52 protein-coding genes (1 of these 52 cut by a window edge) are annotated in these 57,179 nt (G+C 60.4%); 26 read left to right on the plus strand and 26 right to left on the minus strand.

The window, feature by feature from the left end; translation table 11 throughout:
- The 8 genes from MOV76_RS00805 to MOV76_RS00840 form a co-directional block, all read right to left on the minus strand.
- Positions 1-574: the 5' portion of a DUF6030 family protein gene (locus MOV76_RS00805; RefSeq protein WP_026188693.1), read on the minus strand. Its footprint begins 305 nt before the window's first position; the window shows 574 of its 879 coding nt (coding positions 1-574); the start codon lies at positions 572-574; the stop codon falls past the left edge of the window.
- A 323-nt stretch (positions 575-897) separates the two neighbouring features.
- Complete coding sequence (locus MOV76_RS00810; protein ID WP_018245605.1) at positions 898-3,012, minus strand: carboxy terminal-processing peptidase; 2,115 nt, start codon at positions 3,010-3,012, stop codon at positions 898-900.
- A 147-nt stretch (positions 3,013-3,159) separates the two neighbouring features.
- Complete coding sequence (locus MOV76_RS00815) at positions 3,160-3,639, minus strand: MEKHLA domain-containing protein (protein WP_165403373.1); 480 nt, start codon at positions 3,637-3,639, stop codon at positions 3,160-3,162.
- A 130-nt stretch (positions 3,640-3,769) separates the two neighbouring features.
- Positions 3,770-4,960, minus strand: coding sequence for a M20 aminoacylase family protein (locus MOV76_RS00820; RefSeq protein ID WP_018516795.1), 1,191 nt, complete (start codon positions 4,958-4,960; stop codon positions 3,770-3,772).
- A gap of 71 nt (positions 4,961-5,031) precedes the next feature.
- Positions 5,032-5,811 carry an amino acid ABC transporter ATP-binding protein gene (locus tag MOV76_RS00825; protein WP_018245602.1) on the minus strand — a complete coding sequence of 260 codons (780 nt, stop codon included), beginning with the start codon at positions 5,809-5,811 and terminating at the stop codon, positions 5,032-5,034.
- Entirely contained in the window at positions 5,808-6,737 is a 930-nt protein-coding gene (locus MOV76_RS00830) for an amino acid ABC transporter permease (RefSeq protein WP_018245601.1), read from the minus strand. The genes MOV76_RS00825 and MOV76_RS00830 overlap by 4 nt, the downstream gene beginning before the upstream one ends.
- Positions 6,734-7,624, minus strand: a complete 891-nt coding sequence (locus MOV76_RS00835; protein WP_026188692.1) for an ABC transporter substrate-binding protein — start codon at positions 7,622-7,624, stop codon at positions 6,734-6,736. The genes MOV76_RS00830 and MOV76_RS00835 overlap by 4 nt, the downstream gene beginning before the upstream one ends.
- A gap of 55 nt (positions 7,625-7,679) precedes the next feature.
- Entirely contained in the window at positions 7,680-8,642 is a 963-nt protein-coding gene (locus MOV76_RS00840; RefSeq protein WP_247263586.1) for a nitrate ABC transporter substrate-binding protein, read from the minus strand.
- Positions 8,643-8,743: 101 nt separating this feature from the next.
- Between MOV76_RS00840 and MOV76_RS00845 the strand changes: the two genes are divergently transcribed.
- The gene (locus tag MOV76_RS00845) at positions 8,744-10,069 is read left to right on the plus strand and encodes a PLP-dependent aminotransferase family protein (protein ID WP_026188691.1); all 1,326 of its coding nucleotides are present in this window, start codon (positions 8,744-8,746) and stop codon (positions 10,067-10,069) included.
- A 58-nt stretch (positions 10,070-10,127) separates the two neighbouring features.
- Here the strand turns inward: MOV76_RS00845 and MOV76_RS00850 are convergent, their stop codons facing one another.
- The gene (locus tag MOV76_RS00850) at positions 10,128-10,850 is read right to left on the minus strand and encodes a response regulator transcription factor (RefSeq protein WP_003562390.1); all 723 of its coding nucleotides are present in this window, start codon (positions 10,848-10,850) and stop codon (positions 10,128-10,130) included.
- Positions 10,851-10,863: 13 nt separating this feature from the next.
- A complete protein-coding gene (locus tag MOV76_RS00855; protein ID WP_018245597.1) occupies positions 10,864-12,102 on the minus strand; it encodes a sensor histidine kinase in 1,239 nt (412 codons plus the stop codon).
- 281 nt (positions 12,103-12,383) lie between these two features.
- Between MOV76_RS00855 and MOV76_RS00860 the strand changes: the two genes are divergently transcribed.
- The 5 genes from MOV76_RS00860 (at position 12,384) to MOV76_RS00880 (ending at position 17,743) form a co-directional block, all read left to right on the plus strand.
- Entirely contained in the window at positions 12,384-13,400 is a 1,017-nt protein-coding gene (locus tag MOV76_RS00860; RefSeq protein WP_018245596.1) for an ABC transporter substrate-binding protein, read from the plus strand.
- Between the two features lie 71 nt (positions 13,401-13,471).
- Positions 13,472-14,923, plus strand: coding sequence for a sugar ABC transporter ATP-binding protein (locus MOV76_RS00865; RefSeq protein ID WP_247263587.1), 1,452 nt, complete (start codon positions 13,472-13,474; stop codon positions 14,921-14,923).
- A complete protein-coding gene (locus tag MOV76_RS00870) occupies positions 14,920-15,867 on the plus strand; it encodes an ABC transporter permease (protein ID WP_210069275.1) in 948 nt (315 codons plus the stop codon). The genes MOV76_RS00865 and MOV76_RS00870 overlap by 4 nt, the downstream gene beginning before the upstream one ends.
- Positions 15,864-16,814, plus strand: coding sequence for an ABC transporter permease (locus MOV76_RS00875; protein ID WP_247263588.1), 951 nt, complete (start codon positions 15,864-15,866; stop codon positions 16,812-16,814). Before MOV76_RS00870 ends, MOV76_RS00875 begins: the two co-directional genes overlap by 4 nt.
- 14 nt (positions 16,815-16,828) lie before the next feature.
- Entirely contained in the window at positions 16,829-17,743 is a 915-nt protein-coding gene (locus tag MOV76_RS00880) for an SMP-30/gluconolactonase/LRE family protein (RefSeq protein ID WP_247263589.1), read from the plus strand.
- Positions 17,744-17,835: 92 nt separating this feature from the next.
- On the opposite strand, the gene MOV76_RS00885 is transcribed toward MOV76_RS00880, so the two are convergent.
- Together MOV76_RS00885 and MOV76_RS00890 are read right to left on the minus strand one after the other, a co-directional pair.
- Positions 17,836-19,467, minus strand: coding sequence for a GMC family oxidoreductase (locus MOV76_RS00885; RefSeq protein WP_247263590.1), 1,632 nt, complete (start codon positions 19,465-19,467; stop codon positions 17,836-17,838).
- A gap of 195 nt (positions 19,468-19,662) precedes the next feature.
- Positions 19,663-20,457: an alpha/beta fold hydrolase gene (locus MOV76_RS00890; protein WP_247263625.1), complete on the minus strand. Its 795-nt coding sequence runs from the start codon at positions 20,455-20,457 to the stop codon at positions 19,663-19,665.
- Between the two features lie 142 nt (positions 20,458-20,599).
- Between MOV76_RS00890 and MOV76_RS00895 the strand changes: the two genes are divergently transcribed.
- The gene (locus tag MOV76_RS00895) at positions 20,600-21,067 is read left to right on the plus strand and encodes a MarR family winged helix-turn-helix transcriptional regulator (RefSeq protein WP_018245589.1); all 468 of its coding nucleotides are present in this window, start codon (positions 20,600-20,602) and stop codon (positions 21,065-21,067) included.
- A 20-nt stretch (positions 21,068-21,087) separates the two neighbouring features.
- Here the strand turns inward: MOV76_RS00895 and MOV76_RS00900 are convergent, their stop codons facing one another.
- Both MOV76_RS00900 and MOV76_RS00905 read right to left on the minus strand, forming a co-directional pair.
- Complete coding sequence (locus MOV76_RS00900) at positions 21,088-21,867, minus strand: SDR family oxidoreductase (RefSeq protein WP_018245588.1); 780 nt, start codon at positions 21,865-21,867, stop codon at positions 21,088-21,090.
- Positions 21,867-22,187, minus strand: a complete 321-nt coding sequence (locus MOV76_RS00905; protein ID WP_018245587.1) for a nuclear transport factor 2 family protein — start codon at positions 22,185-22,187, stop codon at positions 21,867-21,869. The genes MOV76_RS00900 and MOV76_RS00905 overlap by 1 nt, the downstream gene beginning before the upstream one ends.
- A gap of 94 nt (positions 22,188-22,281) precedes the next feature.
- Between MOV76_RS00905 and MOV76_RS00910 the strand changes: the two genes are divergently transcribed.
- Positions 22,282-23,184, plus strand: coding sequence for a LysR family transcriptional regulator (locus MOV76_RS00910; protein WP_018245586.1), 903 nt, complete (start codon positions 22,282-22,284; stop codon positions 23,182-23,184).
- An 81-nt stretch (positions 23,185-23,265) separates the two neighbouring features.
- Here the strand turns inward: MOV76_RS00910 and MOV76_RS00915 are convergent, their stop codons facing one another.
- Positions 23,266-24,492 (minus strand): MFS transporter, encoded by a 1,227-nt coding sequence (locus MOV76_RS00915; protein WP_247263591.1) that lies wholly within the window; start codon positions 24,490-24,492, stop codon positions 23,266-23,268.
- A 118-nt stretch (positions 24,493-24,610) separates the two neighbouring features.
- Between MOV76_RS00915 and MOV76_RS00920 the strand changes: the two genes are divergently transcribed.
- Positions 24,611-25,201 (plus strand): TetR/AcrR family transcriptional regulator, encoded by a 591-nt coding sequence (locus tag MOV76_RS00920; RefSeq protein WP_247263592.1) that lies wholly within the window; start codon positions 24,611-24,613, stop codon positions 25,199-25,201.
- A 288-nt stretch (positions 25,202-25,489) separates the two neighbouring features.
- Complete coding sequence (locus MOV76_RS00925) at positions 25,490-26,059, plus strand: nucleoside 2-deoxyribosyltransferase (protein ID WP_247263593.1); 570 nt, start codon at positions 25,490-25,492, stop codon at positions 26,057-26,059.
- Positions 26,060-26,228: 169 nt separating this feature from the next.
- Here MOV76_RS00925 and MOV76_RS00930 read toward each other — a convergent pair whose 3' ends face one another.
- From MOV76_RS00930 to MOV76_RS00940, 3 genes are all read right to left on the minus strand, one after another.
- Positions 26,229-27,575: an SLC13 family permease gene (locus MOV76_RS00930; protein WP_018245582.1), complete on the minus strand. Its 1,347-nt coding sequence runs from the start codon at positions 27,573-27,575 to the stop codon at positions 26,229-26,231.
- Positions 27,576-27,670: 95 nt separating this feature from the next.
- Positions 27,671-29,185, minus strand: coding sequence for a malonyl-CoA synthase (locus MOV76_RS00935; protein WP_018245581.1), 1,515 nt, complete (start codon positions 29,183-29,185; stop codon positions 27,671-27,673).
- Positions 29,182-30,570, minus strand: a complete 1,389-nt coding sequence (locus tag MOV76_RS00940; RefSeq protein WP_247263594.1) for a malonyl-CoA decarboxylase — start codon at positions 30,568-30,570, stop codon at positions 29,182-29,184. Before MOV76_RS00940 ends, MOV76_RS00935 begins: the two co-directional genes overlap by 4 nt.
- A gap of 163 nt (positions 30,571-30,733) precedes the next feature.
- Here MOV76_RS00940 and MOV76_RS00945 point away from each other — a divergent pair, with 163 nt between their 5' ends.
- The gene (locus MOV76_RS00945; protein WP_026188687.1) at positions 30,734-31,384 is read left to right on the plus strand and encodes a GntR family transcriptional regulator; all 651 of its coding nucleotides are present in this window, start codon (positions 30,734-30,736) and stop codon (positions 31,382-31,384) included.
- A gap of 179 nt (positions 31,385-31,563) precedes the next feature.
- On the opposite strand, the gene MOV76_RS00950 is transcribed toward MOV76_RS00945, so the two are convergent.
- Positions 31,564-31,755, minus strand: coding sequence for a hypothetical protein (locus MOV76_RS00950; RefSeq protein WP_018245578.1), 192 nt, complete (start codon positions 31,753-31,755; stop codon positions 31,564-31,566).
- Positions 31,756-31,764: 9 nt separating this feature from the next.
- On the opposite strand from MOV76_RS00950, the gene MOV76_RS00955 reads away from it, so the two are divergent.
- Positions 31,765-32,631: a creatininase family protein gene (locus MOV76_RS00955; RefSeq protein WP_020572897.1), complete on the plus strand. Its 867-nt coding sequence runs from the start codon at positions 31,765-31,767 to the stop codon at positions 32,629-32,631.
- Here the strand turns inward: MOV76_RS00955 and MOV76_RS00960 are convergent.
- Positions 32,594-33,583, minus strand: a complete 990-nt coding sequence (locus tag MOV76_RS00960) for a LysR family transcriptional regulator (RefSeq protein WP_003562367.1) — start codon at positions 33,581-33,583, stop codon at positions 32,594-32,596. The two genes, MOV76_RS00955 and MOV76_RS00960, sit on opposite strands and share 38 nt — an antisense overlap.
- Before the next feature lie 184 nt (positions 33,584-33,767).
- Between MOV76_RS00960 and MOV76_RS00965 the strand changes: the two genes are divergently transcribed.
- From MOV76_RS00965 to MOV76_RS00990, 6 genes are all read left to right on the plus strand, one after another.
- Complete coding sequence (locus MOV76_RS00965; protein ID WP_018245576.1) at positions 33,768-34,784, plus strand: ABC transporter substrate-binding protein; 1,017 nt, start codon at positions 33,768-33,770, stop codon at positions 34,782-34,784.
- Between the two features lie 75 nt (positions 34,785-34,859).
- Complete coding sequence (locus tag MOV76_RS00970) at positions 34,860-35,684, plus strand: ABC transporter ATP-binding protein (protein ID WP_018245575.1); 825 nt, start codon at positions 34,860-34,862, stop codon at positions 35,682-35,684.
- Positions 35,684-36,526, plus strand: a complete 843-nt coding sequence (locus tag MOV76_RS00975) for an ABC transporter permease (protein WP_032981327.1) — start codon at positions 35,684-35,686, stop codon at positions 36,524-36,526. Before MOV76_RS00970 ends, MOV76_RS00975 begins: the two co-directional genes overlap by 1 nt.
- On the plus strand, positions 36,526-37,839 hold the full coding sequence (locus MOV76_RS00980; RefSeq protein WP_018245573.1) for a cytosine deaminase: 1,314 nt from the start codon (positions 36,526-36,528) through the stop codon (positions 37,837-37,839). The genes MOV76_RS00975 and MOV76_RS00980 overlap by 1 nt, the downstream gene beginning before the upstream one ends.
- A gap of 1 nt (position 37,840) precedes the next feature.
- Positions 37,841-39,250, plus strand: a complete 1,410-nt coding sequence (locus MOV76_RS00985; protein WP_018245572.1) for an FAD-binding oxidoreductase — start codon at positions 37,841-37,843, stop codon at positions 39,248-39,250.
- Complete coding sequence (locus MOV76_RS00990) at positions 39,247-39,828, plus strand: NAD(P)H-dependent oxidoreductase (RefSeq protein WP_018245571.1); 582 nt, start codon at positions 39,247-39,249, stop codon at positions 39,826-39,828. Before MOV76_RS00985 ends, MOV76_RS00990 begins: the two co-directional genes overlap by 4 nt.
- A 122-nt stretch (positions 39,829-39,950) precedes the next feature.
- Here the strand turns inward: MOV76_RS00990 and MOV76_RS00995 are convergent, their stop codons facing one another.
- Together MOV76_RS00995 and MOV76_RS01000 are read right to left on the minus strand one after the other, a co-directional pair.
- On the minus strand, positions 39,951-40,340 hold the full coding sequence (locus MOV76_RS00995) for a RidA family protein (protein ID WP_018245570.1): 390 nt from the start codon (positions 40,338-40,340) through the stop codon (positions 39,951-39,953).
- A 265-nt stretch (positions 40,341-40,605) separates the two neighbouring features.
- Complete coding sequence (locus MOV76_RS01000; protein WP_408987975.1) at positions 40,606-41,430, minus strand: 3-keto-5-aminohexanoate cleavage protein; 825 nt, start codon at positions 41,428-41,430, stop codon at positions 40,606-40,608.
- A gap of 109 nt (positions 41,431-41,539) precedes the next feature.
- Between MOV76_RS01000 and MOV76_RS01005 the strand changes: the two genes are divergently transcribed.
- The 7 genes from MOV76_RS01005 to MOV76_RS01035 all read left to right on the plus strand — a co-directional run bounded on the left by MOV76_RS01005 (position 41,540) and on the right by MOV76_RS01035 (position 48,454).
- Positions 41,540-42,430, plus strand: a complete 891-nt coding sequence (locus MOV76_RS01005; RefSeq protein WP_112906829.1) for a MurR/RpiR family transcriptional regulator — start codon at positions 41,540-41,542, stop codon at positions 42,428-42,430.
- Positions 42,427-43,758: an aspartate aminotransferase family protein gene (locus MOV76_RS01010; protein WP_018245567.1), complete on the plus strand. Its 1,332-nt coding sequence runs from the start codon at positions 42,427-42,429 to the stop codon at positions 43,756-43,758. Before MOV76_RS01005 ends, MOV76_RS01010 begins: the two co-directional genes overlap by 4 nt.
- A 524-nt stretch (positions 43,759-44,282) precedes the next feature.
- Complete coding sequence (gene glnH / locus MOV76_RS01015; protein ID WP_018245566.1) at positions 44,283-45,032, plus strand: glutamine ABC transporter substrate-binding protein GlnH; 750 nt, start codon at positions 44,283-44,285, stop codon at positions 45,030-45,032.
- Positions 45,033-45,097: 65 nt separating this feature from the next.
- A complete protein-coding gene (glnP, locus tag MOV76_RS01020) occupies positions 45,098-45,754 on the plus strand; it encodes a glutamine ABC transporter permease GlnP (RefSeq protein ID WP_018444690.1) in 657 nt (218 codons plus the stop codon).
- Positions 45,751-46,479 (plus strand): glutamine ABC transporter ATP-binding protein GlnQ, encoded by a 729-nt coding sequence (glnQ, locus tag MOV76_RS01025; RefSeq protein ID WP_026188685.1) that lies wholly within the window; start codon positions 45,751-45,753, stop codon positions 46,477-46,479. Before glnP ends, glnQ begins: the two co-directional genes overlap by 4 nt.
- A complete protein-coding gene (locus MOV76_RS01030) occupies positions 46,469-47,515 on the plus strand; it encodes a C45 family peptidase (protein ID WP_018245565.1) in 1,047 nt (348 codons plus the stop codon). The genes glnQ and MOV76_RS01030 overlap by 11 nt, the downstream gene beginning before the upstream one ends.
- Positions 47,516-47,530: 15 nt before the next feature.
- Positions 47,531-48,454, plus strand: coding sequence for a MurR/RpiR family transcriptional regulator (locus MOV76_RS01035; protein WP_018245564.1), 924 nt, complete (start codon positions 47,531-47,533; stop codon positions 48,452-48,454).
- A 64-nt stretch (positions 48,455-48,518) separates the two neighbouring features.
- Here MOV76_RS01035 and MOV76_RS01040 read toward each other — a convergent pair whose 3' ends face one another.
- A complete protein-coding gene (locus MOV76_RS01040; RefSeq protein WP_018245563.1) occupies positions 48,519-50,396 on the minus strand; it encodes a methyl-accepting chemotaxis protein in 1,878 nt (625 codons plus the stop codon).
- Between the two features lie 429 nt (positions 50,397-50,825).
- Here MOV76_RS01040 and MOV76_RS01045 point away from each other — a divergent pair, with 429 nt between their 5' ends.
- Positions 50,826-51,542 (plus strand): 4'-phosphopantetheinyl transferase superfamily protein, encoded by a 717-nt coding sequence (locus tag MOV76_RS01045; RefSeq protein WP_018245561.1) that lies wholly within the window; start codon positions 50,826-50,828, stop codon positions 51,540-51,542.
- Here the strand turns inward: MOV76_RS01045 and MOV76_RS01050 are convergent.
- From MOV76_RS01050 to MOV76_RS01060, 3 genes are read right to left on the minus strand one after another with little or no spacing between them, the layout of a single operon-like run.
- Positions 51,515-52,867, minus strand: a complete 1,353-nt coding sequence (locus MOV76_RS01050) for a lysine N(6)-hydroxylase/L-ornithine N(5)-oxygenase family protein (RefSeq protein ID WP_018245560.1) — start codon at positions 52,865-52,867, stop codon at positions 51,515-51,517. The genes MOV76_RS01045 and MOV76_RS01050 overlap by 28 nt on opposite strands.
- Positions 52,864-56,856: an amino acid adenylation domain-containing protein gene (locus tag MOV76_RS01055; RefSeq protein ID WP_247263596.1), complete on the minus strand. Its 3,993-nt coding sequence runs from the start codon at positions 56,854-56,856 to the stop codon at positions 52,864-52,866. Before MOV76_RS01055 ends, MOV76_RS01050 begins: the two co-directional genes overlap by 4 nt.
- Positions 56,857-56,875: 19 nt before the next feature.
- Positions 56,876-57,094, minus strand: a complete 219-nt coding sequence (locus MOV76_RS01060; protein ID WP_018071314.1) for an MbtH family NRPS accessory protein — start codon at positions 57,092-57,094, stop codon at positions 56,876-56,878.
- Positions 57,095-57,179 lie beyond the last annotated feature (85 nt).

Genomic DNA, 57,179 nt, shown 5'->3' on the forward strand with positions numbered 1-57,179 from the left:
CCTCGAAATCACGCCAGCACGCCTGCTTCACAATGATCTCGAAAATGCGTAGGACGGCCGGGGCGAGGCGTCCCTGGGCGTCGGTCGTTGGCCCAATAATCTTGGCGCGGATCTCAAGAATGTCGCCCATTTCATCTCCGCGAACCTTCAGGAAGGTCGAGCTGAGCGGACGCACCTCGTCCCGTTCGTAGATGCGCTGAAAATAGCATTCATAGCTGCGATTGCGCATCGATGCGGCTTTCCATTCGCTCATCTCGATGCCGGCCTCTCGAAGAGCACCGCAAATATTCGGCCCCGAGACGCGCCATATCCGCAGAAACTGACTTGCCAATTCCAGCTTCGGGACCTCGATCAGCTGCAGCGATATCGACATCGGCGGGAGGGTAGAAGGAGCCGCCGGATCAGGGCGGGCGGCTATGCGAGATGATCGGACAGCCTTATTGAGAGCTCGATGTTCATAGGGCCTGACCGGCTCTTCGAGGTGGTGGATTTCGCGATAAAAGACAACGATGCCTGCAAGAAGCAAAACGGGTATCAAAAGGCCCCAAAGCAGAGACCGGCGGTTGCTCAGCAACGGGAAATTCCGGTGCCAAAGCGGGCTGTCGCGAGGAGGATCGACTGCTGATAGCACTTTGTCCACGGCGCGACCTCACGAGAAAAACAGGAGCGGCTGCGAGCTCGAACTCAATCAACCTCGATCCTATTTGCGACCAACCGGTACCGGTCGGCGCGTGGACCAATCAGCCCTGCTGGCGACTCCTTCTCAGGCGAGCAACGGATATGAAAAACGGTACAGTCTGTCCGACTCACCTTCAACACTGCAAGTGTGAAGTCGCGTGTGTCGAGCGTCAAGCAGCAACCCCAGTGGACGGCGTTCGCCCTCTAGGTGTCGAATGACTATTTTCCGTCCGTTTTTCCCGTTTGTTTCGTGGCTGCCTTTAGCATGCCTTCCTGCAAATCCACCTCGTCGGCAAGAATGGCGGCCGCCTCATCCAGCAGGACGTCTTTGGCGTTCTTGCGGGCATTCTCGATGGCAATATCAGCGCTCAGGCTGCGCTCGCCGGCCTCAAGGCCATCATCTCCAAGATCCTCGCCATCCCCTGCTTCCGCTCGATCCTTGAAGCGTTTCTCGCGAGCCGTCGCTTCTTTGCGACGCTCGGCTTCATTGAGGGAGATGACCCCTTTTTCGCGCTGGGCCTTGAGGTCGGCAATGTCTTTCAACAGGCGTTGGAAGTCCGGATCGCTGCCAACCCGCGCATCATGGCGGCTTTGCAATGTCGGCAGCAGCGTCGTGACAGTGTCAGCGGGCGTGTAGTTCGCGGGCTTGATCTCAGCCCACGGCAGCGCATTGTCATAACTGGTCTCCCCGAAAACAGTCGGATCGGACAGTCCCGGCAAGCCGATATCAGGCGTCACGCCGCGCAGCTGCGTCGTACCGCCGTTGACCCGGAAAAACTGGGCAATTGTCACTTTCAGCTCCCCGAACTCGGGTTTGCTGTTGCGGACGATCTGGTCAAGATCGATGACGGTTTGAACGGTGCCCTTGCCGAAACTGGGTTCACCGACGATTACGCCTCGACCGTAGTCCTGGATTGCCGCGGCAAAAATCTCCGAAGCCGACGCCGAGCCGCGATTGATCAGGACACCCATCGGACCTGTCCAGACAGGCGCTGCAAACTCAGCACTTTTAACCTCGATCTTGCCGTCGCTGCGACGTTGCTGAACGACCGGTCCATTGCCGATGAAGAGACCGGTCAAATCAATTGCCTCGTCCAATGAACCGCCGCCATTGTTGCGCAGGTCAATGAGAACGCTGTCGACCTTTTCCTGCTTCAGTTCGTCGAGAAGCTTGGCGACATCGCGGCTTGCGCTTTTGTAATCCTTGTCGCCTTTGCCCTTGGCTTCAAAATCCTCATAGAATACCGGCAGCGTGATGATCCCGATTTTACGCGTGGCGTCGCCCGCCTTCACGGACAGCACAGTCTTCCTGGCGGCCTGCTTGTCGAGACTGATTTTATCGCGCACCAGGCTGATGACGCGGTGCGTGCCATCTGCTCCGGCATCTGCCGGCAGGATGTCCAGCCGCACGACGGAGCCTTTTTTTCCGCGTATCATCTGCACGACTTCATCAAGGCGCGTGCCCACCACTTCCTTGATCGCCCCATCCTTGCCTTGACCAACACCGGTAATGCGGTCTCCGACCGCGAGCTTGCCGGACAGTTGCGCCGGCCCGCCAGGCACGAGCTCACGGATCGTCGTGTAGTCGTCGCGTTCCTGCAGCACAGCTCCGATACCAAACAGCGAAAGCTTCATCGAGACATTGAAGTCGGCTGAAGCGGCCGCGCCGAAATAGTCCGTGTGCGGATCGATCGACGTCGAATAGGCGTCCATGAACGACTGGAACACGTCGTCGCTTTTGAACTTGTAGGCGCGCTCGAGTGTGTTTTCGTAACGTTTGTCGAGCGTTTCGCGAATAGCCGTGTCGGTTTTGCCGCCGAGCTTCAGCCGCAACCAGTCGCTTTTGACGCGTTTGCGCCAAAGCTCATTGCTTTCGGCTTCCGACTGCGACCACGGCGCTTTATCGCGCAGCACCGAATAATTTTCCTGCGTACTGAAATCGAAGCCCTGCTTCAGCAGGCTGCGCGCGTAGTTCATGCGGTCGACAACGCGCTGTTCATAGGCGTTGAAAATCGCAAACGGGATCTTCAAGTCCTTCCGTTCTATCGCATCGTCGATCTCGTTGCGATCTGACATAAACCTGTCGATATCCGCTTGCAGGAAGAGCATGCGGTCCGGATCAAGTGACTTGATGAACCCATCCATGATCCTGGCCGACAAGGCGTCGTCGAGTGGAACGGGCTTGTAGCTATACCGCGAAAGAAATTGTGCGCTCAACTCAGCGGCTTGCGCCTGTCGCTTTAGCGGCGCCAAAACAGGCGGTGATGCGACTTCAGCATATGCGGACTGTGCAATTGCAAGAAATGCACCAAGGAAAACGTAGGCTATGCGCATGCAGCGTTGATCCAATTCTTTATGCCTGATGTCGATGTGCGATCTATGTGACGCAATCATGGTTTTTTGGCAACCAAGTGGCAAACGATGGTTTGCAAAGCCGCGGAAACATATCCGGCGCGTGGTCGGCGTCTCCGCAGCCGGCGCTCAATCCGCCTGCACGTCTTGCCAGGAGTCGAATGTCGCAGCCTGACCACGACGGTGTCCGCTGCGGTCGACGAGATCCCAGACGATGGCTTTCTCGATATAGAAACGCCGTCCTGACTTGGCGATGCGAAGTCCGCGGTAGTCGGCGATAAAGCCGTTGGCCGCTACGGCATTCAACAACCTGTCACGTTCCGCGCGATCGGGTGCCTCCGCCGAAAGACGCGATGGCAAAGTGATGAACTCGTCCCACGAATATTCAAAGCAGGCCTGAGCAGCGCGGTTTGCGTAGATGAAGCGCGGATCGGCGTCAGTGTTGTGGGCAAGGACAACCGCCGGCGACTGCTCGTAAAGCCATTCGGCACCCTGGCCCTTGGGCGTCAGGCTGCGTCCTACGCTTCGTTCGAAGCTTTCCGCCATCAGTGCGTAAAATTCGAGATCGTAAGACAAGTTGAGGCCGGCGTCGGTATAGTTGGCAGTCATGCTGCCCATCCTGAATTGCGGCGAGAGATCTTGAAGTGATCTTCTCGCTTGAAAAGGGGCTACAAAATCCTTTTGCGCTACAGAAAGTGCAAGCTCAAATGCGACCCGGTCAAGCCCGGCGATCGGGACTTCAGGCGTCGTCCTGCAGGTAGCGCTCCGCGAGCCTAGCCCACATGGCCGCACCTACCGTCAGGCTGGCATCGGCGAAGTCATATTTGGGGCTATGCAGGATGGCGGAATTCATGCCGTTGCCGAGGCGCAGGAAGCTGCCCGGCTTGTGCTCGAGAAAGTGCGAAAAATCTTCGCTGCCGGGAATGAGCGGGCACGTCGCGACCTTGTCTTCGCCGATCAGTTCTGCCGCAACGATGCGGGCAAAATCCGTCTCGGCAGGGGAGTTGACGACGACAGGATTGCCGCGATCGTAGTCGATCTCGATCGAAGCATTGTGACCCTCGGCCACCGCGCGGGCTAGCTTCGTGATGCGTTCCTGCAGGAGATCGCGAATGCCAGGCTCGAAGGAGCGCACGCTCAATGCGAGCTTGGCATATTCCGGAATGACGTTGACGGCGTCGCCGGCATGGATCGTGCCGACGGTGATGACCGCTGTCTGGGTCGGATCGAGGTTGCGCGAGATGATCGTCTGCAGCGAGACGACGAGGTTGCACGCCACGACCACGGGATCGATGGTCAGGTGCGGCCGCGACGCATGGCCGCCTTTGCCCTTGATGGTAATCTCGACGGTATCCGACGCCGCCATCATCGGGCCGGATCGCAGCAGGATGGTGCCTTCGGGAGCGCCGGGGTGGTTGTGGAGGCCAAAGATTGCGTCGAACGAAAATCGCTCGAACAGGCCGTCGGCGATCATCGCCTGGGCGCCGCTATTCTTGCCCGCCTCTTCCGCCGGCTGGAAGATCAGCGTCACCGTGCCGTTGAAGCGGCGGGTTCGGGCGAGATATTCGGCGGCGCCGAGCAGCACGGTGGTGTGGCCGTCATGGCCGCAGGCATGCATCTTGCCGGGGGTGCCGCTGGCATAGGCAAGCCCGGTTTCCTCGACGATCGGCAGCGCATCCATATCGGCGCGGATGGCGATGCCCTTGCCACCCTTGCCGGCGCTGAGCCGCGCAACAACCCCATGGCCACCGACATTGCGGGTCACGTCGTAGCCCCAGCCTTCCAGCTTTTCCGCGACGTAACGTGCCGTTTCCGCTTCTTCAAAGGAGAGTTCCGGATGGGCATGCAGATACTGGCGGGTCGCCTTCAGCTCCCCCTCCATGGCTTCGAAGTCGGAAAGGCGGGCATAGGCATTGTCGAGCGTGGGCATGAAAACATCCAGTATTGGTCGAAAAGGACGATTGTTCCGACCCGAGGGCCGAAGCAGCGAGGTGACACCAGTCAGAGAAAACGGGCGAGGAAAGCCTGGGTTCGGGGATGTTGCGGATTGCCGATGACATCCTCGGGCTTGCCCATTTCAACGACATTGCCGCCATCCATGAACACCACCCGATCGGCCGCCTCACGGGCGAAACCGATCTCGTGGGTCACGACGATCATCGTCAGGCCCTGTTTGGCGAGATCGCGCATGGTGGAGAGAACTTCGCCGACCAGTTCCGGGTCGAGCGCAGAGGTGGGCTCATCGAACAGCATCAGCTTCGGCTTGATCGCAAGGGCGCGGGCGATGGCAACGCGCTGCTGCTGACCGCCGGAGAGTTGCCGGGGATAGCTACCCGCCTTTTCCGACAGGCCGACCCGCTCCAAAAGCCGCATGGCGTTCTCGGTTGCGGCCTTGCGGCTTTCTCCGTGCACACCGATCGGAGCTTCGATGATGTTCTGCAGCACCGTCATATGCGGATAGAGATTGAACTGCTGGAACACCATGCCGATCTTGCGCCGCTGGCTGGCGATCCCGTTGCTGGACAGCTTTTCCAGCCGGTTTTTACGAAGGCGATAGCCGATCTGTTCGCCATCGACTTCGATGAACCCCTTATTGATCGCTTCGAGATGGTTGATGCAGCGCAGGAAGGTCGATTTTCCCGAGCCGGACGGGCCAAGCACCACGACGACTTCACCCGGCATGACGTCGAGGTCGATCCCCTTTAGCACTTCGAGCCGGTCGAAAGATTTGTGGACGTTGCGGGCTCTGACGAGAGGTTTTGCAATTTCGGCACCGGTCAATGGCTTGCCTCCTCGGCAAGGGTCTCGGATTTGGCGGCAGCGGCGTTGTTGCGACGTTCGCTGCGCCCGTAATAGGCTTCGATATAGCTCTGGCCGAGATTGAGGATCGAGGTGATGAAGAGGTACCAGAGGACGGCAACCAGCAGCATCGGCACGATCTCGAAGGTGCGATTGTAGATCGACTGGACGGAATAGAGCAAATCGGCCATGGCGATGACGCTGACGAGCGACGTTGCCTTGATCATGCTGATCAGCTGGTTGCCCGTCGGCGGCACGATCGAGCGCATCGCCTGCGGAATGATGATCCGCCACAGCGCCCTCGCCTTGGTCATGCCGAAGGCTTCCGCCGTCTCGAACTGGCCGCGATCGACCGAGAGCAGCCCGCCGCGAATGATTTCGGCCATGTAGGCCGCTTCGTTCAAGGCAAGGCCGACGATCGCCGCCGTCATCGGCGTGATCACCGAATTGGTCTCCCAGCTTGCGAGCGCCGGACCAAACGGAATGGCGAGCGAAAGTTCGGGAAAAAGGGTCGAGAGATTGTACCAGAAGATCAGCTGCACCAAGAGCGGCGTGCCGCGAAAGAACCAGATGAACAGCGATGCCAGTGAACGGGCGAGCCGGTCATTAGACAGCCGGGCGATCGCCAGTCCGAGGCCGAGAACGATACCGATGGCCATAGCGACCACCGTCAGGCCCAGGCTGACGTAAAGGCCACTGATGACAGTCGGATCGAAGAAATAGGCCGCGACGACAGGCCAGCCAAAATTCTCGTTATGAGCGACGATCCACAAGAAGTTCGCGGCAATCAGGAGCACGACCACCCATAGGATGAGCCTGCCCGTTTGAAAGGGCTTGTGGGCGTGGGCAACATCGCGGAAGTCCGCACCGCCCAAAGGCGGTGCGCCAATCGAATGGTGATCGCTCATTTCGGCAGGTTTCCGCCAAGATTGAGGCCGGGCTGCTTGATCATGTTGTTCTCAAGACCCCACTTCTTCATGATGGCGGCATAGGTCCCGTTATCCATCAACGCCTTGATCGAGTCGAGCAGAACGGGGCCGAGCGGGGAACCTTTCGGCACGACGGCGCCCTGGTAGAGATCGTCAAAGCCATTCTTCTGGCCAACGCCGCTCAGTTCCAGCTGGCCGTTTGCCTGAGACACGAAATATGTCAACGGTGCCTGCGAGGAGAAGAAGGCATCGGCGCGTTTGGAGCGGACTGCCAGGATCGAGCTCGGCTGGTCGGTGTAGGACTGCACTTCGGGCGCGGGCTTGCCACCCGCCTTGCACTTTTCGACCTGGGCCTGGATCACCTTTTCGGCGGAGCCGCCGGCCATGACTGCAATGCGATTGCCGCAGGCGCTATCTAGCGAATCGATGGCCTTCGGATTGCCCTTCTGAACGGAAAAGACCACGTATTCCTGAACCCAGTCGATGAAATCATTGGCCTCTTCACGGGTTTTGAAGTCACCGATCGGGCCGAAGGCGAACTGGTATCGGCCGGAATTGATGCCGGCGAGCAATGCGGTCAGTCCGCTGACGGTTTCGTGCTCGATCGTAACGCCGAGCATCTGGCCGATTGCATCGGTCAGATCGGCGCTGGCGCCCGTCAATTTCGTGCCGGTGACGATCTCATAGGGAGGAAAGGAACCATTGTTGACGGAGATCATCTTGCCGTCCGTGCGGATCTTCTCCGGCAGGCGGGCGTGAAGCGCGTCGTTGACGGTCTGTTTTGGTACGGCCGCCTCCTCAGCGAACACCGACGTCGTCATCATCAGGCCCAGCAGGGCGGCGGAAGCGATCAGTTTCGAATGCATGTCATTCCCCTTTTTGGTTTTGCGAAAATGGTAGTTCAACATGACGCGAAGAGTTTCACCGGGCCTTGGCGTGCCACGGAAACAGCTCGGCGGGTGTCAAAAGGCGCGGCATGATCTTCTGTTCGTAAAGTTCCTCGGCAAAGTCGGCGATCATTGCCTCGTTCTCGGCAAGCCCGCTGGCCCTCCAGGTCGGCGGCAGATCGGCCGCGCAGCGGCGCAGTTCGTCGATCATCCACGGTGTTGTGTCGGCGTATTTCTCACGCTTTTCCAGCCACAGACGCTGGGACTCGTCGATCAACTCGCTGAGTTCATCCATGATCCAGGGATGCTCCCGGACGATATCAGCCTTGAAGCCGATCAGATGCATGCCCGGGATATAGCCGACCTCATTGAGGTAAGCGACTTCAGCGGCGCGGAAATCATCCAGCACCTGTCGCAGGGGCGATTCCTGATCGAAGAAACCCTTCGGCATGAAAGGCGTGAACACGGCGTCGAGCCCGCGATCCAGCAAAAGATCGACCATCGGACGCTCGCCGGGGACAGCCTCGATGCGGCCAGGCCGTCCAAAGCCATCGAGCCGGTCGACGATCGGGTGAGCTTCCGTCAGGCGCCCGGCATACCACATGGCATCCTCAACGCCGACGCCCTCCCGGCGCAACGCAGCACGGGTCCAGGTATTTCCGGAATCGCGCCAGCCGGTTACGCCGATCTTCTTGCCGCCGAGATCGGACAGCGTGCGGAAAGGACTATCCTTGGTGGTGATAATGCAGCGATGGCGGAAGCCGCGCATGATGAAGTTCGGCATGCCGACGATCCGATCATCGCCATCATGACGCATCTGCGAATAGCGGCTGAAGGACATTTCCGCGGCGTCATGCGCCGCGTCATCGGCGAGGCTGGAGACCAGCGTGCCTACACGATCCACTTTGATATGGAGACGGGAAGAACTGACGTCACCGAGCACCAGCGGTGTCATGTAATCCCAGTCTCTAAGGGCGATGCGAAGCGTTACAGGCATGCAAAAAACTCACTGAAATGGCTCGACGAGGGGCAAATTAAATGTTCAAAATAACGAGCACAAATGTTATTACGTTATTGAACATTTAAAGTGAGAAAAAAATGGGCGACGCGGTCGAAGCCTCCTGGTTTGCCGAAAAAATAGCCGATCGCAGCATCAGGGGGATCGCTCTCGAAACAAGCGCGCTGATCCGTGCCGGTGTCCTGCCCATCGGCACGCGCCTGCCGGCGATCCGCGATATCGCCTACGAATTGCATGTCAGTCCGGCGACGATCTCCGAAGCTTGGAGCGAATTGCGGCGGCAGAAGATCATCAGCGGCCGGGGGCGCAACGGCACCTGGGTCAGCGGCGACCGCTTTGTCGCCAAGCCGGAACGCCTCGCCAGCTCGGGAAACTATAGGGAAGGTGTGCTCGACCTTACCTTAGCCGGGCCGGATGCAGCACTTCTTCCCCGCCTGGCCGAAGCAATGGCCTATGGCGCGTCCGTCGACGATCTCAACAGCTATGAGCGGAGCCGGATCGTACCTGAGTTGAAGGACGCCGTTTCAGAGCGATGGCCCTATGAGGCGGAAGCCTTTCTGGCCACCAATGGCGGTTACAACGCCGTCTATACGATATTGCATGCGCTGGTCTCCTCGGGCTCGGCGGTCGCGATCGAACATCCGACCGCCATGCGACTGCTCGATATTCTGGAAGATCTCGGCGTGAAAATCATTCCTGTCGCCTGCGACGGCGAAGGCCCCCTGCCGGATTCGCTGCGCGAAGCTTTGCGGCAACGTCCCGCGGCCTTCCTGTTCCAGCCGCGGTTGCATTCCGTGACCGGCGTTACGGTCAGTTCATCCCGCCTCGATCAGCTCGGAGATGTGCTGGAAGACAGCGATACGCTTGTCATCGAGGACGATGGCGTCGGCGACGTGTCGGCGGCACCTCCGCAGTCGCTCGGTGGCCGATTTGCGGAGCGGACGATCCATATCCTGTCACTCTCGAAAAGCCTCGGCCCGGATCTGCGTCTCGCGGTCCTGTCGAGTTCCGCGCCTATCGTCGACCAGATCCAGTCTTACCGCTCCTTCAGTGCCGGCTGGACCAGCCGTATCCTGCAAAGTGCCGCCGCCTGGTTATTGCGCGATCCGGCAACCTGGCAGCTTATCGGCGAGGCGCGCGAGATCTATCAGCAGAGGCGCGACGCTCTTGCCGAAGCGCTCAGCGAACGGGGAATACCGATACCGCCAGGCCAGGGCCTGTGCCTCTGGGTGCCCGTCGTCTCCGAACCATTCGCGATGGTGACGCTCGCCGCACGCAATATCGCCGTCAACCCGGGCAACAAATTCTCCGTCTTGCCAAGCAGTCATATTCGAGTGGCGACGAGCACACTCAGCGATCGCTGCGAGGAAGCTGCCGATGCAATCGCGCTGGCTCACGCGCCGTGAAAGGCAGTGGCCGCAGCCCACGTCTCTGATCCCCAGTCATTCCACGCAAGTCCGGAAACTACTTTCCCTCAAGCCATTCCTGCAGCTCTGCCTCCGCCCGCTCCAGAGCGCTGTAATTCAGGAGTTTGCGCAGGAAAGCGACGGTGACGGCGCGGGCGCGCAGATTGAAGCGGCCGTCCTCGTGGTCGTCACCGGCGCTCTGGTAGACGTCGAGCTTATCGTAAAGCTGCTGCAGACGGTTCTGCACGCTGCGCAGCGACAGGCCCCGACGTTTGGCGATGGCCCGGTCGGTGAGGCCGAGCGCGATATCGACGAGGATCTCGTATTCAGAATCGGTGAAGCCGTTCGTCTGGCCGAGGCTCTTCTGCTGCAGGCCCCGCACCTCGCGGTCGATGACGCACTGGCTCTCGATGAAGATCGAGCGCAGCGCAAGCTTCAGCCGCTCGTCGGAGGCGGATTTCAGCACATAGCCATAAGCGGCGCCATCCGGCACGATGCGGGAGACGCCACGCACATAGGCCTCATCCGAGTAATTCGACCAGAACAGGATGCGCGTTTCCGGCCGCTCCTTCCAGATGGTGCGCGCCGCCTCGATACCGTTGCGGTTCGCCATCTGCAGGTCCATGACGATATGCGCCGACTTGTGGTCGCGGGCGAGCTTCTCGCCGACGGTTCCGTTCTCCGCCTCGATCACCGTGTCGCATTCCGGCAGAGCTGCGTTGACCGCCTCGTGCAGATAGGACCGGTGCAGCGGGTCGTCCTCGACGATCAGAACCTTCATGGTGCCCTCCTCCTCAGTTTGGCCCGATTGCCGGGTCGTGCGGTACGAGTGGCAGCACGACGCGCACCGCAGTCCCGCGATTGTTGTGGCCCGGCCCGGTCGTGAACCGCGCCGAAATCAGCCGCGCACGGGTCTTCATATTGTCGATGCCACCGCCGATCCGTCCCCGCGCTTTGGTGAGGCCGGTTCCGTCGTCGGAGATTTCGATCGATAGCCGGTCGTCATCGGCCTCGAGCCGCACGGTGACGGCGAGCGGGGCGGCATGGCGCACCGCATTGTTGATCGCCTCCTGCGCGATCCGGAACAGCGCGACGCTGACGGTCGGTTCCAGTCGCTCCAGTGCGCCGTGCGTTTCGTCGACAAGGCCCCATTCGATCCCCGATCCGCTGTCGCGGGTCGATCGGTCCAGATGATGCTCGATCGCCTGGGCGAGGCCGAAGAGCTGGAGCACCGAGGGTTTTGCCTGTTCGATGATCTGCCGCAGATCCTGCATGCAATGCTGCAGGGAACGGGAGATCGGCTCCAGCGCCTCGGGCGCCACCTCTCCGTTGCGCGACAGCCGATCGATCCGGCGGGCGAGCCGCGTCAGGTCGGCGAGCGTCTGGTCGTGCAAGTCCATGCCGATGCGCTGGCGTTCCTGCTCCAGGGCTTCGGTAAGCTTCAGCGCACCTTGCCGCAAGCCCTCCTCGCGGGCGCGGGCTTCTGCCTCGACAATGGCCGAGCGTTGCGCCTGCTCAGCCGCTTGCAGCGCGAAGAAATAGGGCGTCAGCAGGTCGGCGATAATACGGGCGCGTTCGATATCCTCCATCGTATAGACACCCGCCCTGTGCGACGAACAGGAGAGCGCCGCGATGATCGTGCCCTGCACCTTCATGGGCACATGCAAGCGGCTCCTCAGCGACTGTTCGACGATCGGCCGCTTGAACGCGCCCTCGAAGTGGAAACGCGGGTCGGTCATGGCGTCGTCCGCCAGCAGAAAATCCACCTCGCCCCAGAGCAGCGAGCGGATGGGGCTGTTGACAACAGGCGCACCGGCAAGGCCGCCCCAGGCGGTCTCGATGCCCGTCTCATAGGCCGTGTGGTAGTTGCCGCCCTCAAGCAGCACGCAAACATCGAGATGGTCGTGCGGGATGATATGGGCGACCTCGGCCGCAACGGAACGGATAGCCGAGCGGAAGTCGAGCTGGCCCGCGAGCAGCCGGGAAATGCCGAGATAGTGGTCGAACATGGCTGCGGGTACGAGATGCAGCATCGTCAGTTCCTCCCCGAGGCCGCAGCAGGCTCCTCAACCCGCAGCGTCTCCTTCCCAGTAAGCGCCCGCGGACGCGTCGCCGTCTTGCGTAAACCCGCAGCTTGTTGCGCAAATCCCGCAAACGACTTGCCGCCTTGCCCCTGTACAGGCCGATCGATCTCCCGCATCCTGCCCTTACTGAGAGGAGGAAGCTCAGTGCAAGAACAATTTTCACTCGGACCCACTTGGGCCGGCAGGAGTGAAGCGATCCGCCGACCAGCGCGATCATCAGGGAGGAAGACATGACAATCCGTAAGATGCTTCTGGCATCGGCCGCTATTGCTTGCGCCGCGATGCCCGTTTCCGCCTTTGCCGATACGTCGGCCAAGAAGATCGCTCTTTCCAACAACTATGCCGGCAACTCGTGGCGCCAGGCCATGCTGACGAGCTGGGGCAAGGTGACGGGTGAAGCCGTGAAGGCTGGCACCGTTGCCGCAGCCGACCCTTTCACCACTGCTGAGAACCAGGCGACGGAACAGGCCGCTCAGATCCAGAACATGATCCTGCAGGGCTATGACGCCATCGTGCTCAACGCCGCCTCGCCGACGGCGCTGAATGGTGCGGTCAAGGAAGCCTGCGACGCCGGCATCACCGTCGTTTCCTTCGACGGCATCGTCACCGAACCCTGCGCCTGGCGCATCGCCGTCAACTTCAAGGAAATGGGCCGCAGCGAAGTCGAGTACCTGTCGAAGAAGATCCCGGACGGTGGCAACCTGCTCGAGATCCGCGGCCTTGCCGGTGTCTTCGTCGACGACGAGATCTCGGCCGGTATCCACGACGGCGTCAAGCAGTTCCCGCAGTTCAAGATTGTCGGCTCCGTTCACGGCGACTGGGCGCAGGACGTGGCGCAGAAGGCTGTTGCCGGCATTCTGCCGAGCCTGCCCGACATCGCCGGCGTGGTAACGCAGGGCGGCGACGGCTATGGCGCCGCACAGGCGATTGCCGCGACCGATCGGAAGATGCCGATCATCATCATGGGCAACCGCGAAGACGAGCTGAAATGGTGGAAGGAGCAGAAGGACGCGAAGGGCTACGAGACCATGTCGGTGTCGATCGCGCCCGGCGTCTCGACGCTTGCCTTCTGGGTGGCGCAGCAGATCCTCGACGGCAAGGAAGTCAAAAAGGACCTCGTCGTGCCCTTCCTGCGCATCGACCAGGACAATCTTGAAACCAACCTCGCCAATACCCAGGCCGGCGGCGTCGCCAACGTGGAATACACGCAGGCAGACGCAATCAAGGTCATCGAGTCGGCAAAGTAAATCTCCCGGCGACTGCCGCGCGGCCGCAGATGGCCGCGCGGCATTTTTTGCAAGCAGGCATGGCGGGCAGCATGGATGAGGTTTTGAAGGCGGTGATCGCCGTCGATGGCGCCAAGGTGAGCTTCGGCGCGGTCAGGGCGCTCGATGGCGTGACCCTCCGCGTCATGCCGGGCGAATGCGTCGGGCTCGTCGGGCACAATGGAGCCGGCAAGTCCACCATCGTCAGCGTCATCAACGGCGGCCTCACGCCGCACGAAGGAAGTGTGGCAAGCGACGGCGAGCGGCTGGAGCGCTACGGTATCAACGCGGCGCGTGCCCGCGGCGTGCGCTGCGTCTTCCAGGAGCTTTCGCTCTGCCCCAACCTTTCGATCGTCGAGAACACGCGCATCATGCATCGCCATCTCGGCGGCTTCGGCTGGCGCAGGCGCGCCGCAGAGATCATCGAGAAAAGCCTCGATGCCGTCTTTCCCGGCCACGGCATCGACAGCAGCCGGACCGTCGGCGATCTTTCGATCGCCGAGCGGCAGATGGTCGAGATATCAATGGCCTTTTCCGACGCCGGCATTGCACCCCGTCTGGTGATCCTCGACGAACCCACTTCGTCGCTCGATGCAAGCCTTGCCCGGCAGATGCTCGACTATGTTCGCCGCTTCATCGCCACGGGCGGGTCCGTCATCTTCATCTCGCATATCCTGCACGAGATCCTCGAAACCTCCGATCGCATCGTCGTCATGAAGGATGGCCGTGTCGTCGCCGAGCGCCCGGCGCAGGGCTTCGACCATCACGGCCTGGTGGAAGCGATGGGCACCGTTGCGAAAGAGGAGACCAAGCAGCGCTCGGCCCGTGAACAATCCACCGCCCCGCTCATTCTCTCCCATCAGGCGAAAGGCCTTTCCTTTGCAGCCCGCAAGGGCGAGATCATCGGACTGGCGGGTCTGGCGGGCCATGGGCAGACCGAGCTCCTGCTCGCCCTGCATGCCGCCCAGTCCGGCAACTGGCTGCCTGAGCGCGATCCGCTCGTCACCTTCGTCGCCGGCGACCGCCGCCTCAACGGCGTCTTCGAGCTGTGGAGCATTCTGCGCAACTTCTCCATCGCCTCGCTCGGTGACCTGTCCCGGCGCGGCCTCATCCTCGAGGGCGAAGAGGAGACGAAAGGCGCCGACTGGAAGCGGCGGATCGAGATCCGCACCCCCGATATGGACAACCGCATCCTGTCGCTTTCCGGCGGCAACCAGCAGAAGGTGCTCTTTGCCCGGGCGCTGGCGACACGCGCGCCTGTCGTCTTGATGGACGATCCGATGCGCGGCGTCGATGTCGGCACCAAGCAGGAGGTCTACGCGATCATCCGCGAGGAAGCGGCGCGTGGCCGCACCTTCATCTGGTACTCGACCGAAATGGACGAGGTCCGCCTCTGCGACCGCGTCTATGTCTTCCGCGAAGGCCGCATCACGGCCGAACTCGCCGGCGACGCCGTCAACGAGAAGAATATCATCGCCGCCTCCTTCGAAGGGGTCGCCGCATGACGGTCCGGCTGTCGTCCGACGCCATGCGTCTTGCCATTCCCGCCTTGTCGCTGACGCTGCTGCTTGCCGCCGTCTTCTGGCTGCAGCCGCGCGCCATGAGCTATGTCGGGCTCAACTTGCTGTTCAACCTGGCTGTGCCGATCGCGCTGGCGACGATCGCCCAGATGATCGTGATGGCGGTCAACGATCTCGATCTCTCGATGGGCACTTTCGTCAGCTTCGTCGCCTGCGTCACCGCAACCTTTCTGCGGGATGCCCCGGTGACCGGCGTGCTGATCCTTGCCGGGGCGATCGCAACCTATGCGGCGCTTGGCGTCGTCATCTATCTGCGCGACCTGCCCTCCATCGTCGTGACCCTCGGCATGAGCTTCGTCTGGGGTGGCCTTGCCGTATTGCTGCTGCCGGCGCCGGGCGGGCAGGCGCCCGACTGGGTTCGCTGGCTGATGACCGTCAAGCCGCCGCTGGCGCCGATGGCGATCGTCGCCAGCATCGTCATCGCCTTGGTTGCCCATCTCCTCATCATGCGCTCCTCGCTCGGCGTGCTGATGCGCGGCATTGGCGGCAACCAGCGCTCGGTCGAGCGCGCCGGCTGGTCGATTGTCGCGGCGCGCGCTGCCGCCTATGGGCTTGCCGGCCTCTTTGCTGTGCTCGCCGGCATTGCCCTTGTCGGACTGACCACCTCGGCCGATGCCAATATCGCACTGCGCTACACGCTGCTGTCGATCGCCGGCGTGATCCTTGGCGGCGGCGAGTTCATCGGTGGTCGCGTCTCCCCGATCGGCGCCGTCATCGGCGCGCTGACGCTGACGCTCGCCGGCTCGTTCTTGTCCTTCCTGCGGATCTCGCCGGACTGGCAGATCGGGGCTCAGGGCGCGATCCTGATCATCGTGCTGGCACTTCGGCTGATGCTGAACCGCCTGGAGAAGCGGGAGAAACGCCGATGACCCCGCTCCTGCGCCTATTACGCAAACCCTGGATCTGGTCGTGGCTTGCCGCCTTTGTCGTCTGGTTCCTGACGATCATGGTGACGCTCGGCGCCAGCGCCCTCGGCCTGTCGCAGGCAGCCCTCACCTTCGCGGCCTTCTCGGTCATCGTCGGCATCGGCCAGATGTTCGTCATCACGCTCGGCCCCGGCAACATCGACCTCTCGGTTCCCGCCACCATGACGCTTGCCGGCACGGTGGCGCTGAAGCTGATGAATGTCGAAAACGGCATGATCCTGCCCGGCCTTCTCGTCGCCATCGTCATCGGCCTTGTCGTCGGTCTCGGCAACTATGCACTTATCAAGGCGCTGCGCATTCCGCCGATCATCGCCACACTGTCCATGAGCTTCATCGTGCAGTCTGCCGCGATCTGGACGAACCGGGGACTGCGCATCAAGCCACCGAGCGTGCTGGCGGAATTCACCACGTCGCACACGCTCGGCGTGCCGAATGTGGCGATCGCAGCACTCCTGATCTCGCTGCTGGCCTGGTTCTTGCTCGAAAAGACGATCTACGGGCGCTGGATCTCGGCGATTGGCCAGAGCATGCCGGCAGCCCGCATGGCCGGCATTCCGGTCGACGGCACGCGTTTCGTCACGTACCTCTTCTGCGCCGTGCTCGCATCGGTCGCGGGCTATCTGCTCGCCTGCTTTTCCGGCGGCGCCGCGCTCAACATGGGCTCGGAATATCTCTTGATGTCGATCGCCGTCGTCGTCATCGGCGGCACGGCGGTCGCCGGCGGTGATTCCAACGTGCCGGGCATCTGGGGCGCATCGCTCTTCATGTTCCTGGTCGTCTCCATGCTCAACACCTACGGGCTCGGCGCGGGCATCCGCCTGATCATGACCGGCCTCATCATCATCAGCGTCATCATGCTCGCCGGCGGCCGCCGGGCCGGCATGCGATAAACGGAAAGACCGCCATGGCCGAGGCCAGCATCTACGAAATCCACGACCCGCGCTTCCGGCAGATGATCGTGACCAGCGCCGGTCTCGACGAGCTATATTCAAGCTGCCGCTGGGCGGAGGGTCCCGTCTGGTTCAACGACGCGAACCAGCTGCTGTGGAGCGACATTCCCAACCAGCGCATGCTGCGATGGACGCCTGAGAGCGGCGTCTCCATCTATCGCCAACCCTCCAACTTCACCAACGGCCATACGCGCGACCGGCAGGGACGGCTGATATCCTGTGAACATGGGACGCGCCGCGTCACCCGCACCGAGGTCGACGGCGCAATCACCGTGCTCGCCGATCGTTTCAAGGGCGCCAGGCTCAATTCGCCGAACGACGTGGTGGTAAAATCGGACGGCACGATCTGGTTCACCGACCCCACCTACGGCATCATGTCGGACTATGAAGGCTATCGCGCCGAGCCGGAGCAGCCGACCCGCAACGTCTACCGGCTCGATCCGACGACCGGCGAAATTGCGGCTGTCGTCACGGATTTCATTCAGCCAAACGGCCTCGCCTTCTCGCCCGATGAGACAATCCTCTACCTGGCGGACTCGGCCGCCAGCCATGACGAAAGCCTGCCGCGTCACATCCGCGCTTTCGATGTGATCGACGGCAAAAGGCTCGCGAACGGCCGCGTCTTCTGCCTGATCGACAACGGCATTCCGGACGGCATTCGCACAGACGTCAACGGAAACCTCTGGTCGAGTGCTGCCGATGGCGTCCATTGTTTCGACCCGACCGGCAAACTGATCGGCAAGATCCGCGTACCGCAGACCGTCGCCAACCTCACCTTCGGCGGCCCCCAACGCAACCGGCTGTTTATTGCGGCGACGCGGTCGGTTTATGCGGTGTACGTTGCGGTGAGTGGGGCGCAGGTGCCGTGAGGTTGGTCGCCTTGCACCAATATGGCGCGAGGCGAACAAAAAGCTCGGCGGCCCACGTATGCTGGCCGCCGATCTCCACATAAATCTCTTCATCAGATGGGCTGATTGAACCCTCCGCTCGAGTCCGTAAGGCCATGCATGTTCCGGATCAGATCGGCCGCCCGCTCTCCGATGACAACGCAAGGCGCCATGGTGTTGCCGGTGGTGATACGCGGCATGATCGAGGAGTATGCGATGCGAAGGCCATCGATACCGTACACCTTGAGCTCACTGTCGACCACAGACCTGCTGTCACGTCCCATTTTGGCTGTGCAGGACTGATGCCAGTAGGTGACCGCCGAACGCCGGATAAAGTCGATCATCCCTGATCTGTCGCGCGCGCCCGGAGCCGCCTCGGCTGTCACCAGTGGCGTGAAAGCATCGCTGTTTCCGAGTTCGCGACACAAGTCCACCGCAGCCAAGGCGGCCGCCATGTCTTCCGGCGCGCTGAGTGAATTCGGTTCGATCAGGATAGGGTCATTCGTATTGGGGCCGGAGAGCCGCAATCGACCACGGCTTTTTGGCTGGGCGAGACCGTTAAACATCGTCCAGCCATGTTCCGGCGTTTCGAGGCCCGTCTCGATCGGCGACGGCACAGCGAACTCCAACTGGCACTGAAGAATGTCCGGCTGCGCAAGACGCGAGTCGCTTTTCCAGTAGAGTTTTGCTTCGCAGCCGCTACCACCGACGGCTTCTGATTTTCGATATGCCCAGGTGCAGCCGAATGCGAGGTGATCCTGATGATTGCGCCCAACGCCAGGTAAGTGTTGAACCACGGGAATGCCATGGGCTTGCAGCTCGTCTTCCGGACCTATGCCCGACTGCATCAACACTTTCGGAGTGTTGACCGCGCCTAGCGACAGTACCGTTTCGCAACGCGCCGTGAATTGACGTCGCTGATCATCGACGAGAACCTCGACCCCCGTCACGCGCTTGCCATCGAAGATGAGGCGCGTGACCAGTGCGTCGGTCAGCACAGTCAGGTTTGGGCGCGACATGAGCGGACGGACATAGGATCCGAACACGGATTCCCGCTTGCCATCCCGGATCCGCAGTTCAGCGATCGATGCCCCTCCTGGCCCCTCCATCATCTCACCGTTCGGGCTATCGTAGACGGGAATGCCGATAGTGGATGCCGCACTCAACAAGGCCTCTGCGATCGGTTGGGGCGCCTGCGGCTGCGCTACGTAGGCGGGTCCTCCCACGCCGCGACGCGTTGGGTCCGGAGCGCCCTGCCAATCTTCGATCCGGCGATAGTAGCCGAGGATTGACTGATAGCCCCACGCGTCATCGCCGGCTTCAGCGGCAAAGTGGTCCCAATCTCCCCTGTGTCCTCTGGCCCACACCATGACATTGATGCTCGAACCGCCACCGAGCCCTTTGCCCATGCTGAGAGGAAGACGTCGACCGTCCAGGCCAGGTGCCGGTTGTCCGACAAAACCCCAGTCCCGGATCGAGCCGAGATTGAGCGGCCACTGCGCAGGGTTTGTAACGGTCTCGGCCGCATCGTCCCCGCCTGCCTCGAGCAGTAGGACGCTTGCGTTTCCATCCTCTGCCAGTCGCGCGGCAACAACGGAGCCGCTGGACCCGGCGCCGCAGACGATGAAGTCGAAAACATCACCGACCTCGCTCTGAGGAATGGGCGGATTTTTGGGTGCATTCTGGTCATGACTATTCAGCTTCACGTGACTACCTCCGTGAATGGATTCAAAATAATAGCGAAAGTGCTGAGGATCCCGGGGCGAATGCGGGCAATGGATCCTAGGCCGAGATCGTGCGGCCTTCATCTGCTCGCTTTGGCCCGACCTCGCTCGGTTCGACGGGCGCTGCTCTTCACCATCGGGACAGTGCCGGCTGTCCAGATGAAACTGCGTCTGTCATTACTTCTTCGCCGAGAAGGCCTTGGCGGCCTGATCAATGGTATCCGCGACCACCTTCGGCTGCGTTATGAACAGGGCGTGGCTTGCCGAAACCTTGGTGATCTTCGCCTTGATGCGTTCGGCCATGTGGATCAGCATGGCCTGATCGAATGCCCTATCCTCGGTAGCAATCACAGCCCAGCTGGGCTTGGTGTGCCAGGCAGCATGTTCGAGCTTCGTGCCGAACGCCGACATGTTGATCGGGACTTGCGCGTCTCTCATGAACGCAACATCAGCATCGCTGACGTCATGAGCAAAGCCAGCCTTGAACTTTTCCGGGCTGACATATCCAAAACCATCCTTCGTCGTCTCGATGACGAATTCCGATGCGGGAGCAAATCCTTCGTATTGTTGAGCCGTCGTCTCGCCTGCATCAGGAGAGAGAGCCGAGACGTAAACGAGGCCTGCAACCTTTGCATCAATGCCAGCTTCCGTGATGACCGTGCCGCCCCAGGAATGTCCAACGAGAATGACCGGACCATCCTGCCGTTCCAGCGCACGTTTGGTGGCTGCGACATCGTCTTCGAGAGATGTCAGGGGGTTCTGGACAATGGTAACGCGATAGCCCCGCTTGGTGAGGTTGTCATAAACACCCTTCCAGCCAGAACCGTCCGCAAAGGCGCCGTGGACGAGCACAACATTTCTGACGGATTGGCCTTGAGAGATGGTGTCCGCGGCGTTCGCCGGCAATGCGGCGGCGGACAGTGAGGCTGCAGTAGCAATTGCGGCTATGGTGGTCGTGGTCTTGCGTGGCATGGCTGACTCCTCGGTAATGGCGATAACTGTTATTGCGATATATATAAGCTGGCAGACTTCAGATTGGGCGTCAAGATAATTCTTATCGCGATATTTAATTTTGCTATTGCATAGGGTATATGGAGATCTACAGGAGTTCAGAATGACCAAACGCCATAACGACCCACCCCCCCTGCACGACCAACTGTGCTACGCGATTTACACTGCCGGAATTGCAATCCAGCGCGCCTACAAACCTCTTCTCGACGAGTTGGGCCTGACGTACCCGCAGTACCTCGTGCTCAATGTGTTGTGGAGCGAAGATGGGCAGACGGTCGGTGCCATTGCCAACGCCCTTGCCCTGGAATCCAGCACGCTGACGCCGCTATTGAAGCGCCTTGAGACATCCGGGTTGCTGCACAGGACCAGAAACCTGAACAACGAGCGCCAGGTGTTGATTGCGTTGACCGACGAAGGCCGGGCATTGCAGCACAAGGCTGGTTGTCTCAGCGACACCTTGCTTGCTGCCTCGACCCAGACGCCACAGGAATTGGGCGCTCTGAACCGCGACGTCCGTCATCTCCGCAACGCGATCTATTCCCAGATCGGCGGGTGGGATGCGCCGACCTGAGTTGCCGTGCATGTCGGCGCCTAGGCTGTTGGCACTGTCCCTCCATCGATCGTATATTCAGTACCAGTGATCGACGCAGCGCGGTCGGAGGCGAGGAAGGCAATCAGGTTTGCGACCTCGTCCGGTTTTGCCGGACGACCGAGCGGAATGCCGCCCAGCCCATCCATAATGATCTTTTTGCCGCCCTCAAGGTCAGTTCCCGCCTGCTTCGCCAGACGCTCGGCAAGACGGACCGAGGCTTCCGTTTCGATCCAGCCAGGCGACACCCGAACGACCCGGACACCTTTTGGCGACACTTCCTTCGACATCGCCTTGCTGTATGTGGAAAGTGCTGCCTTGGCTGCAGCATAGGCAGTCGTCGATTCCGGAAGCGGCAGGACCCTCTGGATGGATGTAACGTGCACGACCACACCGTTTCCTCGGGTGACCATGTCCGGAACGAGCAGCCGATCCAGTCGGACAGCCGGAAACAGATTGAGCGACAGCTCCTTATGCCAGTCGTCGTCCGACAGTGCAGAAAATCCACCTCCGGCTGCTGAAGAGCCGCCTAGCATATGGACGATGACGTCGACGCCGCGGAGACGTTGACGCACGGCGCCTGCGACGATTGCGCAGCCTTCCTCGGTGGTCAGATCTGCTTCGACGAACAGTTCTTCCGGTAGGTTTTCCGGACGGGCCCGCGCTGTCGTCAGCACCTCTGCGCCGAGCTCCCGAAACAGGCTGACGGTCGCAGCGCCGGCACCTTTGGTCCCAGCCGTGATGAGGACGCGTTTGCCTTCCAAATTGAGAAAGTCAGTCATTATTGGATCTCCAGGCTGACGATCTTGCCGTGTTTGATGGCAAAGTCGTAGGTGAGGGTCACCGGGCTACCGGGAAACTGGCCGCTCACCTTGGCTCGGATGAGCGCTTTGTCACAGTCGACCGTGCATTCCAAAGGTTCAGCAACGTACTGAGCCGCCTTCTTCGCAGCCACCCACCATTCTCGGATTGCGGCGACGCCTTGATGGCGCGCTCGTTCGTCTTCGACGAAGGCTTCGACCGCAAAGGTGTCCAGCAGCGCATTCGCGTCATTGCGACGGTCTGCTTCAAAGTACGTGTTAATGATACCGGGCATATCCATTGTGTTCTCCTCATAACCTAACCGATACTTATCCCTCGACCATTGCATAAATAAGTGGGATAAACCGGCATGCGATGATGAACAGGTCGGGACAATGGAGCTAGCCAGCCTGAAGGAACTTGAAGCGGCCATTGCAATTGCTAGGCGCGGGACTTTTCGAGCAGCGGCCATTGACCTCGGCATGTCCACGACCGCGTTGAGCCACACGATAAGCAGGCTCGAGGCGGGACTTGGCGTGCGGTTGTTCAACCGCACCACCCGCAGTGTCTCGCTGACGGACGCCGGCCGGTTGTTTGTGCAGCAGGTCGCGCCCTCGCTTCAGGAGCTCCATGCTGCTCTGGATCTGGTGCGCTCCCATCGCGAGACTCCTTCCGGAACAATACGGATCAACGCAGCGCCATTTGCGGCGCGCGCCATCATCTCACCGCTCGTGCTGGAGTTCCTGCGCCGCTATCCGGACATGAATGTCGATATCGTTACCGAGGGGAAAATGGTCGATATCGTCAAGGACGGGTTCGATCTGGGCGTCAGGGTTGAAGGCCTCGTTCCCACCGACATGATTGCCGTTTCGCTCGGGCTGCCTCAGCGACACGCTGTCGTCGGGTCTCCTGAGTATTTCAAGAAGCACGGAAGGCCCATAGTGCCTCCGGATCTTCTCAATCACAGATGCATCCGCGTGCGGCTGCCTGACGGCTCCTTATTTCGATGGCGGTTCGAAAAAGACGGCGAGCCGGTGCAGATAGATGTACGGGGGCCAATCGCACTCGATGAGGCCAGCCTTACGCGGACTGCCGTGCTCGAAAGCGCCGGCGTGGGCTACCTCTTTGAACAAGACATACTCTCGGAGATAGAGGCGGGGCGCGTTGTTCGTGTTCTGGAAGATTGGACGCCGCCCTATCCAGGCCTATGCCTCTACTATCCTGGACGCCGAAATCTATCGGCTGGCGTCAGAGCATTTCTCGACTTAGCTCGGGAGTTCTCCCGAAAAGCGGCTTAACCCACTGCCTTCCGCCTTGAACGGTCTCGAACCGTTGGCCGGTGAACCCTCCTGCTTCGTTCCTGTCTACCGCCCGCCCTGCTACTGCGCCGGTTCCAGCATCGCGCAATCTTCCCCGTCGGTGCACTCTCCCGACAGGGTACGCTGACCAAGCGCAATGATAAGGACGGTCGCGGCCCCGGCCGCCGCAGACACCCAGAATCCGCTCTGGGGACCGTAGCTGTCGACGACCCAGCCCGAGACGAAGGCACCAAGCGCCATACCGATGCCGATGCCGGTCATGACCCAGGTGACGCCCTCCGTCAGCACCGATTCCGGTACGCGACGCTCAATCAGTCCGAAGGCAGTTATAAAGGTCGGCGAGATCGCGATGCCGCTGACGAAGACGGCGACAGCAAGCAGCATTACCGAGCTGCCGGCGACGAGAAGCGGCAACGAGGTCAGTGCGAGGATCGCAACAGCGATCAGCAACTGACGATGCAAGGGGATGCGCAGATTAAGCGCGCCGAGGGTCAAACCCACTAGGAAGGAACCGAGGGCATAGACACCGATGACCAGGCTTGCCGCATTCGGCTGACCAAGCTCCTTGGTGATGGCGACAACACTCACCTCAGCGGTTGCGAAGATCGCGCCGACGAAGATCAGCGCGAGCGTGATGATCTGCACTGGACGCTGGCGGATCGCGGAGCCGACCGAAGCTGCGCCGGCGACATGCCGCACCTTCGGCTCGGTGCCGCGCTGCACGATGAAGGCGGCCGTCCCTAGCGCTAGAAAAGCTGTACTCACCATCATGCCGGCTTCCGGGAATAGGGCGACCGCAAGCCCGACGGACAGCGAGGCGCCGGCGATATAGACCAGTTCGTCCGCGGCACTTTCGAACGCGAAGGCCGTGTTGAGCTCGGGCTTGTTGCGAAAGAGTTCCGTCCAGCGCGCCCGCATCAGCGCCGGGATGCTTGGCATGGCCGCCGCGGGGAAGGCCGAGGCGAACAGCGTCCACACCGGCCAATTCTGGTTGGCAGCGGCGATCAGCGCGATGAACGCCAGTACTGACACGATGGTGCTGGGAACGACGACTGCCGTCTGGCCCAGCCGATCGACCGCTCGCGAAATCTGCGGCGAGATCACCGCATTGGTGAGCGCATAGGTCGCCGACACGGCGCCTGCCAGCCAATATTCGCCATGTGCCTGGGAGAGCATGGCGACGATGCCGATCGGCGCCATGGCGATGGGAAGGCGTGCGAAAAAGCCGGCTGCGGAGAAGCCCTTGGCCCCAGGTGCCGCGAATATTTGTTTATACGGATTTGACATGGGACGATCCTTCCAGCTATCGGATAGAACACTTATATACGAAGCGTATGTGTCTAGATAATGCATACGTCCCGTATGTCAATGAAAAAGATACGCGGCGTATGTCAATGGAGTAGCCATGCGCAAACCGCGCCAGGAGATGATCGCAGAGACCCGCGGCAAACTTATCGCAGCCGGGCGGCGTGCCTTTGGCACGATCGGCTACGCGGAAGCTTCGATGGACGATTTCACCGGCGAAGCGGGACTGACGCGCGGGGCCCTCTATCACCATTTCGGTGACAAGAGGGGCCTGCTCCAGGCCGTCATCATGGAAATCGACGCGGAAATGACTGAACGGCTGAATGAGGTCTCGGCCGCCGCTCCCACGCGCTGGCAGGGCTTTGTCGATGAGTGCTCCGCTTATATCGAAATGGCGCTTGAGCCCGAAATCCAGCGCATCATGTTTCGCGATGGCCCTGCCGTACTCGGCGATATCTCGCAATGGCAGAACACCCCCGGCTGTATCGCCGCCCTCTCTCGCAGCCTCGACCGTCTCAAGGCCGATGGCGAGATCATCGACATCGACACCGAAACCGCCGCTCGCCTCATCAATGGCGCCAGCAGCCATATGGCGCTGTGGATCGCCAATGCGGAGAATCCGGAGGCCGTTTCGAGGCGGGCGGTCGCGGGGTTCAAGGCTATGTTGGGGAGCCTACGCAGACAGGAATGAGGTGTTTGATTCCCCGCTCAGTCGCCGCGGGCAGTTCATTGCGCACCGTGTTGACGTCGAGCGGGGCCGCGCCGCCAACATTGACATCGAGCACGAGCAGGCCTGACGTGGCGATGGCACCGCGTTGCCTATGCTGCACTTACAATCTGCAGCACGGCGGCGTGATCTCTACGCGTGCAGATACGCGCTGCGGCATGGGTGGTTTCGCCCACTGGATTGTGATCCTACTTCGCTGTAGAGCGAGGGAGGTATTTTGATGCCAAGCCCATCCCTTTTAGGTGCGATTCTATGACAAAAAAAGTTTATCTCGCCGGTCCGGAGGTCTTCCTTCCCAACGCCCGTGAAATGCTCGACCGCAAGGCGGGACTTGCCCGTGAGGCGGGACTTATCCCCCTCTCGCCCGGCGATCTGGAAATCCCGCACACGAACTCGAAGCGAGAGCGGGCGGCTGCGATAAACGCGGTGGACGAGAAGATGATGATTGAGGCTGACGCGATCATCGCCAATCTGACGCCCTTTCGTGGCATTGCCGCGGATACAGGGACGGCCTTCGAACTCGGCTTTATGTGCGCAAGCGGTAAGCCTGTGTTCGCCTATACGAATGTGGCCCGCGATCACAGCGGGCGGGTGAGCGATCTTTATGGCGGGGCCGTCGCCTATGATGCTGAAGGTCGACTGCGGGACCCGAATGGAATTGCGATCGAGGATTTCGGGCTGGCCGACAATCTGATGCTGCACGCCGGGATTGAGCGGCGCGGTGGCGTCCTCATCATCGGAGACGCGGCGCGGGATGCGCTCTATACGGATCTCACGGCGTTCAAGGCGTGTCTTGCCGTCGCCGTTGAGAAACTGCGCTAAGGCGCCGAATGATAAGACGTCCTTCTAGTTGGCAAGAGCTGGCCCCCCGCTTCACGCCGGATCGCTCTCCCTTGAAAACGTTTTTCCCCGTTTCCGTGATCGGGACATCCACGGTCTCCAAGTGTGCCGAACAGGGCTCGGCACACTTTTCGCTGGGAGCAGCCCGTCGTCAAACCAGCCCGGGCACGACGAACACCAACCAGGCAACGATCGGACCGATGATAGCGATCAAGGCGCTGTAGATCAGTAGCTGTCGCAACACCTGCTCACGGCTGTCGTCCGGCGCATTGGCGACGACAAGGGCGCCGTTGGTGGAGAATGGGCTGGTGTCGACGATCGTCGTCGAGATGGCGATCGCCGCGACCACACCGATGGCGCTGATGTGCCCTTGCAGGAGGAACGGAACGGCAAGCGGGATGATCGCGCCGAGCAGCGCGGTCGAGGAAGCAAAGGCCGAGACGATGGCGCCCGTAAAGCAAAGCAGAAGCGCCACCAGTAGCGGCATGCCGAGACTGGATATGCCATTCGCCACGTAGTCGACCGTACCGGCCTTCTCCATGACGCCGACATAGGTGATGATGCCGGCAATCAGCAGCACGGTCGACCAACTGACCTTGTCGATTGCGGCCTTCTGGGTCTTCGGTGACAGCAGCGCGAGGACGACGGCGACGGTCATGGCGACGAGGCCAACATTGAACTTGAAAACCAGGGCGCCGATGCCGAGCGCCGTCAGGCCGATCAAGGTGGTAATTCTCTCATTGTTCAGACGCAACGTCGTCGCGGTATCGGCCGCCGTACCATAGGCATGCTCTCTGATCGGTTTTGCAGGCGTGCCGCCGTGGCCCCTGATCGACGCCGATACGCCCTCGGGATGGAGTTCGGGCAAGGGGCCAAGTGATGCGGGATCGTGCTTCATCACCCTCGCGCCACCGAACACGAAGAAGACCAGCACCGCGATCGCCAGGTTAAAGAAGAAGCTGGAAAGAAACAGCGAGGTCGGAGCGAAAGGCAGGCCGGCCTTCGCAACGATCTGGTTGGTGATTCCGCCATAGATGCTGATCGGCGAGAAGCCGCCTGCCTGCGCGCCGTGGATCACCATCAGACCCATCATCACCGGATGAATGCGGTACTGCACTGCAAAGCTCAACGCGACGGGTGCGAGAATGGCGACTGCAGCAGGCCCAAGTGCGCCGAAGCCAGTAATGATGGCGGCGACCAGGAACATCACCCAGGGAATCAAGCCGATCCGCCCGCGCACCAGGCGGACGGCACATTCGACGAGCCAGTCGATCGTGCCGTTGATCTGCGCTATGGCGAAGAGGTAGGTGACGGCGACGAGCGTCAGGAACAGATCACTCGGAAAGCCGGCAAATATATCGTTGGTTTTCATCCCGATGATCATGGAGCCGAGCACGAAGGCGCCGGCAAAAGCGAGCGCACCCATGTTGATTGGCTGGATCGTCGCAATGATGAACATGGCGATCAGCAGGCCTATGGACAGTAATTCAATACCCATGATTCCCCTCCCTCCGACGCCTCCGCGTCGCAGTTGCTGTTTTCAAGATTGATGCGGGATGTCGACGCACCCTCCTCCCAGAGGGCGCGGTCCTCTTACGTCCTGGTGTAAAGATCGGCGTATTGCTGCCGCAGGATGTTTTTCTGAACCTTGCCCATCGTGTTGCGCGGCAAGTCTTCGGCAAAGATGATGCGCTTGGGTTGTTTGTAGCGCGCGAGCCGGTCCTGGAGGGCGCTGACGATGGCCTTTTCATCGAGGACAGCGCCGGGTTTGCGCACGACGACGGCGGTCACGCCTTCTCCGAAATCGGGATGCGGCACGCCGATCACAGCGCTCTCAACCACACCCTCGATCTGGTCGATCTCGCCCTCCACCTCTTTCGGATAGATGTTGTATCCACCGGAAATCACCAGATCCTTGCCGCGGCCGACGATGTGGACATAACCGTCCCGGTCGATCTTGCCGAGATCGCCGCTGATGAAGAAACCGTCGGCGGTGAATTCGGCCGCGGTTTTTTCGGGCATGCGCCAATAGCCCTTGAAAACGTTCGGCCCCTTGATCTCGATCATGCCTGTTTCTTCAGGCGGCAGCGCGAGCCCGGTGGCGGGATCGGTGACGCGCACCGTCACATCAGGCAGCGGGAAGCCGACCGTTCCGGCAATCCGTTTCCCCTCATAAGGGTTGGACGTGTTCATATTGGTTTCCGTCATGCCGTAGCGCTCGAGAATGGCGTGACCGGTACGTGCCTGGAACTCGGTATGTGTTTCTGCAAGCAGTGGAGCCGAACCGGAAATGAAGAGGCGGATGTTGGCGACTGCTTGCTTGTCGAGGCGCGGGCTTTGCAGGAGGCGCACGTAGAAGGTCGGCACGCCCATCAGCATCGTTGCCTGCGGCATCAGCGACAGGATCTCCTCCGGGTCGAACTTCGACAGCAGGAACATCGAGGCGCCGGCGAGCAGTGTGACGTTAGTGGCGACGAACAGCCCATGCGTGTGGAAGATAGGCAAGGCATGGATCAGTCGATCGCCGGCGGTGACGCGCCAAAAATCTCGCAAGGTCAGGGCGTTCGAGAGCAGGTTCCCATGCGTGAGCATCGCCCCCTTGGAGCGTCCCGTCGTTCCCGAGGTGTAGAGGATCGCAGCCAGATCATCGGCGGAGCGCGAGGCATCGACAAAGTCAGCCGGCTCATCGCGGGCGAGATCCAGCAACGAGCCGCTGCCATCAGCGTCGAGAGTTTCGACGATCGCACCGCGGGGCTTGGCGATTGTCTCCACGCCCGCCCGAGCCGACGATGCGACAACCACCAAACGCGGCTCCGCATCGCCGATAAAATAATCGAGCTCAGCCAGCGTATAGGCGGTGTTGAGCGGCAGGTAGACGGCGCCGCTTCGAAGACAGGCGAGATAGAGGATCAATGCCTCGGCACTTTTCTCGACCTGCACCGCAACGCGGTCGCCGGGGCGAATGCCGAGCGTGTCCATCGCGCCGGCAATGCGGCCGGAAAGAGCGACGGCGTCGTCATAGGTCCATGTGCGCGTGTTATCGATCCGGATGAATGGTGCGTTACCGGGCGCGGCGGCCCGCATGGCGTCGAAAAGATGGTTGCTCACTTTCGCCCTCCTCCAAGCGTTGAGTTCACTATCTGTGCGAATGGCCGGGAGCCTTGCTGGCCATTGCCGCCGCTGCGGCTTTCGTCGTTCTGGTTGAGCAGGCTTTTGACAGCAGGCGAGGCAATCACTTCGCCGCGCTGCGCCAGAGCCTCGTGGTTGGCCACGATGTCGTCGAGCTTGTAGAGATAGTTGACCATCAGGCCGTGTGCCTGCTGCATCGCCTTTGCCGAGCGGTCGCCAAGAAAATTCAGTCTTTCAAGTCGAGCGCCGTTGCCGAGATGGAAGCGGGCGACCGGATCGACGGGGCGGCCCTCCGGCGTCCGTTCGACCAGGAAATAGCGCGCCGCAAGAGGCAGCAGCACGCGCTCCACTTCGGTCGCCGTCTTCTTGTCGTCGGGCCAGTTCGGATCGTCCAGCGCCGTCAGCGTTTCCGGGCGCGCCTTGGCAAGCCAGCGGGCAAAGCCTGGAACGGGCGATAGCGTGACGAAGTTCTTCAGGCCGGGCAGGTCTCGGCGCAGATCTTCAACGACCTGTTTGATCAGGAAGTTGCCGAACGAGATCCCACGCAAGCCATCCTGGCAGTTGGAGATCGAATAGAAGACGGCCGTCGTCGCCTCGTCGGCGTTGATCTGCTCCCTGCCCTCGTCGAGCACATCCCCGATCGCGCGGGGCACCGATCGTGTGAGCGCCACCTCGACGAACACCAGCGGCTCGTCGGCTAGTCGGGGGTGGAAAAAGGCAAAGCAACGGCGGTCGGCCGGCGCCAATCGCCGACGCAATTCCTCCCAGCCGGCGATCTCGTGCACCGCCTCGTATTTGATGATCTTTTCCAGGATGTAAGCCGGCGTCATCCAGTCGATGGGCCGCAGCGTCAAGAAGCCGCGATTGAACCAGGAGCCGAACAGATGCGTGAAGTCGGCGTCAAGCGCGTGATAACCTGCGGATTGATCTTTGGAAGCAAGCAGCTGCTGGCGCATCCGGACGAGCTTGGCGGTGCCGTTCGGCGCGTGATTCAATCGGCGCAGAAGCTCCTGTCGCCGCGGCTCGGCTGCCTGGTGGAGAGCAATGATCGCGGCAGAGCTTTTGTCAGCGCGGTATTTATCAATCGCTTGGTCGAGCTTGGTTGTGTCAGGCCCGAACTTTTCATGCAGCATAAGGAGGAATTTCTGCGCGCCCTCGCTCTCGAGCGCGCCCCAGCGATCGAGTATCTCGGCGGCAAGCGCCATGCCCGAGGCCTCGCCCCGGCTCGACAGCAGCATTTCACAGAGTGTCTGGAGATCGACCTTGGCTGCGACCTGCGTGGCGCGCGCGCCGGAAAACAGGAGCTGGCGTCCGCGATCCGTGATGCTCTGCAGCATGTCGGTGAAGAAGGAAGCCTCAGACATGCCATTTCTCCTCTCTTCCGCCGGCCAGCCAGGTGCGGACCTTTTTGACGGCTGCTTCCCATCCTCGGGTTTCACCGGTAGTATGTAGAATGCCACTCTTCGTACACGAGGTCAACAATCGTGTATACAAGAATAGCATTTGTGTATGAGGAAAGTGAAACGAATGTCCGAGAATGTCGGCCGATGGCTTCGGGATGAGATTGAAAATTCAATTCTTTCCAACGAGTTCTCTCCCGGTGAGCGGCTCGACGAAACGGTGCTTGCGACGCGTTTCGGGGTCTCCCGCACGCCGGTGCGCGAGGCGCTGATGCAGCTCGATGCCATTGGTCTCATCGAAATTCGACCGCGCAGAGGTGCTGTTGTCATCGATCCGGGGCCGCACCGCGTCTATGAGATGTTCGAAGTTATGGCGGAACTGGAGGGCCTGGCCGGGTCGCTCGCCGCACGGCGGCTGGACAAGACCTCTCGAGAAGCGATCACGGCCACCCACGGCCGCTGTGAGCAATCAGCCGCTGCCGGTGACAGTGATGCCTATTATTACGACAATGAGGAGTTCCATAAGGCCATCTACGCCGCCGGCCGAAGCGATTTCCTTGAGCAGCAATGTCTGCAATTGCATCGACGCCTGCGGCCTTATCGCCGCCTCCAACTACGTGTGCGCAACCGCCTGTCGACGTCCTTCTTGGAACATTGCGCCATCGTCGATGCGATCTTTGCCGGAGATGGAGATGAGGCCCGCCGGCTGCTGCGGGGTCATGTCGGCATTCAGGGCGAGAGGTTCAGCGATCTGGTCGCGAGCATGGCGGCCAGATGAGGCTCTAGCGCATAACCCCGAAAATCGGAACCGAATTTCGGAGAGGATTATGCGCAAATTCAAAGAGATAGAGCGCCCTTAACGCGTCTGAAAGACGCGCGGCGCTCTAGGCGTGGTGCTTCCAGATCGAATGCAACGGTCATCAGATAGGGCGAACCATCTCGCTGCCATCCCGCGAGTTAGTTCTTCATTGCGCCACCGGCGGCCACGATATCGTCTGGCGTATCGACGTCGAGGCTGCGAGCCACATATTCAATGAAGTTGCCTTGGATGCGGAAGCGTCGGCGCAGCGTCTCGTCGATGCGGTTGCCGACCATGCCTACGCCGGAGGAGTAACGCCCGCTGATGCGTACGAAAAAAAGCAGCGCCATGCGCAAAAAATGATGCTTTTCCGGCTTATCTTTATTCCCTACTCCCTATCGAAGCAGGTGACGAAAAGGGAAGACCGCATGGCTACGCCGTTTTACTGGAACGAGCTCAATACATACGATTTTGCCGGCCTCTCCCCCGAGACCACGATTGCCGTTCTGCCTATCGCCTCGACGGAACAGCACGGCCCGCATCTGCCGATCGCAACGGATGTCGCCATCGCGACCGGCATGCTGGCGGAGCTGAAGAGGCAGCGGCCGGAGGATCTGGATATCCTGGTCCTTCCGACACAGGAGATCGGCAAGGCCAACGAACACATCTACGGCCCCGGCACGCTGTCGCTCAGTGCCGAGCTGCTCATCCCCGTCTGGACGGCGATTGGTGCGAAGGTTGCCGAAGCCGGGCTGCGGAAGATGGTGATCGTCAATTCCCACGGCGGCAATGTCGACATCATGAGCATCGTCGCGCGCGAACTGCGCGTGCGCCATCAAATGGCGGTGGTCTCCACCCAATGGGGCCGTTTCGGTCATCCGGAAGGTATGGTCAGCGATCACGAGAGCAAATACGGCATCCACGGCGGCGATGTCGAGACGTCGTTGATGCTGCACTTCCGCCCCGAACTGGTGCGCATGGACAAGGCCCAAAATTTTACCTCGAAGGCCGAAGGGATGCGGGAGCAATCCAAATTTCTTCAGCCTCTGCCGCCGCATTCGCTGGCCTGGATCGCGCATGACCTCAATCCCTTCGGCGTTGTCGGCGATGCCTCGATCGCCAAAGCCGAAAAGGGCGAGGCGATCTGCCGCCATCAGGTCAAGGGGTTTGTCGAGCTGCTCCAGGATCTCAAGGCCTATCCGCTTTCGAATCTCTATGTGAAATAGGCTCAGCCGCGGGTTTCACATCCGGTGGGATATGACCCTTGGCCTGCAATTCCTGCACCAGGCCGAGCAGTTCGGCGAGCAGATATTCGACGAAAAGGCTGGTGGCCGCGTCGAGGGGCGCGCGGGCGCGGGCAAACAGCTTCATCTGCTGGTAACGCGCATGCGGCTCGGCGATCGGCCGGAAGACCAGTTCACCGCGCCGGCATTCGGTGATGACGTCGAGCGGATTGAGCAGCGTCAGCCCCGTGCCGCATTTGACGAGCTGTTTCAGCATCTCCGATGCATTGGTTTCCAGCACCGGCTCGACCGAGATGGGCAGGCGCGCAAAAGCAAGGTTGATCACCTCGCGCAGGCTGGTGCCCGGCTGCGCCAGAACCAGTTTTTCCTGGGTGACATCGGCGAGGTTGATCGGTCCGGGACCGATCAGGTGATGCCCCGGCGGCAGCACGACACCGATCGGGATATCGAAATTTCCAAGCGTGCGGATGCCCGGCGTGGCGGGGATGTTGAAGCCGAGACCGATATCCACTTCGCCTGATACAACGGGGCTGGCCGTCGTGCCGCCGGTATCGTTGCGCAGCTGGACGAAGACGCGCGGATGTTCTGAAAGAAAGCGCGCGATGATTTCGGGCAGAGGCCCGGCGGCAAGCCCAACGGTCGTCACCATGCGCACCTTTCCCGCCTGCTGCATCTTGAGGCTGCGGATGCGCCCCTCGAGGCGCTCGTAATTCTTCAGCACGTCCCGGATATGCTCGATACAGAGTTCGCCAGCCGCCGTCAGCCGCAGGCCACGCGGCAGCCGCTCGAAAAGCGGCGCCCCGATCTCCTCCTCCAGCGCCAAAATCTGCCTGTTGACCGCCGAAGACGCCACGTTGAGGCGCGCGGCCGCCTTGCGGATCGAACCGCAACGGGCGATCTCATTGATGTAAAGAAGGCGTCTGGAGTGCAACATGATCTCTCCAATGCATAAATTTTGCGCAGGACGCACAAATTATCTTCAGCTTTCCCAGAGATGCCGAAAAGGCATCAATGCGCACGAATTTTGATGCTTTTCAAAGCGCATGGCAATGGCTCAAATTCCCTCAAAAGGGAGCCGAGCAAGGCGTCCCTCGACCACAAAAGGGGAACTGCCGACCATGTTGAAAGCACTGATGAAGACGCAATTCCTGAGCTGCCTCGGCCTCGCTTCGATGCTTGCCGCCGCCTCGCCGGCGCTTGCCCTCGACAAGGTGAGCTACGGGACGAACTGGCTTGCCCAGGCGGAACATGGCGGCTTCTACCAAGCCGTTGCCGACGGCACCTATGCAAAATACGGCCTCGACGTCACCATCGTCCAGGGCGGCCCGAATGCTGCAAACAGCGCGCTGCTGATATCCGGCAAGCTCGATTTCTACATGGGCGGCCCTCAGGGCGAAATATCCGCCGTCGAACAGGGCATTCCGCTGGTCGATGTCGCCGCGATCTTCCAAAAGGATCCGCAGGTGCTGATCGCCCATCCGGACAATGGCGTCGACAAGTTCGAGGACCTCGCCAAGCTGAAAACGCTGTTCCTCAGCAAGGACGGCTACCTCACCTATTTCGAATGGATGAAGGCAAACTTCAAAGGTTTCAAGGACGAGCAGTACAAGCCCTATAACTTCAGTCCCGCCCCCTTCCTCGCAGACAAGGACTCTGCCCAGCAGGGGTACCTGACCTCCGAACCTTACGAGATCCAGAAGCAGGCAGGCTTCGAGCCGAAGGTCTTCCTGCTCGCCGACAACGGCTACTCGCCCTATTCGACGATGATCACGACAACACAGGCGATGATCGACAGCAAGTCCGATGTCGTGCAGCGCTTCGTCGATGCCTCGATCGAGGGCTGGTACAACTACCTCCATGGCGACAACAGCAAGGCGAACGAGCTGATCAAGAAGGATAATCCTGAAATGACGGATGGCCAGCTCGCCTACTCGATCGCCAAGATGAAGGAATACGGCATCATCGAATCCGGCGACAGCCTCGACAAGGGCATCGGCTGCATCACCGATGCGCACTACAAGACGTTCTTCAACGAGATGGTGGCGATCAAGGTCTTCAAGCCGGAGACGGATTACACCAAAGCGTTTACGACGAAGTTCGTCTGCAAGAGCACCGGTGTGGCACTGAAGAAGTAGGCCGACCGACGGCTCTCCCCTGGTCCGCCATTGAGGACGTGGCGGGCCGTATCCTCCCGCATGAACGAGACAGCAATGCTCCCAGCAGACATCCAGGCGGTATCCCCGAAAGAGACGCGCAAGCGGCCGCTTGTTGTCATGCAGTCGGTCTCGAAGGTCTTTTCCAGCGGCACTGTCGCTCTTTCGAACATGTCGCTCACGGTCGAAAGCGGCGAGTTTGTCAGCCTGCTCGGCCCTTCCGGCTGCGGCAAGTCGACGGCGCTGCGCATCATAGCCGGTCTCGGCGATGTCACCTCGGGAACGATCGACTGGCCGAGTTCGCGCATCAATTCCAGAGGTCTGCCGGAGGGCGATATCGGCTTTGTCTTCCAGGAGCCGACGTTGATGCCCTGGAAGAACGTGTTCGACAACGTCCATCTGCCGCTGAGGTTGAGGCGCGTTTCGAAGGCAGCCGCGCATGATCAGATCATGGAAGTGCTGACCACTGTCGGCCTTCAGGATTTTGCCAAGGCCTATCCGCGCGAACTTTCCGGCGGCATGAAGATGCGCGTCTCGATCGCCCGTGCGCTGGTGACGAAGCCGAAGCTGCTGCTGATGGACGAGCCTTTCGCCGCGCTCGATGAGATCACCCGCCAGAAACTCAACGACGACGTGCTGCGGCTGTGGAAGGCGACCGGCATTACGGTGATTTTCGTGACGCATTCGGTCTTCGAGTCCGCCTATCTCTCGAACCGCATCGTCGTGATGAAGGCAAGGCCCGGGCGCGTGCATGCCGACGTCCCGCTGATCACCAGCCTCGAACGCGACGCGCACTACCGCACCTCGGAAGAATACCGCAAGGCCTGCGAAACGGTATCGCATTCGCTGATCGGGGCGATCAATTCGGCAGGGGATCATTGATGAGTGATGAAACAGACACATCGCCGCTGCTCGTTAAGGGTACCGCAAGCGCAAGGCGCCGCGATCTTGCGCTGCGCATCGCAATCCCCTTCCTCGTCATCGCTCTGTTGATCCTCGTCTGGTACGCCTATGTGAAACTGTCGGGCGTGCCGCCCTATATCCTGCCAGGACCGGCCGCTGTGGCAAATGCCTTCGTGACGGATTGGGGTACGCTCGCCCCTGCCCTCTGGGTCACCACCAAGATCACCTTCATGTCGCTGATGCTGGCGCTTGTCGGCGGCGTCGGCTTTGCGATCTTCCTGGTGCAATCGCGCTGGGTCGAGCTTGCCTTCTATCCCCTTGCCGTCATCCTGCAGGTAACGCCGATCGTGGCGATCTCGCCGCTGATCCTGATCTACGCTCCCTCCACGCAGGTCGCGCTCCTCATCTGCGCCTTCCTCGTCGCATTCTTCCCGATCCTGTCGAACATGGTGCAGGGCCTGAAGAGCGTCGACCATAACCTCATCAACCTCTTCGAGCTCTATGGCGCCTCGCGCTGGCAGACGCTGATCCATCTGAAGATCCCGGCCGCCCAGCCCTATTTCATGACCGGTCTTCGCATCGGCGGCGGGCTCGCGCTGATCGCCGCCGTCGTCGCTGAATTTGCTGCAGGCTCGGCCGGTGCCGGCTCCGGCCTCGCCTTCCGCCTGCTCGAAGCGCAGTACCGGATGAACATCCCGCGCCTCTTCGCAGCGCTGTTGATGCTCTCCATGCTTGGGGTAGCGATCTTCGGCCTCACCACCCTCATTGCCTGGCTGAGCCTTCACCGCTGGCATGAAAGCAGCATCAAACGGGAAAACTGATGACTTATTCTTTCATATCCCCGCCAAATGCGGCCCGCTTCGTGCTGAGCAATGCGACAGTGCCCGTCGTCACCCTCGAGCATGTCGACGTGCCAATCACCGAGGGACTGGCCACGGTCGATATCGTCATCAGCGACGGCATGATTGCAGCCATCCGGCCGGCCGGCGCCGCACCCGCCGATTATGCCAGGATCGATCTCAAGGACGGCATGGTCTGGCCGTGTTTTGCCGATATCCATACTCATCTCGACAAAGGCCATATCTGGCCACGCCAGGCCAATCCCGACGGCAGCTTCATGGGCGCGCTCGATGCCGTCAGGGCCGACCGGGAAGCCAACTGGTCGGCCGCGGACGTCAAACGGCGCATGGAATTCTCGCTCCGCTCCGCCTATGCCCATGGGACCAGCCTGATCCGCACGCACCTGGATTCGCTTGCGCCCCAGCATCGCATCTCCTTCGAAGTTTTTGACGAAATCCGGGATGCCTGGAAGGACAGGATCGCGCTGCAGGCGGTCGCCCTCTTCCCGCTGGATGCCATGGCAGACAGCACCTTCTTTGCCGATCTCGTCACGGTCATCCGGCAGACCGGCGGCCTGCTTGGCGGCGTCACCAGGATGGGGCCGGAGCTTGTCTGGCAGCTCGACACGCTCTTCAGGACTGCCGCGGAGCATGGCCTGGATGTCGATCTGCATGTGGACGAGACGGATGATCGCGGCGCCGAGACACTGAAGGCAATCGCCGAGGCCGTGCTGCGCAACGGGTTCGAGGGCAAGGTGACCGCCGGCCATTGCTGCTCGCTCGCCCGCCAGGACGAAGACACCGCCGCGCGCACCGTCGCGTTGGTCGCCAAGGCAGGTATCGCGGTCATCGCACTGCCGATGTGCAACATGTATCTACAGGATCGCTATCCCGGCCGCACCCCGCGCTGGCGCGGCGTCACGCTGTTCAAGGAGCTGGCCGCTGCCGGTGTCGCGACCGCGGTCGCATCCGACAATACGCGTGACCCCTTCTATGCTTATGGCGATCTCGATCCAGTGGAGGTCTTCCGCGAGGCCGTGAGGATTCTGCATCTCGACCATCCGCTCGATACTGCCGCCCGCGTCGTCACCACCTCGCCCGCCGCCATCGTCGGACGGTCGGACAAGGGCCGTATCGCCGCCGGCGATCCGGCCGATCTCGTGCTCTTCAGCGCGCGGCGCTGGAGTGAATTCCTGTCCCGTCCGCAGTCTGACCGCGTCGTGCTTCGCCGCGGCAAGGTGATCGACCGCAGCCTGCCGGATTACCGTGAACTCGATAACGTCGTTGGAGCCTGACATGGCCGATTATCAGAAGATCAAAAAGGAACTCGAAGGCATCGCCGTTGAGGACAATCCGGCGCTGGTTCGCCAGAAGAGCCGGGATTTCTATTGGTATTCGCCTGTACTCAAAGCCCAGCTCGACAATGTGACGGCCGATATCGTCGTCACACCGAAGACCGAGGAAGAGGTCATCCGGACGCTGAAGGTCGCCTTTGCCCATGGCGTGCCGGTCACGCCGCGCGGCGCCGGCACCGGCAATTACGGCCAGGCCATGCCACTTTCCGGCGGCATCGTTCTCAATCTTGCAGCCATGGACAAGATCAAGGAGATCCATCCCGGCCGCGTCATCTGCGAACCGGGCATCGTGCTTGCCCAACTCGACAAGCAGACCAAGGCCCATTCCGGCCAAGAGCTGCGTTTCCACCCCTCCACCGCCCAGACGGCGACGGTCGGCGGCTTCATCGCCGGCGGTTCTGGCGGCGTCGGCTCGATCACCTGGGGCGGCTTGCGCGACCTCGGCAACATCCTGCGGCTGCGCGTCGTCACCATGGAGGCCGAACCGCGCGTCCTCGATCTCACCGGCTGGGATCTCCAGAAAGTGAGCCATGCCTACGGCACGAACGGCATCATCACCGAGATTGAGATGCCGCTCGCACCTGCCTATGACTGGGTCGATGTGCTCGTCGGCTATGACGACTTCATGGAAGCGGTGCGCTTCTCCGACGCGCTGGCGAAATGCAACGGCATCCTCGTCAAGGAGATCGCGCCGATCGCCGCTCCCATTCCTTTCGATTATTTCACCCGCCACAAGCCTTACATCCGTCAGGGCCAGTCGATCGTCGTGCTGATGATTGCGCCGCACTCCATGGATGCCTTTCTTGCCTTCACGGCGGCGCAGAAGGGCGAGATCATGTTCCGCTCCGACAAAGTGGAAAGCATGCGCGGCATTCCGCATGCCTATGAGCTTGCCTGGAACCACACGACATTGCGTGCGCTGAAGGTCGACCCGAGCTTCACCTATCTGCAGGTGCAATATCCAGGCCCGGACCATGTCGCCAAGGTGCGGAAGATGGTCGAAATTTTCGGTGACGAAGTGCCAGGGCATCTCGAATTCATCAAGTTTGACGGCCAGATCCAGTGCTCCGGCCTGCCGTTGGTCCGCTATACCACCGAAGAGCGGCTGGAAGAGATCATCAAGATCCACCAGGACAATGGATGCCCGATCTTCAACCCGCACCGCTATACGCTTGAAGAAGGCGGCATGAAGCGCACCGACGCTGTTCAGCTTGCCTTCAAGCAGGAAACCGATCCGAAGGGCCTGCTCAATCCCGGCAAGATGATTGCGTGGGAAAATCCTGATTTCGATTTCAACGCCGGCAAGAACTATCTCTTCCCCGGCCTGGCGGCCCTGATGGAGGCTTCATGAGGGTTCTCGTCCTCCACTCTCACCCGGTCGAGGAAAGTTACGGCAAGGCGCTTTACCGGCAGACCGTCGAGAGCCTTGAGAAGGCCGGGCATATGGTGGACGCCTGCGACCTCTATGAAGAGCAGTTCGATCCGGTGCTCTCGCGCCACGACCGGCTCGTCTATCACGACTATCCAGAAAATCTGAAGCTGGTGGCGCCCCATGTCGACCGGCTCAAAGCGGCCGAGGGGCTGGTGATCTGCACCCCGATCTGGAACTTCGGCTTTCCGGCTATCCTGAAGGGATATTTCGACCGTGTGTGGCTACCGGGTGTTTCCTTCCAATTGGTCAACGGCAAGGTAGAATCGCGGCTGCGCCACATCCGCAAGCTCGCAGCCGTCCTGACTTACGGGGCAACGCCCTTCCGCGCCTTCGCCGCCGGCAACCCGCCGAAGAAAATCGTCAAGCGCGTGCTGAGGGCGCAGATCAATCCGGTGAGGCCGGTGACGTTCCTCGCCCATTACGATATGAACAATTGCACGCCAGAGACGCGGGCAAAATTCCTCACCCGCGTCGGAGACGCGATGGAGCGATTCTAGAGCAATTCGAGCAAAAGTGTGCCGCGGTTTTGCCAGGCAAAGCGCGAAGCGCTCTTGCCGGGAATTGCGTGAAAACAAAGAGGTAGAGCATCTCGGTGCTTCGAAGAAAAAACGGAAATGCTCTACAAGATTTTCGCGGCCGTCACCTCGACCTCGACGAGGAACTCAGGGCGCGTAAAACCGCCGATGACGAGCAAGGTGGAAACCGGCTTCGGATCGAGCGTATAGCGATCCCGGACAGCCATATAGGCCGGGAAATCCTCACGGCGGGTGACGAAGCCCGAAATGCGGATCACATCGGCAAAACTCATCTCTGCCTCCTGCAGAATCGCCTTGATCGCCTCGAAGCAGAGTTCCGCCTGAGCAGTGATGTCGCTCGGAACAGCATCATCGAGACCGATACCAAGCTGGCCCGACGTGACCAGGAGCGATGCGCCGGGCGGCACGAGCAGGCCGTGATTGTAATTTCCAAAAGGCCGGCGTACCGACGCCGGATTGAAGGTCTTCTTCATCGCTGAACTTTCCCGTAGGTCTGCAGATGCCGACCCTACAAGATGCAGCGGGATATGAGAATATCGCTGCCGCCCATAATGTCTTGCGACAAGAGGCAGGACGATCGCCTTGATGGGATACGAAACGCAGACCCCGTAATTCAGCGGTACGCCATAGGAGAAAGGGTGACCTGCCAGGCTTTCGATCCGATGCCACCGCTTTGTGAGCAATCCGCCATTCCTGCCGTAGCCTTTTCTGCAAATGCTGGAACCGCCGGCGCATTGGCTAACTTGCTAGTTTAATCAATCGCTGCCTGAGATCGACGCCGCTTTCCAGTTTGTAATTTAAGCTCTGAACTGTCTGAGACACAGCGATGACAAGATCTTCGTTGCCGGATGCAGCCGCTCCATTGGGAAGCCGGGTATTGTTCTCAAAACCCACCCGCACATTTCCTCCAAACAGCGCGCCCGCTGAAACGCAGGCTGCTTCATGACGGCCGAATGCACAAACACTCCAATGCTCGAAACGTGGAATGCCGGTCGCCAGAAATGGCAGGAGATCGGTCGGCTGCGATGTCTGTTCTGCCGTGTATCGCCCAAGCACAAAGAGCACGGAAATGGTGCGCCAGGGTATGAGGCCGCGCGTCTGCATGTCCGCAAGCACTACAGCCTCGGAGGGATCGTAGAGTATGATCTGGGGGAGTACACCCTCCCGCGCCATCCAGGCCAGGAGATCGGCGAAGGCAGCTTCGAACGAGGTGTCCGGGACAAGTTCCCGTAGCGCGAGTGACACCGCTTCCGGGCATGTCTCCTTGACGACTGCGATCTGCTCGGCCGGCGTATAAGCTCCGAGTGCCTCACTGGTGATCTGCACGACGAGGTCATCACCGACGCGTGACCGGATAGCCGACATCGCCTTCCGGTATGCGTCCGCATCGAGAAGATGGCTGCCATCATTCTTGCGAACGTGGACATGAATCATCGCGGCGCCCGCCTCTTTGCATCGAACGGCGGTCTCGGCAAGCTCCGTTGCTGTCAAAGGAAGGTTCGGATGTTCCAGCTTGGTCTTGCGGCCTCCGTTCGGAGCAACCGCTATTGCGACGGACTTCAAACCAGTCTCAATACTCATGAAAGCGCTCCTCGCCTTGATCCATACGGATCATAGTATACTTTTGTGAAACATATGTTGCAATTGCCTGCAAGGGGATTATAAGTCAGACATGGATCAAGCACCTCTTCGCCAAGCCATCATTGACACGTTTGACAGCATGTCCGCGCAATTGCAGACGGCTTCGCGCTACATCCTGGACCATCCCCGCGATGTCGCCCTCCTTTCCATGCGGGAGCAATCGAAGCATGCCGGTGTCCAGCCTGCGACCATGACCCGCCTGGCAAAACATCTCGGCCTCGACGGATACGACGCGATCCGTGCGATGTATGCCGAGGCGGTGCGTGGCAAGGAGCCCGGTTTTGCCGGAAAGGCCGGGGCTCAGGTCGCCAGCCAGAAGCTCAAGGGCGACCATGCGCTCGCCGCAGACATGCTCGCCTCGATCAGCACCCAGGTCGCCCAGTTGGCGGAGCCACAATCCTTGAACCGGATCGTTGAAGCGGCCACGCTGCTGGCTGCGGCAAGACGGGTCTACTGCCTGGGACTTCGGTCGAGCCATTCAGTCACATGGCAGTTGCATTACATGATGTCGCTGATCGGCGAGAAGTCCGTCATGCTGGACGGTCTGGGCGGAACCGGCGCGGACGCCATCGGGAACGCGCGCATCGATGACGTGCTCCTCGTTGCCAGCGTTCTGCCCTATACCCGCGCGACCATCGAAATCGCCGAATACGCCCACCAAAAGGGCGTTCCTGTCGTTGCCGTGACCGACAGCGAAGTAGCGCCTCTCGCCCAGTTCGCTACCGTCGCCGTGCTCGTCGCTACCGATAGTGCGTCCTTCTTCCATACGATGTCGCCGGCCTTCGCCGTTGCCGAAGTCCTTGGGACTCTCATCGCAGGAAACGCAGGCGAGAAAGCGGTCGAAGCGCTCAGACGGTCCGATGAACTGTTTGCTTCGTTCAAAACTCATCTCAAACCACGGAACCCGAAAAAACGGTCATGACCCATATTCTGCATCGTGCGATCCATTCGAAACTTCCCGTCGCGGTGCGCGGCCAAGGTATCGAAATTTTCGATGCCGATGGAAAAGGTTATATCGATGCGTCGGGAGGAGCGGCCGTCTCGTGCCTCGGCCATGCGCATCCCGCAGTCCTTGCCGCATTGCACGAACAGCTCGACACTATGGCCTATGCGCACACCGGTTTTTTCACGACCGACGTCGCCGAGCGGCTCGCTGACCGGTTGGTCGAAGACGCGCCGCAGGGCCTTGATCATGTCTATCTCGTCAGCGGTGGCTCGGAAGCGGTCGAGGCAGCGTTGAAGATGGCACGCCAGTATTTTGTCGAGATGGGCGAACCGCGGCGCCGGCACATCATCGCCCGTCGTCAGAGCTATCACGGAAACACGCTGGGAGCGCTTGCGACGGGAGGCAACGAGTGGCGGCGTTCGCAGTTTCGGCCTCTTCTGATCGAAACACACCATATCGATCCCTGCTACGCCTATCGGCTGCGGCAAGAAGGCGAAGCCGATGAAGCCTTCGCCGCGCGGTCCGCTCAGCAGCTTGAGGACAAGATTCTCGAACTTGGCGAAGATCAGGTCATCGCTTTCGTGGCGGAGACCGTCGTGGGCGCCACGTCTGGCGCAGTGCCACCGGTTGCCGATTATCTCGAGAAGATTCGTGCGATCTGCGACAGGTATGGCGTCCTGCTTATCCTCGACGAGGTCATGTGCGGGATGGGCCGGACGGGCACGCTTCACGCCTGCGAACAGGATGGTGTCGTCCCCGATCTCATGACTATCGCCAAGGGATTGGGCGGCGGTTATCAACCTGTTGGAGCCGTGCTTCTTTCGGGCAGGATCTTCGACGCCTTCGCCAATGGGTCCGGTTTCTTCCAGCATGGTCACACCTATATGGGCCACCCGATGGCTGCCGCCGCCGGCCTCGCCGTTCAAAACGTCATCCGCAACGAAAACCTTCTGGCCAATGTGGTCGCCATGGGAGATCACCTTGAAACCCGACTGATCGAACGTCTCGGCAACCACAACCATGTCGGCGACATCCGCGGACGAGGATTGTTCCGAGGCGTTGAACTTGTCAGGGATCGGTCCACCAAAACGCCGTTCGATCCATCGGCAAAACTGAACGTTCGCATTAAAAGGGAAGCGATGGCCCGAGGCCTGATGGTTTATCCGATGGGCGGCACGATCGACGGGAAAACGGGCGATCACGTTCTGTTGGCACCGCCCTTTATCGTCACGGACCGGGATATCGACACGATCGTTGAGCGTCTCGGCGACGCGATCGATATGGCGGTTGCCGGCCTGGCGTAGTCCTCCCGGATGGCTTGGCAATCGCATAAACAAGCGATCGGTTTTTCCTGCATTCTTGACCGAAGCCGACCTCGACAGAGGCCGGCTTTTTCTGTCGTGCGCTCGAAACGGTTTTGCGAGGCGTTTCAGACCAGCATTTGCGCCCATGGCCCGGGTTAAGCGACATTGTAATAATTTGTGATCCATTCGTTTCGTGAATAAAATATATGATCTATCTGGATCATTTTTGATCGTCTTGGCCATTTTATGTGCGCGCCCGGAAGGCCGTGTTTTTTACTTCAAGATTTCCTGCACATGCTAACCGCTTGGAATCTCAGAGATCTACCGCCGTGACCGTCTTTGGGCGTCGGGGATCGGATGTTTCCGTTGTTGGCAAGCGGCGCCTTGCTTTTGGTCATTCCTCACACCCTCTCGACACGGCAGTGCAAATTTTGAATGCGACAGCATTAATAATGCAGTCTATATTTGCGTACGTCGATCAAAGGCAAACGCCGAATGCATTTGCCCAAAAAAGGGGAACTCACATGAAACTGAGATTTGGATACCTACTTGGAGCCGCTGTTGCAGCGACAATCGCGTTCTCACTGCCGGCACGCGCCGCCGATCTGGTCGTTGCCACCGATACGGCATTCGTACCGTTCGAGTTCAAGGAAGGCGACAAGTATGTCGGCTTCGACATCGACCTCTGGGATGCTGTCGCTAAGGACATTGGCGTCACCTACACACTGCAGCCGATGGACTTCAACGGCATCATTCCCGCCCTTCAGACGAAACAGGTCGATGTCGGTCTCGCCGGCATCACGATCAAGGACGAACGCAAGAAGGTCATCGATTTCTCCGACGGCTACTATGACAGCGGCTTCCTGCTGATGGTTCCGACGGACAGCGCTATCAAGGGACCGGAAGATCTCAAGGGCAAGACGCTTGCCGTGAAGACGGGAACTTCCGCCACCGATTACGCCAAGGAGAACTTCAAGGATTCAGAACTGCGCCTGTTTCCGAACAGCGACAACGCCTATCTCGAAGTTGCAACAGGCCGCGCCGACGCCGCGATGCACGACACGCCGAACGTGCTCTATTACATCAAGACCAATGGCCAGGGTAAAGTGAAGACCGTCGGTGCCCAGATGATGGCACAGCAGTACGGCATGGCGTTCCCCAAGGGCAGCGAACTTGTCGCAAAGGTCAACGCCTCGCTGGCCAAGCTGAAGGCCGATGGCACCTATACCACCATCTACAAGAAGTGGTTCGGTACCGAACCGCCCAAGAGCTGATCTCCAATACGAGATTATCAGCGCCGGCTCGGCCGGCGCTCCTTCCTCGCATGGAGATGATTTCTATGGAATTCGAATGGTCGGTTGTCTGGCAGGCGCTGCCGGAACTGTTCAAGGGCGCGCAGCTGACGGTCATGATCGCGCTAGCCGGGCTTGTCGGTGGCCTTATCATCGGTATCGTTGCCGGCCTGATGCGCGCCTATGGCAATGTCGTCCTGAACGTGATCGCTTTCATATATGTCGAACTCATCCGTGGCACCCCGATCGTCGTGCAGGTGATGTTCATCTATTTTGCGCTTCCGCTGGTCGCCGATATCAGGATCAATCCGATCACCGCGGCGATCACCGCGATCGTCGTCAATGCCGGGGCCTATATCGCCGAAATCGTCCGGGGATCGTTTCTGTCCATCCACAAAGGACTGAAGGAAGCCGGGCTCGCGCTGGGTCTTCCGCTCTGGAAGGTGCTGTTCTACGTCATAGGACCGCTAGCCTTCCGGCGCATGATCCCGGCGCTCGGAAATCAATTCATCGTCAGTTTGAAGGACACGTCGCTGTTCATCGTCATCGGTGTGGGCGAACTGACCCGCCAGGGCCAGGAAATCATGGCGGCGAACTTCCGCGCCGTCGAAATCTGGTCAGCCGTTGCCGTGTTCTATCTGATCATGACCGGAACGCTGACCCTCATCCTGCGTGTAACCGAGAAAAGGATGCGAATCCTGTGAGCCTCGTCGAATTCAAAAATGTCACCAAGAACTTTGGGCCGATTTCGGTCTTGAAGGACGTCGATCTCAAGATTGACGAAGGTGAGGTCGTCGTGTTGATCGGCCCGTCCGGATCCGGAAAGTCCACCCTGCTGCGTTGCATCAACGCGCTTGAGGAGATCAACGGCGGCGATCTGATCGTTGATGGAATCAGCGTACGGGAAAGCCGTTCCAAGGTCCGGCTGATCCGGCAGGAGGCTGGGATGGTGTTTCAGCAGTTCAATCTGTTCCCGCAGATGACTGCGCTCGAGAATGTTGCGTTTGGACCCCGCAGGGTCCGCAACCTGAGCAAGGCGGACGCAACCGAACAGGCGACGGCGCTGCTTGCAAAGGTCGGGCTAGCGGACCGCGGCCATCATTATCCGTCGGAGTTGTCTGGAGGCCAGCAGCAACGTGTCGCCATCGCTCGCGCCCTGGCGGTCAAACCGAAGCTGATGTTGTTTGACGAACCGACTTCGGCGCTTGATCCGGAACTGCGTCATGAGGTGTTGCGCGTCATGCAGTCGTTGGCCGAAGAGGGCATGACGATGATCGTGGTGACGCATGAAATCGGTTTCGCCCGCAAGGTCGGAACCCGGCTGATCTTCATGGAGAACGGCAACATCGCCGTTGACGGCGATCCGGCCGTTCTCCTCGACAGCCCCGAAAATCCACGCCTCCGCGAGTTCCTGCAGCATGTCCATTGACACAGACTATCGCCTTGCCAGCCTGACCCTTTCGGGAAGCCACTACGATATCGGACGGGGTCTCGGTCGTCATGGCGCGTCCCTCGTTCACGGACACCTCGTCAAGACCTATGCATGGGCGACGGTCATGGCGCTCAGGCACGACGACCGCATACGTGCGGCGAGGTCAGTGGTCGAGGAGCGTTATCCGCAGTATCTGCAGGAACTCTCAGGCCTGGCGGACGGAATGGAGCTGCCCTTCGACGAAGTCTTTGCGTGGAACTGCCGGGGCGACGTCTGGGCGATGGCGCCGGATGGCTGCACCACGGTCCAGATACCGGGTTCATTCCCGGTCATAGCCCATAACGAAGACGGCGATCCGGGGCTGCGGTCGCGATGCGCGCTGGCGACCATCACCCCGAACCAGGGTCAGCCATTCACGGCATTCGTCTATCCGGGATCGATACCCGGCCATACATTTGCGATCAATGGTAGCGGTCTCGTGCTTACCGTGAACAACATCCGCTCAACGCTTGCCGGAGATGGATTGCCGCGGATGGTGCTGAGCCGCGCCGTTCTCGACTGCGCGACGATCGACGCCGCACTGACTTTACTGTCTGAGGCACCGCGCTCCGGCGCGTTCCACTTCACGCTGGCGCAGGCAGGGCAGTCCCGCTTGGTCAGCGTCGAGTTCACGCATGCGAACTGCTCGATCGCGGAAATCGCAAGCCCAGCCGTCCATGCAAATCATCTTGTCCACGTGGAGATGGCATTCGAGCCGCAAATCATAACGGGGTCGTCCGGCTCACGGCAGGAACGTGGTCAGGATATTCTCGATGCAAACGACGAACCGCCGGCACCATTGTCTGTCCTATGGGATCAAGAACATCGCATTCTTCCGATCTACCGCGTCCAGCCGGACGATCCTGATAACGAGAACACCCTTGCGACCGCCGTATTCAAAATCGGCAGGGACAGCGTCGACTGGGCTGTTTATGATAGCGCGGGATCGGCGGCACGTTTCGAAAATACCGGCCTGAAGATCGCGACAATGTGACATCGAGGCAGACGCATGGTTTTGACGGATGGAGCGACTGGATTTGCAAAACCGGCGACAATCGAGGAACTCCGAAACCTCACGGTGAGCATCAACCGTGAGAACGCCAACATCTCTCTCGGCAACAAGGCTCTCGACGTGTTGGCGAAGCTGGTGGACACACCGGAACAGACCGCGGTTCGAACCATTTCCGAACTGGCCGACACCCTCGGGGTGAACCCTTCGACCCTGACGCGACTTTCGCAGAAGCTCGGCTTTACCGGGTTCAGCGATTTGCAAAGTGTTTTCCGCCAGGCGTTTTCCGCTGACGATCGGTACTTCTATAGCCGGCAGGCGGGGCGTCTTCTTTCCACGAAGGAAGACAGCGAGGAGGAGCTGCATATCTTCGACAGGCTCGGTCTCGAGACCAAGAACAACATCGACGGTTTCCTGACGCAGCTTGACCCCAAGTCGCTGCTTGAAGCCGCCGGCCTGCTTGCAAACGCCCGCCGCGTGAGGGTCCACGGTGTCCGTCAATTCCACGCGTTTGCAAGCTTTCTGACCTATGGTCTGGGGATGTTGCGGAGCGACGTCTCGCTTCTGGATGCGCCTCGCCTTGGTGTTGCCGAAGCCTTGGCACAACTCGAGAAGGGCGACGTCGTGGTCGTGGCGAGTTGCGCGCCATACACACGCAGTGTCGCGAACGTGGCAGAAGTCGCAGCCAAACTCGGCCTCGCCGTCATAGCGGTGACGGACACGCGTGCCTCCCCCCTCGTTGGGCCGTCGCAACACGCATTTTTCATTCCCCACACGAGCAGCTTTTTCAGCAATAGCATGGGGGCCTACATCGTGTTCTGTGAAGGTTTGCTCAATCTCGTCGCGCACGAGATGGGTGATCGCGCAATGACAGGTCTTGCTTCGCGAGAAGCGCTGATCAGGTCGATGAAGGTGGAAGTCTAGCCCGGCGTATTTGCCAAGGGCTGTCCAAGTTGTCGCGTGTACCTGATCTGACGTGCGCCGCGCGTCATCTTTGCGTCACGCGCCGCGAAGCGACCAAGTGGATTGGCCTGTTGCCTTCGAAGGCCCGTCCGCTGCGCTGTCCGTCCGCCGCGCCTTTGTCGCCGTCCAATTGAAACTGGTTGACCAGATCCCGCAGACGGCCTGCCTCGGAGGACAATGAGGCAACGGCAGCCGTCGACTGCTCGACCATCGCCGCATTTTGCTGGGTCGCCTGGTCCATCTGATTGACGGCCGTGTTGATTTCGGCAAGTCCCGTCGACTGCTCACGCGCCGATGTGGCAATCGCATCCATGAGTTGGTTGATGTGCACGACGTACTCACCGATCGACTTCAGCGACGTTCCGGTTTCGAGAACCAGTTTCACGCCATTTTCCACGTCAGTTGATGACTTTTGAATAAAGCCCTTGATCTCCTTGGCCGCTTGAGCGGCGCGCTGGGCAAGCTCACGGACTTCCTGGGCGACCACTGCAAAGCCTTTGCCCGCCTCACCCGCACGGGCAGCCTCAACGCCGGCATTCAACGCCAAGAGGTTCGTCTGGAAGGCGATCTCATCAATTGCACTAATGATGTTGGAAATCTGCTGTGAACTTTCCTCGATGCGTCGCATGGCCTGTTCCGCCTCCGAGACCACACTTGCCGACCGCTGAGCGCTGATATCGGCTTCTTTGGCCACATTGCGTGCCTCGTCGGTGCGTTTGGTCGCCATCGTCACATTCGACGTGATCTCGTCCAAGGCTGCGGCCGTCTCCTCGAGAGAGGCGGCTTGTTGTTCGGTACGCTTGGAAAGATCCTGCGCCGCCGATGCAATCTCCCCGGTACCGTTGTCTATGCTGTGTACCGTCTGGAGCACTGCGCCGATCGTCGCGCCCAATTGCCGGAGCGAAGCGTTGAAGTCTTCGCGCAAGGCTTCGTATTCGGCCGCAAATTGCTCCGAAAGCTGGAAGGATATGTCGCCTGCTGCAAGCCGCCGGAGGCCTCCGCCCAATGTCGTGGTCGCGAAGCGCAATTGTTCCGCCTCGCGTTCGGCGCGCTGCTGGGCGGCGGCGCGCGCTGCCTCGCTCTCGCTGCGGGATTCAGCGGCTTCCTTCTCGAGCCTGACGACGTTGAGGGCGTTCTGACGAAAGATTTCGACCGCGCCGGCCATTTCGCCGACTTCATCGGCGCGACCGGCATAGGGAATATCACTGTCAAGATCGCCATCCGACAAGCGCCTCATGGCGGAGGCGATGCTTCGGATCGGGTTGGCGATGCCCGATATCGCAAAGAAGATGCCGGCAATGGCAAGAAGCACGGCCAGCCCTGCGATCGCGGCCGTCAGCATGAAAGCGGATTGCGCAGAATCACCGCTTGCGGTCACAAAGCCTTCGGCCTGGCTGAGAATGAAAGCGACCAGATCCGCCACCGCCTTGTTCACCAGCTCGGCTTGCGGCTCCATATTTTCCTTGAAGAGGCGGATTGCTTCAGGCGTCTTCCCGTCATTTTCAAACGCGGTCATTTGCTCTGACAGCGCGCGATATTTGGCGAGTTCCGGCTTGATCAGATTGATCAGTTCGCGCCCACGCTCGGTGCGCACGCCCTTTTCGTATTCAGCGACAACTTTCTCGAGCGCGGTGCCGGCGGCGTCGATTTTTTGCTGTCCGACCCTCCGCTCCTCCGCTGTGTCCTCCAGGAGATACTGGGCATAGACCGTTTTCAGGTCGAGGAAATTATCCTTGATCTCGCGAGCCGTCACAAGCCGCTGCATCCAGAAGGTCCCGATCTGCTCAGTATTGGCACGAAGTGTCGAGATCGTGCTTAGCGAGACATAGGACAGGCCAATCATGAACAGACTGATGATCGACAGCTTTAAGATCAGAGCTTGCTTGATGCTCGGGCGCTTCATGCGGGTCTCCTCGAAGGTACTTGGGACGACCGGCTTGCCGGTTGATGCCAAGATCTCGCACCAGATTCAATAATTTAGTATTAACTAAACAATGATCCCGCTTTATTTCCTCAGATCTCCTAAGCAGATCCATACTTCCGCGATCAATTCAGCGCCATGCGACTTAAAGTTCCTGGAAATCCAAGGAAATAGCAGCCATGGCGAGCGAAAAATCTCAGCACGTCGGGGCTCGATACCAAGAAAAGGATCGGTCGACATTGATTCGGATCGGCACGATCTCGTCATCTTCGCCATCGAGAACGAGCGCTGGAATGCCAATCGCCTTCAGGACGGGAAACGCCGATCCGCTCACGCAGCTCTCCTGCCGTACGCGACGTCGGCAAGCACCTGCATGCTTGCCAATCGATCCACGGAACACATACTGGGTCCATGCAGCAATCAGAAAACCAACCTGCCGACATTGAAATAGCGCTCTGGCAGTATTCCAAGAACGAAAGCGACTGGAACCGCTGGATGCAGTCGCTTTCATCGGATGAACGGGATCGCGCCGCGACCTATCGGTTTGAACGAGATCGGGCATCGTTCATTGCCGGCCGGTATCTCTTGCGGCAACTGTTGAGCCTGCAGACCGGGATATCGCCGAGCAAGGTCCCATTGTCTCCAGACAGGCACGGCAAGCTGAGGCTTGAGGGTCGTGATAGGCCGCAATTCAGCCTCGCCAATGCCGACGGGCTTGTGGCGGTCGCGGTCGCTTCAGGATGTGATTACGTGGGAATAGACTGCGAACGCGCCGACGCCGAGATCGAAGAGGCGGCAGTGGATAGCTATTGCAGTGCAGACGAACGGCGCTGGCTCGCGGAATTGCCTGCGCGCGAAAGTGCACGGGGCGCCATTGCACTCTGGACGCTGAAGGAGAGCCATCTAAAGGCACTCGGCGTCGGGCTGCGCGTGGATCCTCGCAACGTCGCCTTTTCCTGGAAGGATGGCATCCCTGTCATAACAGGCGGCGATCGCGATCGACGATGGCATCACCGTCTGGTCGAAAGCGGCAGCCAGCACGTCGTCGCGCTGGCTGCTTGCTCTCAATCGGGGCTCCCCGGCATTTCGATACGCCTATTTCAGGACGATAACATGCCGTCCGAATAGCCGGCTCGGAGCTGATGAGGCATTGCGGCAGCGGTCTCCGTCGCCCAGGCCAGTTGCCCATTGTCGGGTTCAGCATCGAAATGCTGCCGGCCGATAAGCGTGTTGACGATGGTTGCGCTGCGCCAGGCCATGAGGCTGAGCTGAGAGTCGGCGATACCGTGCGAATAGCGCCCCGCATTCTGCGCAAACACCCGGTTGGTCCGCGGACCCGTCCACTGCATCGTGTAGTCGTCATTGAGAAGCGGATAGCCGTTTCTGTCGAGCGTTATCCTGTCGCCCAGCGAGCCGAGAGCATCCGGCAATCGGAACCGGTAGCCGGTTGCCAGCACCACCGCATCTGCATGCAGCACCTCGATCCCGCCGTCGAATTGGTTCCTGACGATGAGCCGGTAGGCATTGCCGTTCCGCTCCATCTGGATCACATCGCGATTGGGCGCCAGAGAGGCATTGAGCGTGCTCGGCTCGAGGTAGCGCAACGCATAGAGGCGGCGATAGATCGAGTGAATCGTCGAAATCGACAAGCCGTCGCTGGTCAGGATCGAGTTCTTCAAAGCGGCCTGCTTCTGCTCGCCGCCGAGCTTCAGATAGGCCTGGACGTATTCCGGTGAGAAGACCTGGTTCGAAAACGGCGTATCGTTGATCGGCTCGAAATTATGACGCCGGCTGATCCATGTCAGCTCCGTCATGGAACCGGGATCGCCAAGCAAGGCTTCGACGACCTCGCCGCCGCTTTGACCGCCGCCGACCACGACGATGCGGGCGGTGCCGAGATCGCCGAGACGCGATTTGGCCTCGCTGTTATGAAAGCAATCGGCCCCTAGAAACGGTTTTGCCCAGTCGGGCACGAAGGGTGAAGATCCCGTGCCGATCACCAGGTTTCGCGCTTCTTCCTGTCCGTTGTCGAACCGCAGGAAGAAGCGGTCGTCGCGGTGCTCGACGTCGCGGATTTCCGTGCCAAAGCGCAGGCCGTCCACGCCGTTGGCGACCCAGGCGAGATAACGTGCAAACTCCTGCCGGGGAACGGCCTCATAATTGGCGTTCAGGAAAGCGTAGAGCCTCTTATGGGCAACCAGATAGGAGACGAATGACCAGCGGCTGGTCGGCAGGACCGGGGTGACGAGGTCTTTCAGAAAGGACGATTGCAGCTCGACGCCGGGCATCATCATGCCGGGATGCCAGTCGAAGGAGTCTCGTCGCTCGAAGAAACGGCTTCTGATCTCGGGCACCGACTCGAACAGGCAGGCGAGGCTCAGATTGGAGGGGCCGATGCCGATGCCAGCAATATCCAGCGGCTCGGCATCCCTGCGGGCAAAAGCGACGGTCATGCGATATCCTTCTCTGTTTCCTTGAGACGCAGGGCAAGCCTTGAGTGGAAGGCGGGAGACCCGATCATGTGCAGATGGTTGGTGCCGGTGATGATTTCGGCCGCATGCGCCCGCGGCGACAGGCGGCGCCAGTCGATCAGGTTGAGGCCGCGGTTGAGGCTGTCGTCGGCAGCCCAGGGATAGATCGGTACATCGTGAGGAACGAGCCGGTGCTTGCGGAAGATCAGGGCATTGTCGATCAGCACCCAAAACGTATGCTCACGACTGCTGATATCGGGCCCGTCGTTTGGAAGCGGGTCCTTTTCGTCGCCGACAAAACGCAGGAACTGGTCGTAGGTATCCGCGTCCATCGTCGACAGCAGCCGGTCCCATTCGGGACGCATCGCCGTTCTTCCAAGCCATGCCTGCACGTCTCGATGAAGCTCATCGCGCTCGCCGGGCCGGAACCTCGGCTTTGCGCCGATCGCAAATTCCGATCCGAGATCGCAAACATCGACCATCGCCATCATCCTGACGTCGACCTGATCACCGAGGGCGCGGGCAGCCTCGTAGGCCAGAAGCCCGCCCCAGGACCAGCCGAGGAAATAGCAGGGCGCGCCCTGACTGTGTGTCCCGATATAATCGACATAGCTCTCGATGATCTCTTCGACCGGAGCGCCGACTGCCTTTTTCTCGGAGAGCGAGTGGCATATGAAGCCGGTCGCCGGCTGATCGGCTCCGAGATAGTCGACGAGCTTGACATATTCGCGGGTGCTGACGAGAAGCCCCGGGAAGCAGTAGAGCCGCGGCTTGGCGCCGGAAGCGCGCAGCACGATCACCTCGGAGAGATCCCGTTGATCCCCCTGCTCCATCACGCCGGCAAACGAGCGAATGGTCGGGTTGTTGAAGATATCGGCGACGATGAGCGGGGTTTTCGGCCGGCGCTGCCGGAGCAAGGAAAGAATACGGATCGCTCCGAGCGAATTGCCGCCGATCGCGAAGAAATTGTCCTCGACGCTGATTGCTTCCAACTTGAGTACCTGCCGCCAGACATCCAGCACCTCTTCTTCGAGCACGGTTGCCGGCTCGACGATTGCGCGCTTGACCGGTTGTGGCGCCGGCAGCGCAAATCGATCGAGCTTGCTGTTCGGATTGGTCGGCATTTTTTCCAGTTCGACCACCGCAGCCGGCACCATATAGGACGGCAAGCTGCGTTCGAGGGCGGTGCGGGTCGTCTCGACGTCAAGCGTCTCGTCTTTCTTCGGAACGACGTAGGCAACGAGCGCCTTTTCACCGCCGGCATCGTCATCGCGCAGGACGACCAGAGCCTCGCCGACGCCGGGTTGCTGCAGGAGCGCCGCTTCGATCTCGCCGAGCTCGATCCGGTAGCCACGAAGCTTCACCTGATGGTCGACACGACCGACGAATTCGACGGTTCCGTCATCACGCCAACGCGTCAGATCGCCGGAACGATAAAGCCGGCCGCCCTCCGTGAAGAACGGATCGGGGATGAAGCGGTCCGCCGTCGTATCCGGCTTGCCGAGATAGCCGCGTGCGATGCCCTCACCACCGATATAGAGTTCGCCTGTCACGCCGATCGGGCACGGATTGAGGTCAGGGTCGAGCACATAGACGCGCCTTAACCCGACAGCGCGACCGAGGGGAGCATAGACCCCCTGGAACTTCGTGCCCGCCCTCACCTTCCAGACCATCGGCGTCATGATGGTTTCGGTCGGCCCGTAGCCGTTGATCAGCCATTCCGATTTCAGCGCCCGCGACAGCAGATCGAAGGTCGGTTGCGCCAGCCCCTCGCCACCGAAGGAATAAAGGCGCATTGGGGGCGCGCCGTCTGAAATATCAGCCCATTCCGCCAGCTGCTGCAGATAGGTTGTGGGAATGCTGGCATTGTTGGCGCCGTGCTTGCGCATGGCCGTCAATGTCTCTTCCGGCGTCCACAGTGGCTGATCGGGAAGGATGATACTGCCGCCCTCCATCAGCGGGTTCATCCATCGCTCGTGCCCGCCGTCCGAACTGAAAGGCAGGAACGGCAGCTCACGGGACGCCGAGCTCATGCCATAGACACGCGAGGTGTTCTGCAGATGGTGCGTCAGCGGGCCGTGCTCGACGGCCACGCCCTTCGGCAATCCGGTCGATCCGGAGGTATACATGACATAGGCCAGCTGATCCTTGTGAGTGGGAATATCGAGCGGCGTATCCGGCTCGCCGTCGAGGTCGATCTTGTCGAGGTCGAGGATAGTGGCGTCGAGCTCTTCCGGCAGCCGATGGCGAAGCCAGCTGTGGGTCAGAACGATTTTGACACCGCCATCGCGCAGAATGTGATGGTTGCGTGCCGGCGGATGGTCGGGCTCGACCGGGATATAGGCGCCGCCCGCCTTCAGCGTCGCGAGGATCCCGACGATTGCCTCTGGCGAGCGCTTGATGAAGATGGCGACCGTCACCTCGGCGCGAACACCCAGCTGACGCAACCGATGTGCGAGACGGTTGGTGCCGGCCTCTAGCCAGCCATGGCTCCATTCCTCGTCACCGTAGACAATCGCCGTCTTCTCCGGCGTCTGGCGCGAATGGGCTGATATCAGCTCGTGGACCGGCCTGTCATCGTTGACCACGTCATCTTCGTAGGGCGCCGACAACTGGTCGAGCTCGTCGCTGCCCACAAGTTCGATGTCCTTGATCCGCACGTTCGGCCGCGCAACGATCTGCTCGAGCACAAGGATGAAATGCCGGGAGACACGGGCAATCACGGCGCTGTCATAGAGATCCTGTGCATAATCGATCAGCCCGGATGCAGCACCATCCAGACCTGCTTCGATCACCAGGGAAAGCTCGCTGTCGGCGCGCGCGCCCAGGGGCTCCAGATTTGTTGCGTGCCCGGGGATCGGATACGGCTCGCGGAATTCGAACAGGGCTTTGACCACGGCTTCCTGGGCCGCCGCTTCGTCGACGACCAGTTCCTGGGTGATGCGCTCCAGCGGAACCAGCCGGCGAAGCCCCTCCTGCGTTACCGAAGTGATCGCAGAGATGACATCGTCGAGCGAATTTCTGGATGTTAGCGATAGGGTGAGGGGAAGGATCTGTTCGGCACGGCCGCGGTTCGCAAGGTGGTCCTTCTGCGGCCGCGCGATCAGGAGCCCGGTCAGCAAAGCGTAGTTGCCGCTGTAGCGTGCCAGCAGCGCGCAAAAGGCGGCATGCAACACGCGCTCGACCTGATATCCCTTTTGCTGCACATGTCGATCGAGCTTTTCCCAGAGACCGGGCTCGATCGAAAATCGATGCTGAGCGCGTGCCACACCTGCCAGCCCGCCACTGTTGAAGCGGGTGGGAAAGGTCGTGGCCGCGTAGTCGAGGCCGATCGTTTGCCGCCAGTAGGAGAGGGATTGCTGCGCCTGCTCTGTCTGCAGCCAATCGGCCTCTCGCGTTCCGGCCAAGATATCTGGTAGCTGCGTATCGCGGGTGGGTCCGCCATCGAGACTTCGCGTCAGGGAGCCGGTAAGAATCGACTTCTCGCGATCGTCTGAGATGATTGGATGAATCACGATCGTCAGAAGCGACTGTCCATCCGCAAGCAAGACAATCTGAACACGTGCCGGCGGACCGGCAAGAAGATCGAAGCGTCTGTCGCGGAAGGCTTTCTGTGCGGTCAATGCATGCTGCTCGGCAAGCGCAGCACCTTCACCGACAATCTCGATCGGTACAGCATTTAGTGTGCCGCAGTACTGTTCGACGCGCCCGCCCGCCAGCCGGCGGAACCGGGTGGCAAGGGAGGGATGTTGCGCCACCAGCGTCCGGCAGGCGCCGGCAATCGTCTTGACGTCGAACGCCGGGCTCAATCGCAGCGAAATGACCTGGTCGGGAAAGACCGTGTAGTTGCCGATCTGCTCCAGCGACCAGATACGCTTCTGGGCGATCGTCAGTGGAAAGCTCTCGAAGACCGCGTCCGTTGCGATATCGGTCGGGTGGGCATCTGCGAAGTTTGTGATCTGCTTGTTCATCCGTGTCATCCAGCCGGTTTCAGAGACGCGCGTCGCCGGCGATTGCCGAGCGCAAAGAGAGAGGGCGCGGGTCCGCCCAGACGTCACGGATATGCGCCAGGCATTGCTGGCGCGAACCGGCAAAGCCCGCCGGCTCCCAGCCCAAGGGAATCCGCTTGTCCTGCGGCCAGACCGAGTAGCGACGCTCGGTGTCGATGACGGCGATCCAAAGATCGTCGTGAGGCTCAAGATTATCCATTCGCAGCTCCTGCGGTGATGATGGTCATGCGCAAGTGACGGATCCGGCAGGCTGCAGTTTAGAAAATTGATGAGAATTTTTTTCT

Origin of the sequence: Rhizobium sp. PRIMUS64 (genome assembly GCF_023006465.1) — a bacterium.
GTDB lineage: Bacteria > Pseudomonadota > Alphaproteobacteria > Rhizobiales > Rhizobiaceae > Rhizobium > Rhizobium leguminosarum.

Bases quoted from the DNA above. Each gene is read 5' to 3' on its own strand.
- MOV76_RS00810 (WP_018245605.1), bottom strand. From the start codon at position 3,012: ATGCGCATAGCCTACGTTTTCCTTGGTGCATTTCTTGCAATTGCACAG.
- MOV76_RS00815 (WP_165403373.1), bottom strand. From the start codon at position 3,639: ATGACTGCCAACTATACCGACGCCGGCCTCAACTTGTCTTACGATCTC.
- MOV76_RS00820 (WP_018516795.1), bottom strand. From the start codon at position 4,960: ATGCCCACGCTCGACAATGCCTATGCCCGCCTTTCCGACTTCGAAGCC.
- MOV76_RS00830 (WP_018245601.1), bottom strand. From the start codon at position 6,737: ATGAGCGATCACCATTCGATTGGCGCACCGCCTTTGGGCGGTGCGGAC.
- MOV76_RS00835 (WP_026188692.1), bottom strand. From the start codon at position 7,624: ATGCATTCGAAACTGATCGCTTCCGCCGCCCTGCTGGGCCTGATGATG.
- MOV76_RS00840 (WP_247263586.1), bottom strand. From the start codon at position 8,642: ATGCCTGTAACGCTTCGCATCGCCCTTAGAGACTGGGATTACATGACA.
- MOV76_RS00845 (WP_026188691.1), top strand. From the start codon at position 8,744: ATGGGCGACGCGGTCGAAGCCTCCTGGTTTGCCGAAAAAATAGCCGAT.
- MOV76_RS00850 (WP_003562390.1), bottom strand. From the start codon at position 10,850: ATGAAGGTTCTGATCGTCGAGGACGACCCGCTGCACCGGTCCTATCTG.
- MOV76_RS00855 (WP_018245597.1), bottom strand. From the start codon at position 12,102: ATGCTGCATCTCGTACCCGCAGCCATGTTCGACCACTATCTCGGCATT.
- MOV76_RS00860 (WP_018245596.1), top strand. From the start codon at position 12,384: ATGACAATCCGTAAGATGCTTCTGGCATCGGCCGCTATTGCTTGCGCC.
- MOV76_RS00865 (WP_247263587.1), top strand. From the start codon at position 13,472: ATGGATGAGGTTTTGAAGGCGGTGATCGCCGTCGATGGCGCCAAGGTG.
- MOV76_RS00870 (WP_210069275.1), top strand. From the start codon at position 14,920: ATGACGGTCCGGCTGTCGTCCGACGCCATGCGTCTTGCCATTCCCGCC.
- MOV76_RS00875 (WP_247263588.1), top strand. From the start codon at position 15,864: ATGACCCCGCTCCTGCGCCTATTACGCAAACCCTGGATCTGGTCGTGG.
- MOV76_RS00880 (WP_247263589.1), top strand. From the start codon at position 16,829: ATGGCCGAGGCCAGCATCTACGAAATCCACGACCCGCGCTTCCGGCAG.
- MOV76_RS00890 (WP_247263625.1), bottom strand. From the start codon at position 20,457: ATGCCACGCAAGACCACGACCACCATAGCCGCAATTGCTACTGCAGCC.
- MOV76_RS00895 (WP_018245589.1), top strand. From the start codon at position 20,600: ATGACCAAACGCCATAACGACCCACCCCCCCTGCACGACCAACTGTGC.
- MOV76_RS00900 (WP_018245588.1), bottom strand. From the start codon at position 21,867: ATGACTGACTTTCTCAATTTGGAAGGCAAACGCGTCCTCATCACGGCT.
- MOV76_RS00905 (WP_018245587.1), bottom strand. From the start codon at position 22,187: ATGGATATGCCCGGTATCATTAACACGTACTTTGAAGCAGACCGTCGC.
- MOV76_RS00910 (WP_018245586.1), top strand. From the start codon at position 22,282: ATGGAGCTAGCCAGCCTGAAGGAACTTGAAGCGGCCATTGCAATTGCT.
- MOV76_RS00915 (WP_247263591.1), bottom strand. From the start codon at position 24,492: ATGTCAAATCCGTATAAACAAATATTCGCGGCACCTGGGGCCAAGGGC.
- MOV76_RS00920 (WP_247263592.1), top strand. From the start codon at position 24,611: ATGCGCAAACCGCGCCAGGAGATGATCGCAGAGACCCGCGGCAAACTT.
- MOV76_RS00925 (WP_247263593.1), top strand. From the start codon at position 25,490: ATGACAAAAAAAGTTTATCTCGCCGGTCCGGAGGTCTTCCTTCCCAAC.
- MOV76_RS00930 (WP_018245582.1), bottom strand. From the start codon at position 27,575: ATGGGTATTGAATTACTGTCCATAGGCCTGCTGATCGCCATGTTCATC.
- MOV76_RS00940 (WP_247263594.1), bottom strand. From the start codon at position 30,570: ATGTCTGAGGCTTCCTTCTTCACCGACATGCTGCAGAGCATCACGGAT.
- MOV76_RS00945 (WP_026188687.1), top strand. From the start codon at position 30,734: ATGTCCGAGAATGTCGGCCGATGGCTTCGGGATGAGATTGAAAATTCA.
- MOV76_RS00950 (WP_018245578.1), bottom strand. From the start codon at position 31,755: ATGGCGCTGCTTTTTTTCGTACGCATCAGCGGGCGTTACTCCTCCGGC.
- MOV76_RS00955 (WP_020572897.1), top strand. From the start codon at position 31,765: ATGATGCTTTTCCGGCTTATCTTTATTCCCTACTCCCTATCGAAGCAG.
- MOV76_RS00960 (WP_003562367.1), bottom strand. From the start codon at position 33,583: ATGTTGCACTCCAGACGCCTTCTTTACATCAATGAGATCGCCCGTTGC.
- MOV76_RS00965 (WP_018245576.1), top strand. From the start codon at position 33,768: ATGTTGAAAGCACTGATGAAGACGCAATTCCTGAGCTGCCTCGGCCTC.
- MOV76_RS00970 (WP_018245575.1), top strand. From the start codon at position 34,860: ATGCTCCCAGCAGACATCCAGGCGGTATCCCCGAAAGAGACGCGCAAG.
- MOV76_RS00975 (WP_032981327.1), top strand. From the start codon at position 35,684: ATGAGTGATGAAACAGACACATCGCCGCTGCTCGTTAAGGGTACCGCA.
- MOV76_RS00980 (WP_018245573.1), top strand. From the start codon at position 36,526: ATGACTTATTCTTTCATATCCCCGCCAAATGCGGCCCGCTTCGTGCTG.
- MOV76_RS00985 (WP_018245572.1), top strand. From the start codon at position 37,841: ATGGCCGATTATCAGAAGATCAAAAAGGAACTCGAAGGCATCGCCGTT.
- MOV76_RS00990 (WP_018245571.1), top strand. From the start codon at position 39,247: ATGAGGGTTCTCGTCCTCCACTCTCACCCGGTCGAGGAAAGTTACGGC.
- MOV76_RS00995 (WP_018245570.1), bottom strand. From the start codon at position 40,340: ATGAAGAAGACCTTCAATCCGGCGTCGGTACGCCGGCCTTTTGGAAAT.
- MOV76_RS01005 (WP_112906829.1), top strand. From the start codon at position 41,540: ATGGATCAAGCACCTCTTCGCCAAGCCATCATTGACACGTTTGACAGC.
- MOV76_RS01010 (WP_018245567.1), top strand. From the start codon at position 42,427: ATGACCCATATTCTGCATCGTGCGATCCATTCGAAACTTCCCGTCGCG.
- glnH (WP_018245566.1), top strand. From the start codon at position 44,283: ATGAAACTGAGATTTGGATACCTACTTGGAGCCGCTGTTGCAGCGACA.
- glnP (WP_018444690.1), top strand. From the start codon at position 45,098: ATGGAATTCGAATGGTCGGTTGTCTGGCAGGCGCTGCCGGAACTGTTC.
- MOV76_RS01030 (WP_018245565.1), top strand. From the start codon at position 46,469: ATGTCCATTGACACAGACTATCGCCTTGCCAGCCTGACCCTTTCGGGA.
- MOV76_RS01035 (WP_018245564.1), top strand. From the start codon at position 47,531: ATGGTTTTGACGGATGGAGCGACTGGATTTGCAAAACCGGCGACAATC.
- MOV76_RS01040 (WP_018245563.1), bottom strand. From the start codon at position 50,396: ATGAAGCGCCCGAGCATCAAGCAAGCTCTGATCTTAAAGCTGTCGATC.
- MOV76_RS01045 (WP_018245561.1), top strand. From the start codon at position 50,826: ATGCAGCAATCAGAAAACCAACCTGCCGACATTGAAATAGCGCTCTGG.
- MOV76_RS01050 (WP_018245560.1), bottom strand. From the start codon at position 52,867: ATGACCGTCGCTTTTGCCCGCAGGGATGCCGAGCCGCTGGATATTGCT.
- MOV76_RS01055 (WP_247263596.1), bottom strand. From the start codon at position 56,856: ATGAACAAGCAGATCACAAACTTCGCAGATGCCCACCCGACCGATATC.
- MOV76_RS01060 (WP_018071314.1), bottom strand. From the start codon at position 57,094: ATGGATAATCTTGAGCCTCACGACGATCTTTGGATCGCCGTCATCGAC.